Below are 55615 nucleotides of genomic sequence, written 5' to 3' on the forward strand. Positions count from 1 at the left end.
CCGCGTGTTCACCCCGGACCTGGGCATCGTGTCCGACGCCGCTGCCGCGTTGACCGTGTTCATCGAAGTCGCTCGCGAGTGGCAAGCCGCTGGCAAGCTGAAAAACCGCAGCGCCTGGCTGCAAGACTGTCAGCAGCGCAAAGCCAGCCTGCAGCGCAAGACTCACTTCGACAACGTGCCGGTCAAGCCGCAGCGCGTTTACGAAGAGATGAACCAGGTGTTCGGCAAGGACACCTGCTACGTCAGCACCATCGGTCTGTCGCAGATTGCCGGCGCGCAGTTCCTGCACGTCTACAAACCGCGTCACTGGATCAACTGCGGCCAGGCCGGCCCGTTGGGCTGGACCATTCCGGCCGCGCTCGGCGTGGTCAAGGCCGATCCGACCCGCAAGGTGGTGGCGCTCTCGGGCGACTACGACTTCCAGTTCATGATCGAAGAACTGGCGGTGGGCGCGCAGTTCAAGCTGCCGTACATCCACGTCGTGGTGAACAACTCGTACCTGGGGCTGATCCGTCAGGCGCAGCGCGGTTTCGACATGGACTACTGCGTGCAGCTGTCCTTCGACAACCTCAACGCTCCAGAGCTCAACGGCTACGGTGTCGACCATGTCGCGGTCGCCGAAGGCCTGGGTTGCAAGGCCCTGCGGGTATTCGAACCCGGCCAGATCCAGCCTGCCCTGCGCAAGGCTCAGGAGATGATCGAAGAGTTCAAGGTGCCGGTAATCGTCGAGATCATTCTGGAGCGCGTGACCAACATTTCCATGGGCACCGAGATCAACGCCGTCAACGAATTCGAAGACCTGGCGCTGGTCGGCAACGATGCGCCAACGGCGATTTCGTTGCTCGATTGATCCCCCCTGTGGTGAGCGAGTCTATGTGGCGAGGGAGCTTGCTCCCGCTCGGCTGCGAAGCAGTCGCAAAGTTTTTGGGGCCGCTTCGCGACCCAACGGGAGCAAGCTCCCTCGCCACACAGGCTTGCTTCCCACAGAGGGCCTACACACCTTTACAGGAGACCACCATGCCGCGTTTCGCAGCCAACCTGTCCATGCTGTTCACCGAGCAGGATTTTCTTGCCCGTTTCGACGCTGCCGCCAAGGCTGGCTTCAGTGGTGTCGAGTACCTGTTCCCCTATGACTTCAGCTCCGCCGAAATCAAGGCCAGGCTCGATGCCAACGGTCTGACCCAGGTGCTGTTCAACCTGCCGGCCGGTGACTGGGCCAAGGGCGAACGCGGTATCGCGTGCCTGCCGGATCGGGTCGAAGAGTTCCGCGCCGGTGTCGATCTGGCCATTGCCTACGCCCAAGTGCTGGGCAACACCCAGGTCAACTGCCTGGCCGGTATTCGTCCACAAGGCGTCGACGAGGCCACCGTGGAAAAAACCTTCGTCGCCAACCTCAAGTACGCGGCCGACAAGCTGCAAGCGGCGGGCATCAAACTGGTGATGGAAGCGATCAACACCCGCGACATCCCGGGCTTCTACCTGAACAACACGGCGCAAGCCCTGTCGATTCGCGAACAGGTCGGCAGTGCCAACCTGTTCCTGCAATACGACATCTATCACATGCAAATCATGGAGGGCGACCTGGCCCGCACCATGGCCGCGCACCTGGACGAAATCAACCACGTGCAATTGGCGGACAACCCAGGGCGCAACGAACCGGGCACCGGTGAAATCAACTACCGCTTCCTGTTCGAACATCTGGACCGCATCGGTTATCAGGGCTGGGTCGGCTGTGAATACAAGCCGCTGACCACGACCGAAGCGGGTCTGGGCTGGTTGAAAACCCATAACGCGATCTGATGTTGAAACAGAACCATTGTGGCGAGGGGGCTTGTCGGAACGCCGCACCGCCCCGTTCGGCTGCGAAGCAGTCGTAAACCTGCGAGCAAGTTTTATCTGGCACACCACGGCGGTTGGTTTGGGGTCGCTTCGCAACCCAGCGGGAGCAAGCTCCCTCGCCACAGAATGTGGTCTACCTCCGCTACGCGCACATTATTTGGCGACACAAAAACAAGAGGATTTTCTCATGGCTAAAATCGGATTTATCGGCACCGGCATCATGGGCCACCCAATGGCGTTGAACCTGCAGAAAGCCGGTCACAGCCTGTTCCTGTCGGCGCACCACGACCCTGCGCCTGCCGATCTGGTGGCCGCTGGCGCCGTCGCCCTGGCGAACCCGAAAGAAGTCGCCCAGGAAGCCGAATTCATCATCGTCATGGTTCCCGATACCCCGCAGGTCGATGACGTGCTGTTCCGCGCCGACGGTGTGGCGGCGGGCGTCGGCAAGGGCAAAGTCGTGATCGACATGAGCTCGATCTCGCCGACGGCCACCAAAACCTTCGCCGCCAAAATCAACGAAAAAGGCGCGCAATACCTCGACGCCCCGGTTTCCGGCGGTGAAGTCGGCGCCAAGGCTGCGACCCTGAGCATCATGGTCGGTGGTGAAGCCGATGCCTTCGAACGCGCCCTGCCGCTGTTCCAGGCCATGGGCAAGAACATCACCCTGGTCGGTGGCAACGGCGATGGGCAAACCGCGAAAGTGGCGAACCAGATCATCGTCGCGCTGAACATCCAGGCCGTGGCCGAAGCGCTGCTGTTCGCCTCGAAAAACGGTGCCGACCCAGCGAAAGTGCGTGAAGCGCTGATGGGTGGTTTCGCCTCGTCGAAGATCCTGGAAGTTCACGGCGAGCGCATGATCAAGGGCACCTTCGACCCGGGCTTCCGCATCAGCCTGCACCAGAAGGACCTGAACCTGGCCCTGGCCGGTGCGCGCGAGCTGAACATCAACCTGCCGAACACCGCCAATACCCAACAGGTGTTCAGCACCTGCGCGGCCATCGGTGGCAGCAACTGGGATCACTCGGCGCTGATCAAGGGCCTGGAACACATGGCGAATTTCTCGATTCGCGACAAGAAGTAAGCCCTGCCCCAAACCGCATCAAACCTGCAGGAGCGAGCCTGTGGCGAGGGGGCTTGCCCCCGTTTGAGTGCGTAGCACTCACAAGATCTTCAGTGCATCACAGATTTTGGGGCTGCTTCGCAACCCAACGGGGGCAAGCCCCCTCGCCACAGAGTCGCTCCCACAGGGTCCGCGACAAACCCAATAACAAGAATTCCGGGAGCCCGCCATGTCGGTCAATCCGCAACAATTGCTGCGCGAGCTGTTTGCCACAGCCATCGACGCGGCCCATCCGCAGCATGTCCTTGAAGCCCATTTGCCAACCGACCGCAGCGGTCGGGTGATCGTCATCGGCGCCGGTAAAGCCGCCGCAGCCATGGCCCAGGTGGTCGAACGCTGCTGGCAGGGTGAAGTGTCTGGCCTGGTGGTGACCCGCTACGGCCACGGCGCCCCGTGCGAAAAAATCGAAGTGGTCGAAGCCGCGCACCCGGTGCCGGACGCTGCCGGTCTGGCCGTCGCGAAACGGGTTCTGGAACTGGTCAGCAACCTGAGCGAAGACGACCGCGTGATCTTCCTGCTCTCGGGCGGTGGCTCTGCCCTGCTCGCCTTGCCCGCCGCCGGCATCACCCTCGCCGACAAGCAATCGATCAACAAAGCGCTGCTCAAATCCGGCGCGACCATCGGCGAGATGAACTGCGTGCGCAAGCACCTCTCGGCGATCAAGGGTGGGCGTCTGGGCAAAGCCTGCTGGCCCGCCACGGTTTACACCTATGCGATTTCCGATGTGCCGGGCGACCTCGCCACGGTCATCGCCTCCGGCCCCACCGTGGCCGACCCGAGCACCTCGGCTGAAGCGTTGGCGATCCTCAAGCGCTATGCCATCGAAGTCCCGGCCTCGGTGCGCACCTGGCTGCAAAGTCCCGAGTCGGAGACGGTCAAACCCGGCGATCCGAGCCTGGCCCGCAGTCATTTCCAATTGATCGCCCGCCCACAGCAGTCACTGGAAGCGGCGGCGGTGAAAGCCCGTCAGGCGGGTTTCAGCCCGTTGATTCTCGGCGACCTGGAAGGTGAATCCCGGGAAGTGGCGAAGGTCCACGCCGGCATTGCGCGGCAGATCGTCCAGCACGGCCAGCCGCTGGCGGCGCCGTGCGTGATTCTGTCCGGCGGCGAAACCACCGTCACCGTGCGCGGCAATGGCCGTGGCGGGCGCAACGCCGAATTCCTGTTGAGCCTGACCGACAGCCTCAAAGGCCTGCCCGGCGTCTACGCCCTGGCCGGTGACACCGACGGCATCGACGGCTCCGAAGACAACGCCGGCGCCATCATGACTCCGGACAGCTATGCCCGTGCCGCCGCCCTCGGCCTCACTGCCTGCGATGAGCTGGACAATAACAATGGCTATGGCTACTTCGCGGCGCTCGATGCACTGATCGTCACCGAGCCGACCCGTACCAACGTCAACGACTTCCGCGCCATTCTGATTCTCGAGAGCCCTAATCATGACGCCTGACAAGAAGGTCAAAATCCTCGCCACCCTCGGCCCGGCCACCGACGGGATCGACGATATCCGTGAACTGGTGCGCGCCGGGGTCAATATCTTTCGCCTGAACTTCAGCCACGGCGATCACGCCGACCACGCGCAGCGCTATCAGTGGATTCGTGAAGTCGAGCGCCAGCTGAATTATCCGCTGGGGATTCTGATGGACCTGCAAGGCCCGAAACTGCGGGTCGGCAAATTCGCCCAGGGCAAAGTGCAGCTATATCGCGGCCAGGCGCTGCGCCTGGATCTGGATGCGACGCCGGGGGACGAGCGCCGGGTCAACCTGCCCCACCCGGAAATCATCGCCGCGCTGGAGCCCGGCATGGACTTGCTGCTGGATGATGGCAAGCTGCGCCTGCGGGTGGTGACCAAGTACGCCGACGCCATCGACACCACGGTGCTCAACGGCGGCGAACTGTCGGACCGCAAAGGCGTCAACGTGCCGCAAGCGGTGCTCGACCTGAGCCCGCTGACCGCCAAGGACCGCCGTGATTTGAGCTTCGGTCTGGAGCTGGGGGTGGACTGGGTCGCGCTGTCGTTCGTGCAACGCCCGGAAGACATCCGCGAAGCCCGCGCGCTGATCGGCGACAAAGCGTTCTTGATGGCCAAGATCGAGAAGCCATCGGCCGTGACTCAGCTGCGGGAAATCGCTGAATTGAGCGATGCGATCATGGTCGCTCGCGGTGATCTGGGCGTGGAAGTGCCGGCCGAAAGCGTGCCGCAGATTCAGAAAAACATCATCGGCACCTGCCGCCAACTCGGCAAACCGGTGGTGGTGGCGACGCAGATGCTGGAGTCGATGCGCTTCTCCCCGGCCCCGACCCGCGCCGAAGTCACCGACGTCGCCAACGCGGTGGCCGAAGGCGCGGATGCGGTGATGCTGTCGGCGGAAACCGCGTCTGGCGAGTACCCGCTGGAAGCCGTGCAGATGATGAGCAAGATCATCCGCCAGGTGGAAAACGGCCCGGATTATCAGACCCAACTGGACGTGAGCCGGCCAAAAGCCGAGGCCACGGTGTCGGACGCCATCAGTTGCGCGATCCGCCGCATCAGCAACGTGCTGCCGGTGGCGGTGCTGGTGAACTACAGCGAGTCCGGCACCTCGAGCCTGCGGGCCGCACGGGAGCGGCCGACGGTGCCGATCCTCAACCTGACGCCAAACCTGCAAACCGCCCGGCGATTGACGGTGGCGTGGGGCGTGCACTCGGTGGTCAACGATCGGCTGCGACAGGTGGATGAAGTGTGCTCGACGGCGCTGGAAATCGCTCAGGCACAGGGGATGGCTCAGCGCGGGGATACGTTGCTGATTACCGCGGGCGTGCCCTTTGGGCAGCCGGGGTCAACCAATTCGTTGCGCATCGAGACATTGCTCTAAAGAACTCCCCCTGTAAGAGCTACCCCGGTAAGAACTACCCCTGTGGCGAGGGAGCTCGCTCCCGCTCGGCTGCGAAGCAGTCGTCGCTTTGGCATGACGGTTTCAACAGAAAGACCGCATTGCTGATTTCAGGGCTGCTCCGCAGCTCAGCGGGAGCAAGCTCCCTCGCCACAGGTTTGTGCAAGACCCTGGATTTTCCTCTGCCCTAGACCCCACCCATGCCTGCCAACCACTTCAACACCCACTGCCCCGACTGGGCGACCGCCCTGCTTAACGGCTTCAGCCAGATCTTTCTCCAGCGCCATCCGCTGAGCGGGCTGTTGTGTCTGTTAGCGATTCTTTTCACCGCGCCCGCTCTGCTCGGCGGTGCGCTGCTGGGCGGTGTCGCCGGGTTGCTTACCGCGCAACGTCGCGGGTATGCCAAGGCGGATCGTCAGGCCGGACTATTCAGTTACAACGGTATTTTGCTCGGCCTGCTGCTGAGCCTGTATTTCCCATGGTCAGCACTGTTGCCACCGCTGATCATCGCCTGCGGCGGCCTGAGTGCGATGCTCACTCAGCAATGGCTCAAAGGTGCTCGCGATCATCAATGTCTACCGGCGTACACCGCACCCTTCGTTGGGTTGAGCTGGTTATTGCTCGGCTTTGCCGCACCACAGCAACCCGCGCCGCTGATCGAACTGAACACCCTCAACCTGCTCGCTGCCGAATTGAAAGGCCTGGGGCAAGTCATGTTTCTCGGCCATCCCCTGGCCGGCGCGCTGATTGCCGCCGGATTACTGATCGCCGATCGCCACGCCTTTGTCTGGGCGCTGCTGGGCTCCGCTGCCGGCCTCGGATTTGCCCTTCTGCATGGCGAAACTTCAAATGCCTTGCAGGGTTTGAGCGGTTACAACGCGGTACTCGCCGCCCTCGCCTTCAGCCCGCAACGCCGCCAACCCTGGCTGCCGCTGCTCGGCATTCTGCTCGCGGTATTGCTCACGCCGGGGTTCGCCGCACTGGGCCTGGCAACGCTGACCGCGCCGTTCATTCTTGCCTGCTGGCTGATTCGCGCTGGCATTCGGGTGTTGCGTCAGTCCGCCATGGACAGCGCACCTTGCGCTGGCGGGGAGAATCACCCTAGGCTGCGCTGATTCTCGATTCAGGCGTTATCCATGGACAGCAGCAAAAACTGGCGTGAAGAGCTTTACGTCATGATCTTCCAGACCGACACCCGGGCCGGTCGGCGCTTCGACAGCATCTTGCTGTTGATCATCCTCGCCAGCCTGGTGATCGTGGTTCTGGACAGTATCGACAGCGTTCACCAGAACTACGCCGACGTGCTGGCGTACATCGAGTGGGGCTTCACCGTCATTTTCATCATCGAATACGGCCTGCGCCTGTATTGCTCACCCAAGCCGCTGCGCTACGCGTTCAGCTTCTATGGGTTGGTGGATTTGCTGGCGATCGTGCCGGGTATTCTCGCGCTGTATTACAGCGATGCGCAGTACCTGCTGATCATCCGGATCATACGAATGCTGCGGATTTTCCGCGTGCTCAAGCTCAGCCCGTATCTGAAACAAGCCAACTATTTGATGTCGGCGTTGCGCGGCAGCAAGCAGAAGATCGTGGTGTTTCTGCTCAGCGTCAGCACACTGGTGACGGTATTCGGCACCTTGATGTACGTGATCGAAGGCCCGGAGCACGGCTTCACCAGCATTCCCAAAGGGATCTATTGGGCTATCGTGACGCTGACCACCGTGGGTTTTGGCGACATCGTGCCCAAGACGCCGCTGGGCCAGGTGATTTCATCCCTGGTGATGATCACCGGTTACTCGATCATCGCTGTGCCGACGGGGATCTTTACCGCGGAACTGGCCAACGCCATGCGCGGTGATCAACTGCAGCACGATTGCCCGGTCTGCAAGAAAAACAGCCACGAGCACAGCGCGGCGTTCTGCTCTCGTTGTGGCAATGCGTTGTTCAAGAAAATGGAATAAGCAAAGTGTTTTTTAATCTTTAAGCGACTATGCGAGTCCGGCTATAGTCGCTGGCAAATTGCCAACAATTTCCATCGAACACGTTTGATAAAACAAGGAATGCGCAGTGAAAAAACTCTTTGGCGCCTCACTTCTGGCCGCTGGCCTGGCCTTGAGCAGCATGGCTCAGGCCGCACCGACCCTGCTTAACGTTTCCTACGACGTGATGCGAGATTTCTACAAGGACTACAACGCTGCCTTCCAGAAACACTGGCAAGCCGAGCACAACGAAAACATCACGCTGCAGATGTCCTTCGGCGGCTCCAGCAAACAGGCGCGCTCGGTGATCGATGGCCTGCCGGCTGACGTCATCACCATGAACATGGCCACCGACATCAACGCCCTGGCGGACAACGGCAAACTGGTCCCGGACAACTGGGTCACACGCCTGCCGAACAACAGCGCGCCGTTCACTTCGGCCACCGTATTCATCGTGCGCAAAGGTAACCCGAAAGCCCTGAAAGACTGGCCGGACCTGCTCAAGGACGGCGTGCAGGTGATCGTCCCCAACCCGAAAACCTCGGGCAACGGCCGCTACACCTACCTCTCGGCCTGGGGCTATGTGCTGAAAAATGGCGGTGACGAAAACAAGGCAAAAGCCTTTGTCGGAAAACTGTTCAAACAAGCGCCGGTGCTGGATACCGGTGGCCGCGCGGCCACGACTACGTTCATGACCAACCAGATCGGCGACGTGCTGGTGACCTTCGAAAACGAAGCGGAAATGATTGCTCGCGAGTTTGGTCGTGATCAGTTCGAAGTGATTTACCCGAGTGTTTCCGCCGAAGCCGAGCCGCCGGTGTCGGTGGTCGACAAAACCGTCGACAAGAAAGGCACTCGCACGGTTGCCGAGGAGTATCTGAAATACCTGTGGTCGCCGGAAGGTCAGGAAATTGCGGCTGCCAACTACCTGCGTCCGCGTGACCCGGCGGTGCTGGCGAAATACACCGATCGCTTCCCGAAAGTGGATTTCCTGTCGGTGGAGAAGACCTTTGGTGACTGGCGCACCGTGCAGAAGACTCACTTCAATGATGGTGGGGTTTTCGACCAGATTTACAACGGCCAGTAATCACTGAGTTCAATGAAAGAGGCGACCTGTGAAGGTCGCCTTTTTTGTGGGATACCGTTACATCGGCGGTGTCACACCGTCCTTACCGGCCGAAATGGATTGAGCGGTCAGCGTCCCGTCGGCACTCTGGGTCACAAACGTCACGATCTTCACGCCCACCTTCAGCAAGCTGCGATCCCCCGACACCAGATTGACGATCGGCACATCCTCCGGCACCAGAATCGTCTGTTGGCCGCCCTTGTAATTGACGGTCAGAACCCGGCCGTTGCTGACCACCAGATCGCCTACGCTGCCATTGGTCATGCTGCTGCCCTTGACCAGATCAAAAGGCCGATGGCCGTCGCCGCTGCCGGCCAGTTCCGGCGGGAAGACGTGGACTTCCAGCGCCTTGAGCGTGCCATCCTCCTGCGGCACGGCAGCCGAGCCGATGTAGCTGCCGGGCTTGATGTCTTCGATATTGGCCAGGGTGACGGCGCGAATTTTGGTGTCCTTGGTCAGGTTGATCACCACGTTTTCGCCGCTGTTGACATGGACCGTCATGACGTCGGCGCTGACGCCGGTGATCTCGCCGCGCACGCCAACGCGCATTCCCGGCGGCACATCGGCAGCCTGGGCAAAACCTGTCGTGAACAAGCTGATCAAGGTAACAACGCAGGCGCCACGGATCAGGTGACGGAACATCGCATTCATATCGAAGTACCTTCCGGTTTATGGAGCGCAGGACAACATAAGCACGCTATCGAAGAGGATGTCAGTGAATGTATCATCGGATCCCACTGTTTGGACGCATGGTTCATCGGCAGACAGCGCATACCGGCGTCACTCATTCCGCAAAAGAATGATTACTATCAATCCAAACCCTCTTCCGCCGCTCTAGCCAGCCGATTAGCCTCTGCGCATTCCTTCTTGTTCAGCGAGCCATGTTATGAATCCAGCGACTCAGGCGCCCCACGGTGCCGCGACAATGACCCGGGGCATGGTGCTGCTTTTCGCCTTCTGCTGCGGCGCGATCGTCGCCAACATCTACTACGCCCAGCCGATCATCGGCCTGATCGCGCCGGACATCGGCCTGACCGACACCATGGCCAGCCTGATCGTTTCGCTGACGCAGATTGGCTATGCGCTGGGCCTGTTCTTCCTGGTGCCGCTGGGCGATCTGCTGGAAAACCGCCGCTTGATGATCATCACCACCGCGGTGGCGATTGCCAGTTTGCTAGGCGCGGCGTTCACCGATCAGCCGAACGTGTTTCTGCTGATTTCGTTGCTGGTGGGTTTCAGCTCGGTGTCGGTACAGATCCTGATTCCGCTGGCCGCCCACCTGACGCCGGAAGCGTCGCGCGGCCGTGTGGTTGGCGGGATCATGGGCGGTCTGCTGTTGGGGATTCTGCTGGCACGGCCGGTGTCCAGCGTAGTGGCCGACCACTTCGGCTGGCGCGCTATGTTCGTCATTGCCGCAGTTTTGATGGCTGCAATCAGCATCGTACTGGCCCTGACGGTGCCCAAGCGCCAGCCTGATCACAGCGCCTCTTATGGCCAGTTACTGGGCTCGCTCTGGACGCTGCTGCGCCAGCAACCGGTGTTGCGTCAACGGGCGTTTTATCAGGGTTGCATGTTCGCTACGTTCAGCCTGTTCTGGACCGCCGTGCCGCTGGAACTGGCGCGCAATCACGGTCTGTCGCAAACCCAGATCGCGATCTTCGCCCTGGTCGGAGCCATCGGCGCGATTGCCGCACCCATCGCTGGTCGACTGGCCGATGCCGGCCACACCCGCCTCGCCTCGCTGCTGGCGATGCTGTTCGCCAGCCTGAGCTTCCTGCCGGCCTTCATCCACCCGGCCTACAGCGTCATCGGCCTGGCCGTGACCGGCGTGGTACTGGATTTCTGCGTGCAAATGAACATGGTCCTCGGCCAGCGCGCGGTCTACACCCTCGACGCCAAGAGCCGCGGCCGTCTGAATGCACTGTACATGACCAGCATCTTCATCGGCGGCGCGTTCGGCTCATCAGTGGCCAGTGCGGTGTACGAACACGGTGGCTGGTTGTGGATCGTGATCGTCGGCAGCGTGTTTCCGTTGCTGGCGTTGTTGCGGTTTTTGAGTGTGTCGGAGAAACCGGCACTGGCGACGGCGTAACAACGTTAGAAACATCGTGAACAAACGTAAGTCCCTGGGTGAGCGGGCTTGCCCGCGAAAGCGTCAGGTCAGTCGACATTTCTGCTAAATGTCACACCGCCTTCGCGAACAAGCCTACACACCCGATCTCCAGCACTAACGCGACTGCATAAGGAGCTGAAAAGCCGGTCGTTTCGTTTATTGCGATTTTCGTTTGATTCGAATAGCCTTCCAATATCGATTATTCAGAATATTGGAAAGCATCATGTCACCAGTTATCCATCCCCCCCTTAACCTGCCCATGGAGCGTGAGGTCCAGGCCGCTATCGAAGGTCAGCGCGCCTTGGCTGCCTACCTCGCCACCCAATTCGAAACTCAGCATATCCAGATTTTCGATGAGCAGAATGAAGCACACAGCGTCGAACTTCCCACCTCAGCGCTTCGGTTGCTTGTCGACATCCTGGCAGAGCTCGCTGCAGGCAACGCCGTCAAAGTGGTCCCGGTACACGCTGAACTGACCACCCAGGAAGCGGCGGACTTGCTCAATGTCTCACGCCCGCACCTGATCAAACTGCTGGAGTCCGGTGAGTTGTCCTACCACAAAACCGGCAAGCACCGACGTGTGCGCTTTACCGATTTGATGGACTATAAAACCCAGCGCGACATAGCCAGCGAGCAAGCAATGACGCTTCTCGCCGAGCAGGCACAAGCGTTAAGGACAGGATACGAGTGAGGCACTCCCCTTTTACCGCTGTATATGACGCATGTGTTTTGTACCCCGCCCCCTTGAGAGATTTTTTGATGTGGCTCGCGCTCTCCGGGCGTTTCAGGGCGCGATGGTCACTGGAGATACATAACGAATGGAAGCGCAATCTACTGAAGAACCGCCCGGACCTGACAACAGAGCAGTTGGATCGCACGTCCGACTTGATGGATCAGGCCATACCTGATGCTTGCGTCTACGGTTACGAAAGGCTGATCGAAGGGCTAACACTGCCTGACGTCGATGACCGACATGTTCTGGCTGCCGCTATACGCTGCAATGCCAGTGTCATTGTGACCTTTAATCAGAAAGATTTTCCTGACGAAACACTGGGACCTTTTGGCATCGAGGCCCAGCATCCTGACGAGTTCGTCGATAACCTCTTCGATCTGGACCCGGCAGCAGTTGTTGCGGCAGCACAACGACAACGCAAACAGCTAAAGACGCCGCCGATGGATGTCAGCACTTATCTCGAACTGCTGTTACGCCTGGGCCTGACTCGGTCGAGCAAGGCGTTGACCCACTATCAGGCAATTCTTTAATCGCCTTTCATAAATGCCAGAAAGCAAAACGGCGATCCTCAGATCGCCGTTTCCATTTACTGCCCGAACTGTCTGCCCAACCCACCCGGCACTCCATGGATATCCGTCTCTTCCCACGGCCCGTTCGGGCTGATCGAACGGCTCCAGCCGTTGTCCCAGCGGTAGTAGGTGCGCTGGCGGTAGAAGGTGTTGGTTTGATTGTCGAGGACGTAAACACCGAGTTTCGCATCCCAATGGCTGTTGCCCCCCGGTGGCGGGGCGAAGCTGGCGGAGGTGCGTTGCACCGGCTTCGATGGTTTGCTCGGCGTGACCGGTTTGCTCGGTGTGGTCGGTTTGGTGCTCGGCTGTGAGGGCGGAATCGGCGGCAGCCGTTCGGGCTCGTGCTCCTGGACCGCACAAGCGCTTAGCCCCAAAACCATCATGCTGAGGAGAGTGATACGAGCGAAGGCGGTCATGGTGGCGTTTCCTGTTATTTATCCGGGCTGTCGATGGTCAGTTTTTGTGGCGCGGTGGTGCTGGTGGCCAAAGGTTGGCTACGACCGATCCATTCGCCGGCAGTCGGTTGGCCGGCGCGGGAGATGCGCGCAACCAGTTGGACTTCGGGGAAGTTCGACAGTTTCAACTGGGGCATCATTGCATCCGCATCGCCCAGCTCGACGGTCGCTGGCAGGTCGGCAACGGTCAGACGCTTGGCCGCCAATGGTGCGGGCGGGCCTGCGGTGGCGCGGGCGAAGATGAACACGCTGTCGCCGGGCTGGACCTTGGCTTTCAAGTCCGGTGCAAGATCGACACGCACCTTGAGCAGTGCTGCAACCTTTACTGCCGGCGCCTGAACCTGAGCCACCTTGCCACCGCTGGCTTCAAGCTTCTCGGCGGCCTTGGCGATACCGCCTTGCAGTGCGACACGGGATTGGTCATCCGGCGGCAGTTGCACCAACAGACGATTCCAGTAGTCGATAGCTTCCTGGTAACGCTCGCCTTCGAAGGCCGCGATGCCCAGCAGACCGAGGCTGGTGACCTCCTTCGGATCGGCTTTCAGTGCTTCGTCAGTCAGGGCCTGGACCTTGCCCGACCACTTCTTGCCATCGGCGAAGTATTGGGCCTGAGCCCACTGCCCGAGCAGTTCCGGCTGGCGACCGGCCAGGTTCACGGTGCGTTCGAAGATCTTCGCCGCATCGCCAGGGCGGTCCTGAGCCATGTAAGTGCGGCCAAGGAAATACAGGCCTTCGGCCGAATCCGGTTGGGCCGCAACCGCACGCTCCAGGCGACGGGTCATGTCTTCCATCGACTGCGGCGCCTGGGCGAACTCGCGGGTCAGCTCGACTTTGTCGCTGGCACCGAAATGCAGGTACAGCCCAAGGCCCAGCACAGGCACCAGAATTGCCGCCAGCAATGGCAATGGCTTGCCCAGGCGCGACACTCGCGGTGCCTCGACGCCTTCGGTGTCGGCAAGCAGTTCACGGGCGGCTTCGGCGCGGCCGGCATTCATTTGCTCGGCGTTGAGTACGCCTTCTTCCTGCTGAGTCTGCAACTCAGCCACGCGCTCCTGATACAGCGCGACGTTAAGCGCCGTACGATCCTCTTCAAGCTGGGCGCGACGACCGCGCAGAACGGGGATCAGCAAAAAACTCAGGGCTACCAGAAGCAGCAGGCCTGCAGCGAGCCAGAAATCAATCATGCTTGGTTTTATCCAACAGGTGGTCGAGGCGCTCGCGCTCATCAAAAGAAAGCGTGTCCGGGCTGTCAGCGCGTTGCACGCGACGACGGCGGACGATCACGGCGATGATCACAAAACCGCCCAGCAGCAGGCCGGCCGGGCCGAACCAGAGCAATGCGGTCTTGGCATTCAGAGCAGGTTTATAGCGGACGAAATCACCGTAGCGGTCGACCATGAAGTCGATGATCTGCTGGTTGTCCTTGCCCTCGCCGAGCATGCGGAAAATCTCTTTGCGCAGGTCGGCGGCGATCGGTGCGTTGGAATCGGCAATGTCCTGATTCTGGCACTTTGGGCAACGCAGCTCTTTGGTCAGCTCGCGAAAACGCTCGCGATCGCCCTCTTTGGCGAACTCATAGGTATCGATGGCGGCGTGGGCCACACCGGCCATGCTCAACCCTAGAACGGCGGCGGCAATCCAGCGCTTCATGGCTTGGCCTCGTCGACCAGCGCCTGATACTTGGCCGCCAGTTTTTCGCGCCAGACCTGTTCGTCGATCACCCCGACGAATTTGTCGCGGATGATGCCCTTGGCGTCGATGAAGAAGGTTTCCGGTGCGCCATACACGCCGAGGTTCAGGCCCAGGGTGCCTTCATCGTCACGGACGTCCAGTTGATACGGGTTGTGGAACTCGGCCAGCCACTTCAAGGCGTCTGCATTGGTGTCCTTGTAGTTGATGCCGTAGATCACCACGCCCTTCTCGGCCAGTTTGTTCAACACCGGGTGCTCGACCCGGCAGGAAATGCACCAGGTGCCCCAGACGTTGACCAGCGCCGGTTTACCCAGAATGTCCGCTTTGGTCAGGGTTTTGTCGCCCTGCACCGAGAGCAGGGAAAACTCCGGGAACGGCTTGCCGATCATCGCCGAGGGCAACTCGGCCGGGTTCAGGTACAGCCCCCGATACAGAAAAACAGCAACCACCAGAAAAATCGCCAGCGGCAACAGCATCAACCAACGTCTCATGCGGTGGCTCCCGTCATGCCGAGCGCTTCACGCACACGACTTTTTACCTTGACCCGATAACGGCGATCCAGCGCCGCCAGCAACCCGCCTACACCTGTGAGCAGCCCACCGAACCAGATCCAGCGCACGAACGGTTTGACGTGCACGCGAACCGCCCAGGCGCCCTCGCCCAACGGCTCGCCCAGTGCGACGTACAGGTCACGGGTGAAACCGGCGTCGATCCCGGCCTCGGTCATCATCGAGTTCTGCACCGTGTACAGGCGTTTTTCCGGGTGCAGCACGCTGACTTCCTTACCGTCGCGGATCACCCGTACGGTGCCCTTGTCGGAAGTGAAGTTCGGGCCTTCGAAGTGCTTGGCGCCTTCGAACACAAACTGGTAACCGGCCAGGCTCATGGACTCACCCGGCGCCAGGCGCAGATCACGCTCGGCACTGTTCTGGCTCGACAACACGACACCCAGCGCGCACACGGCAATGCCCAAATGCGCGAGTTGCATGCCCCAATAACTGCGGGTCAGGGTCGGCAGTCCTTTGATCAAGCCTTTGTGGCGAGTCTTGTCGAAAATGTCCCGCACACCGGCCAGCAACACCCAGGCAGCCAACATGAAGGTTGCCAGCACCGCCCAGTTGAAATCGCCGTAAGCAACACCCGCCACGACGGCCAGCGCGGCGCTGCCGAGTAATACCGGGGTCAGCATGCTCACCAGCCATTTGACCGGGGTGTCTTTCCAGCGCACCACCACACCGACCGCCATCACTATCATCAGGATCGCCATCAACGGAATGAACAGCGCGTTGAAGTACGGCGGGCCGACCGACAGCTTGGCACCGGTCATCGCGTCAAGGATCAGCGGATACAGGGTGCCCAGCAGAATCATCGAAGCAGCCACCACCAGCACCAGGTTGTTGCCCAGAAGCAGGGTTTCCCGGGACCAGAGGTTGAAGCCGACATGGCTCTTGACCACCGGCGCGCGCAGGGCGAACAGCGTCAATGAACCACCGACCACAAACAGCAGGAAGACCAGAATGAACACGCCACGCTCAGGGTCGGAGGCAAAGGCGTGAACCGAGGTCAGCACGCCGGAACGCACCAGGAAGGTCCCGAGCAGGCTCAACGAGAATGCGGCAATGGCCAACAGCACGGTCCAGCTCTTGAACACACCACGTTTTTCCGTGACCGCCAACGAGTGAATCAGCGCCGTGCCCACCAGCCAAGGCATGAAGGACGCGTTTTCCACCGGGTCCCAGAACCACCAGCCGCCCCAGCCGAGTTCGTAGTAGGCCCACCAGGAGCCCAACGTGATACCGATGCCAAGGAAGGCCCAGGCGACGATGGTCCACGGGCGGGACCAGCGCGCCCACGCCGCATCGAGACGACCGCCCAACAGCGCGGCGATGGCGAAGGCGAAGGCCACGGAGAAACCGACGTAACCCATGTACAGCATCGGCGGATGAACAATCAGGCCGATGTCTTGCAGCAGAGGATTAAGATCGCGCCCGTCCGCCGGCATCTGCGGCAAGATCCGGGCGAAAGGGTTAGACGTCAGGATCAGGAACAGCAGGAAACCCGTGCTGATCATGCCCATCACCGCCAGCACCCGGGCCAGCATCACTTGCGGCAACTGTCGGGAGAACACCGACACCGCGAAGGTCCAGCCGCCGAGAATCAACGCCCACAGCAGCAACGACCCTTCGTGAGCGCCCCACACGGCGCTGAACTTGTAGTACCACGGCAGCGCGCTGTTGGAGTTGCTGGCCACGTAGGCGACGGAGAAGTCGTCCGTCATGAACGCATAGGTCAGGCAACCGAAGGCGAACAGCAAAAACGCGAACTGCCCCCACGCGGCCGGCTGGGCCAGGCTCATCCACAAACGGTCGCCGCGCCAGGCACCGAGCAACGGCACCACGGCCTGCACCAACGCAAAACACAACGCCAGGATCATGGCCAGATGGCCGAGTTCGGGGATGAACAGCCCCGAGCTGTAAAGTGCGGAAGTCATCCGTTAGCCCTCCTTGGCTGGCGTAGGTGCCGACTGACCACTGTCTTTCAACGCCTTGGTCACTTCCGGCGGCATGTACTTCTCGTCGTGCTTGGCCAGCACTTCGTCGGCCACCACCACGCCATCAGCGTTGAGCTTGCCGAGGGCAACGATGCCCTGCCCTTCGCGGAACAGGTCCGGGAGGATGCCGCGATAGCTGATGGTCACGGATTTGTTGAAGTCGGTGACGATGAATTTCACGTCCAGGGAATCGCCGGAACGTTGCAGCGAGCCTTTTTCGACCATGCCGCCCGCACGGATGCGCGTGTCTTGCGGCGCTTCGCCATTGGCGATCTGGGTCGGGGTGTAAAACAGATTGATGTTCTGCTGCAGGGCGCTCAGGGCCAGGCCGACGGCAGCGCCGACACCGACCAGGATCGCGAGAATGATGACAAGACGCTTTTTACGCAGCGGATTCACTGGCCGTTCTCCCGGCGCAAACGACGCGCCTCTTGTTGCAGATACCGCTTGCGGGCCAGGATCGGCGCCGCCACGTTGAGGGCCAGCACCGCCAGGCAAATGCCATAGGCTGACCAGACATACAGGCCGTGATGGCCCATGGCGAGAAAGTCGCCGAATGAAGCGAAACTCATCGAGCGGCCTCCAGACTGTTCTGCACTTCGGATTTCACCCAGCTCGCCCGGGCTTCGCGCTTGAGCACTTCAAGGCGCATGCGCAGCAACAGCACCGCGCCGAAGAAACAGTAGAACCCCAGCACCGTCAGCAGCAGTGGCAGCCACATCTCGGCGGGCATCGCCGGTTTTTCGGTGAGGGTGAACGTCGCGCCCTGGTGCAGGGTGTTCCACCACTCCACCGAGTATTTGATGATCGGGATGTTGATCACGCCGACAATCGCCAGCACCGCGCAGGCCTTGGCCGCGCTGTCACGATTGCTGATGGCGTTGCCCAGCGCAATAAGACCGAAGTACAGAAACAGCAGAATCAACATGGACGTAAGTCGCGCATCCCAGACCCACCACGAACCCCAGGTCGGTTTGCCCCAGATCGCTCCGGTAACCAGCGCCACGGCGGTCATCCAGGCACCGATCGGGGCGGCGCATTGCAGGGCGACATCGGCCAGTTTCATTTTCCACACCAGCCCGACAACGCCGCACACGGCCAGCATCACGTAGATCGACTGCGCCAGCATGGCGGCAGGAACGTGGATATAGATGATTCGAAAGCTATTGCCTTGCTGGTAGTCCGGCGGTGCGAAGGCCAGGCCCCAGACCACGCCGACGCTAATCAGCAGCAACGCCGCGACGCTCAGCCAGGGCAGCAATTTGCCACTGATGCCGTAAAACCATTTGGGCGAGCCGAGCTTATGAAACCAGGTCCAGTTCATTGCTGTTTCCATCACGGTTGCTGTTCGTTATCACGAAACAGCCAAAGGGTCTTTACTGGTTAAATTTTAACCAGACCTCATTATTCGCCGACACTGATCTTCAGGCCAGCAGCTATTGCAAAAGGTGCCAGGGTTATCGCCAGGGCGGTCAGGCTACCAAGCCACAAGAGATAACCGGTCGCCGGCATGCCCTGCAATGCCGCCTGCAAGGCGCCACTGCCGAGAATCAACACCGGGATATACAGCGGCAGAATCAGCAGCGCCAGCAACAGGCCACCACGCTTCAATCCTACCGTCAGCGCCGCGCCCACCGCACCGAGCAGGCTCAACACCGGTGTACCGAGCAATAAAGAAAGCAGCAACACCGGCAGACAAGCGGCAGGCAAACCGAGCATCAGCGCCAGCAATGGCGCGAGCAAAACCAGTGCCAGGCCGGAAAAGGCCCAGTGTGCCAGCACCTTGGCCAGCACCAGAAGAGGCAGGGGGTGCGACGAAAGGACCCACTGTTCAAGGGATCCGTCTTCGAAATCACTGCGGAAGAGCCCGTCCAGCGAGAGTAAAACCGATAAAAGCGCCGCCACCCAGACCAGCCCCGGAGACAAGGTTTGCAACAATTGAGTCTCGGGACCAACCGCCAGCGGGAACAAGGAGACGACGATGGCGAAAAATACCAACGGGTTCGCCAATTCGGCGGGACGGCGGAACAGCAAACGAGCCTCACGGGCGACCAACAGGCCGAAAACACTCATACGGCCCAATTCCCCAAATCAATGTCGCGATAACCGGCCGGCATCCGGCTCAGCGTGTGGTGAGTGGTCAGCACCACCATGCCGCCGTGCTCGCAGTGCGCGGCCAGGTGTTCTTCGAGTTGCGCCACGCCTTGTTTGTCGAGCGCGGTGAATGGCTCGTCGAGGATCCACAGCGGCGGGCTGTCCAGGTACAACCGCGCCAACGCCACACGACGTTGCTGGCCGGCAGACAGGGTGTGACAGGGAACATCCTCGAAACCGCGCAGCCCCACCGCCGCCAGTGCTTGCCAGATCGCCTCATGGGAGGCCGGTTGATGCAAGGCGCAGAGCCAGCTGAGGTTTTCTTCGGGGGTCAGCAGGTCCTTGATGCCGGCGGCATGGCCGATCCACAGCAGGTTGCGCGCCAGTTCACTGCGTTGTTCGTTCAGTGGCTGGCCGTTGAGCAACACTTGACCGGCGGTCGGATGCATCAAACCGCAAAGCAGACGTAGCAGGCTGGTCTTGCCACTGCCGTTAGGGCCGCTGATCTGTAACATTTCGCCACTGGCCAGTCGCAATTCGAGATTTTCGAAGAGCAGCCGAAGGTCTCGCTCACAGGCAAGGGCAACGGTTTGCAGGACAGGACTGGTCAAGGGTTCACGGGCCTTATGCGGTTCAAGTCGGCTCTGGCGCGGCCGTTAAAGAGATGCAGCATAGATGCTATGACGGCTTGTTCTAGAGAGCTGCGTCAATCAATTGCAATGTTTTCGCCACTCAGCGAAAGACGGGCGGCATTATACATGGCGTTCCCTACTCTCAAGAGTGCAATTTCCTCAGGTTGTGTCCGCGTATGACAGGCGAAATGAACATCCTCCCGCTCCCGCCAACCACCCCGGCGACTTCGCGCCCTTTGGTGATCAGCGGCGAGTTGCTCAAGCTGCTGACGCCGATGGAGGGCCTGATCACGCCCGGTCAGACCGCCAAGGCTGAAGTGCTGTCGCTCAAGCAGGCGGATCAGACCTTTCAACTGTTGCTCAAGGTCACTCTCGACAGCGGCCGCCAGACCACAGTCCAGGCCACCAGCACTCAGCCGTTGCCCCAGGGCACCAGCCTGTCGATCACCCAGCCGTCGGCGGGCAGTCTGGCGGTCACGGTGCAACAGGCCATCGCCTCCAGCGTCGCCACCCTCACCCGTATCGATACCGCGCAACTGCCGGTCGGCACCCTGCTGCAAGGCAAAGTGCTGACCTCTCAGGTGATGCCGCAGGTGCCGGGCCAGCCGACGGTGTTTCGCTCGATGGTGAGCCTGCTCAACACCGCGCTGAGCGGCAACACGTTGAGCATCGACAGCCCGACACCGCTGCGCATCGGCACCTTGCTGAGCGCCTTGGTGCAGGACACCCAGACACTCAAATTCGTGCCGCTGAGCAGCCGTCAGGAACAGTTGGCGGTGACGCAACAATTGGTCAGCCAGCAAAGTCGCCAGGGTTCTCTGGATGGCTTGATCAAGGTCCTGCAAAACCTGCCGCCGTCGGATCAAACCTCCAGCGACCTGCGCGCTGCCGTGGACAAATTGCTCGCCGGCCTGCCGGACGTCCAACAATTGAGTACGCCCAAAGGCCTGGCCCAGGCGCTGGCCAACAGTGGCCTGTTCCTCGAAGCCAAATTGCTGACCGGACAAAACCCGACGCTGGTGCCAGACATGAAAGGCGACCTGCTCAAGCTGATCGCCCAACTGACGCCGGGCCTGCCGGCCAACACCAATCTCAACGCAATCATCGCCGCCAACACCCTGGCCCAGGCCATGCCGAGTTTCGTGCGCAATGCCCTCGGCATGCTCGGGCAAGTCAGTGCCAAACCGTCGCCGACCAGCTTCCCACTGCCCGAGCGCCTGCTGCAAAGCGCGGAAGGCGAAGATGATCTCGAGCACCTGCTGCGCCTGGCTGCGGCGGCGGTTTCACGTTTGCAAAGTCATCAGCTGTCGAGCCTTGAGCAGACTGGCGTCACCAGTGACGGGCGGTTGATGAGCACCTGGCAACTGGAAATCCCCATGCGCAACCTGCAGGACATCGTGCCGTTGCAGGTCAAATTCCAGCGCGAAGAAGCCCCCGAAAAAGAACAACCGCGCGAACGCCGCGACGAACGCGAACCCAAGCAACCGCTATGGCGCGTCGAGCTGGCATTCGACATGGAACCGTTGGGGCCGTTGCAGATTCAGGCCCAACTGATCAAAGGCAGCCTCTCCAGTCAGCTGTGGGCCGAACGGCCGTACACCGCGAGCCTGATCGAAAGCAATCTGGCCGCGCTGCGCCAGCGCCTGCTGGATTCCGGGCTGAACGTCGGCGATCTGGATTGCCACCTCGGCACACCGCCACAAGGCCCTCAAACCCGTCTCGAACAACGCTGGGTCGACGAAACCGCATGAACGAATCCACCGCACCGCGCCAGGCCATCGCCCTCAAATACGACGGCAGCCACGCCCCTACCCTTACGGCCAAAGGTGACGAGGAACTGGCTGAAGAAATTCTGCGGATTGCCCGTGACTACGAAGTGCCGATTTACGAGAACGCCGAACTGGTGAAACTGCTGGCGCGGATGGAATTGGGCGAGAGTATTCCCGAGGAGTTGTATCGCACGATTGCCGAGATCATCGCGTTTGCGTGGAATCTGAAAGGCAAGTTTCCGGCGGGGCATGATCCGCATGCGGTGACGGTGGAGAAGGACGTCACCGAGCGCGGGGATGATTATTGAATCTTTGTTGAATGTAAAAAGATCGCAGCCTCGTTTCACTCGACAGCTCCTACATTGGGATGGTGTACGCCCTGTAGGAGCTGTCGAGTGAAACGAGGCTGCGATCTTTTGCTCTTCTCAGTTTCTGTGCAACTTGCTCATCAACTCCGCCTCAGCCTGGGTCAACCCGCAAGACTGAGTCAGTTCATCGACGCTGGCCCCCATCCCCACCAGACGCGCGGCCTGGGCGAATGAAAGGCTCGATGGATCACGCTGTTCCAACTGCGCCAGTTTGTCCGGCAACGGCCCGACCACCGCGCGCAGTTCGTGCAGGTCTTCACCCATGCGCACGTTGCCGTTCTGGTAGTCGTCGACGCGCTTGGCCAGGTCCTTGATGCGCTGATCGCGCAGCGCATCGCCCTGAGCCTGTTGTGCGGCGACCTGCCTTTGAGCGCGGATGTACGCCAGGAACATCGCCAGCGTGCCCGCCCACAAAAGGAACAGGACAATCACAGCCACCTCAAGAATCAATCAGATACTCTCCAGTTCCGACCATTCTTCTTCGCTCATCATCTTGTCCAGCTCGACCAGGATCAGCAGTTCATTGTTCTTGTTGCACACGCCTTGAATGAACTTGGCGGACTCTTCGTTACCGACGTTCGGTGCGGTCTCGATTTCCGACTGACGCAGATAAACCACTTCAGCCACGCTGTCGACCATGATCCCGACCACTTGCTTGTCGGCTTCGATGATGACGATGCGGGTGTTGTCGCTGACGTCGACCGTGCCCAGGCCGAAACGCTGACGGGTGTCGATCACGGTGACCACGTTGCCGCGCAGGTTGATGATACCCAGCACGTAGCTCGGGGCACCCGGTACCGGAGCGATTTCGGTGTAGCGCAGGACTTCCTGAACGCGCATCACGTTAATGCCGTAGGTTTCATTGTCCAGCTTGAAGGTGACCCATTGCAGGATCGGATCTTCGGAACCCTTTGCCGCCGTCGCCTTGTCATTCATACCCTGACCCCTCGAAAAACCGCCCTAGCGGTGTGTATTCAGTGCACCGGCACTTGAATGCCGATGCGTGTTTTTTATGTCGGTTTGTGGTTCGGCTTACTGCCGCCCATGTGCTTCGCCCCGCCGCTGGCGATCAATTCGGCCAGTGCGGCGACATCGAGCAAAGCGCACATGTGTTCAATCACCGTGCCGGCGAGCCATGGCCGCTGCCCCCGGTGACTTCTCCATTTGATTTCATTCGGGTCCAGGCGCAACGAGCGGCTGACCTGATGCACCGCCAGCCCCCACTCATAGCCCTGAACTGAAATAACGTATTGCAGGCCCTGGCGGAAATCGTCGCGGTAGCGGTCCGGCATGACCCAGCGTGCGGTATCCAGCACCTTCAGGTTGCCGGCCTGACTTGGCAGGATCCCGAGGAACCATTCCGGCTGACCGAACAACGGCGTCAGCTCGTGGCCGGCCAGGGAATAAATCGAACCCAGGCACACCAGCGGCACCGCGAGGGTCAACCCGGCGACATCGAACAACAGGCATTCGAACGGCTCGGCCGCCCAGGCCGGACGATCGTCATTTTCCACCGGAGGCGGCGTGTTGCTCGGCGGCAGATGAACTTCCACCACCGGCGGCACCAACGCTTGCAGCAACGGCGCAATCGTCGACACGGACGCCAGAATCGGTGCCGGCGCTTCGATCACGGCCACCGGTGCCTTCGCCACTGGCGCAACAACGGGGGCCGCGACCACTGCCGGCTTCTGCGCATCGCGCGCCTGCTCTTCGAGCACCGCCGCCTGGAACTCGTCCAGCGCAGCTTCAGCCTCGACAACCTCAGGGAGCGCCTCGACTTCAGGCAACAGCTCTTCGGTCGCGTCCTGCAGCAAGCCATCCAGATAAGACTGAAGGGCCAATTGCGGGCGCGAGGTGATCTTCACCGGCCGGGTCATGCGAATACCATCGTAGGAATCAGGCTCATCTCAAGCCACCTGCGGAACAAGTTGCTGGGCCAACAGATGCTTGAGCAGTGCGCGGTAGGCGAGAACGCCGCGACTCTTGCCATCGAATTGCGACGGCGTCAGCCCTGCCCGGCTCGCGTCACGCAAGCGGGTGTCGATCGGTATGTAGCCTTGCCAGATTTCTTCCGGGTACTTGTCGCGCAGCACGCGCAGAGTGCCAAGCGAAGCCTGGGTGCGGCGGTCGAACAGGGTCGGCACGATGTTGAACGGCAACGCCAGTTTGCGCGAGCGGTTGATCATCGCCAGCGTGTTGACCATGCGTTCCAGGCCTTTGACCGCCAGGTGCTCGGTCTGCACCGGAATCACCAACTGCTGGCTGGCCGCCAAGGCATTGACCATCAGCACGCCGAGCAACGGCGGGCTGTCGATCACGGCGTAATCGAAGTCTTGCCACAACTGCGCCAGACTCTTGGCGATCACCAGGCCCAAACCGCTCTGGCCCGGCGACTGGCGCTCAAGGGTGGCCAGCGCGGTGCTCGATGGCAACAGGGAAATGCGTTCGTCGCTGGTGGGCATCAACAACTGACCGGGCAAGCCTTGCGGCACGTTGCCCTTGTGCAGAAACAGGTCGTAGCTGCTGTGCTCCAGGCTGTCGGGGTCGTAACCGAAGTAGCTGGTCATGGAGCCGTGGGGGTCGAGATCGACCACAACCACGCGCTTGCCCGCCTCCGCCAGTAAACCGGCTAAAGCAATGGAGGAAGTGGTTTTACCGACACCACCCTTTTGATTGGCAACTGCCCAGACTCTCATTCGGATTGTTCCTCCCGGTCGAAAACGTCGACCGAGAAATAGCTCAACGTATTAATGCGGGTGACGGAGAATTGACGGCACTCTCGCGTCCCGGCGACTTGACCGGGGTCGGTGCAGTTTGTGTGCCAGCCCGCTTCAATGCGGCATCCGGTTGTGCATGAGCCGTTCCGGTACCGGTGAGGCTACGGCGTACATCAAGATTGCGTGACACCACCAGCACCACCCGACGGTTGCGCGCACGGCCTTCGGCGGTGGCGTTGTTGGCCACTGGCTGGAATTCGCCATAACCCACCGATGCCAGGCGACCAGGGTTCACGCCCTGCATCGCCAGCATCCGCACGATGCTCGCCGAACGGGCCGAGGACAGTTCCCAGTTGGTTGGGTATTGCGCGGTGCGGATCGGTTGATCGTCGGTGAAACCTTCGACGTGGATCGGGTTGTCGAACGGCCGGAGGATCGCAGCGACCTTGTCGATGATGTTGAACGCAATGTCGCTGGGCATGGCGTCGCCGCTGCCGAACAACAGGCTGGAATTGAGTTCGATCTCGACCCACAACTCGTTGCCGCGCACGGTCATCTGGTTGGAACTGATCAAGTCGCCGAACGCCGCGCTGATGTCATCGGCGATGCTTTTGAGTGGATCGTTGGCGGCCTGGGCGATGCCGGCGTCGATCTGCTCGCTGTCCTTGACCAATGGCTTGGCCGGGGTCACGGTCTTCGGTCGCTCTTCGCCGATGGGTATCGGCTTGAGGGCGCGGTCAGAGTCGGTAAACACCCCGATCAACGCCTCGGAAATGATCTTGTACTTGCCTTCGTTGATCGACGAGATCGAGTACATCACCACGAAGAACGCGAACAGCAAGGTGATGAAGTCGGCGTAGGAAACCAGCCAACGTTCATGGTTCACATGTTCTTCATGTTGCCTGCGACGAGCCATGATCCATTTCCCCCATCAATCCATGAAGCCCTGAAGCTTCAACTCAATAGAGCGAGGGTTTTCACCTTCGGCGATCGACAGGATCCCTTCCAGCAACATTTCGCGATAGCGCGACTGCCGTAACGCGATGGACTTGAGCTTGGCGGCAATCGGCAACAGCACCAGGTTGGCACTGGCCACGCCGTAGATGGTAGCGACGAAGGCGACGGCGATGCCACTGCCCAGTTGCGATGGGTCGCCCAGGTTGCCCATGACGTGAATCAGGCCCATCACCGCACCGATGATACCGATGGTCGGCGCGTAGCCGCCCATGCTTTCAAAGACTTTGGCGGCTTCGATGTCGCGGCTTTCCTGGGTGTAGAAATCCACTTCCAGAATGCTGCGGATCGCTTCCGGCTCGGCACCGTCGACCAGCAATTGCAGGCCTTTACGCGAGTAGCTGTCAGGTTCGGCGTCGGCCACCCCTTCCAGCCCGAGCAAACCTTCCTTGCGAGCGGTCAGACTCCAGTTCACCACGCGATCAATGCCGCCGGCCAGGTCCACGCGAGGCGGAAACAGAATCCAGGCGAGAATCTGGATGGCACGCTTGAAGGCACTCATCGGCGATTGCAGCAGCGCGGCACCGATGGTGCCACCGAGTACGATCAACGCCGCCGGGCCGTTGGCCAGTGCGCCGAGGTGACCGCCTTCAAGGTAGTTGCCGCCGATGATGGCGACGAACGCCATGATAATCCCGATAAGGCTGAGCACATCCATCAGATGCAAGCCTCAACCAGGTGCCGACCGATGTCGTCGAGGCTGTACACCGCGTCCGCGAGTTCGGCTTTGACGATGGCCATTGGCATGCCGTAGATCACACAACTGGCTTCATCCTGGGCCCAGATCGCACTGCCACCCTGCTTGAGCAGACGCGCGCCTTCGCGACCGTCGGCGCCCATGCCGGTCAGTACCACCGCCAGAACTTTGTCGCCGTAGGACTTGGCCGCGGAACCGAAGGTAATGTCCACGCACGGCTTGTAGTTCAGACGCTCGTCGCCCGGCAGGATTTTCACCGCGCCACGGCCATCGATCATCATCTGCTTGCCACCCGGTGCGAGCAGCGCCAGGCCCGGACGCAGGATGTCGCCATCCTCGGCTTCCTTGACACTGATGCGGCACAGCTTGTCCAGGCGCTCGGCGAAGGCCTTGGTGAAGGCTGCCGGCATGTGCTGGATCAACACGATGGGTGCCGGGAAGTTGGCCGGCAACTGTGTCAGAACCCGTTGCAGCGCAACCGGGCCACCGGTGGAGGTACCGATGGCGACCAATTTGTAGGCTTTGCGTTTCGGCGCGGGAGATGACGGAGCCGCTGCATGGGGGCGCGCCGCAATCGGTGCCGGTGCCGGACGCGCAGGCGCGCTGCTGCCGTAGCTGCCGACGCTCGAAGGCGCAGGCGTCGGGGCTGGCGCAGCGACCGGTGCCGGAGGGGTGTAGGCGCTGACACGACGGTTACTGCGCGAGATGCTGAGAATCTTCTCGCACAGCAGTTGCTTGACCTTCTCCGGGTTACGGGAGATGTCTTCGAAATTCTTCGGCAGGAAGTCCACCGCGCCGGCGTCCAGCGCATCGAGGGTGACCCGGGCGCCTTCGTGGGTCAGCGAGGAGAACATCAACACCGGGGTTGGGCAGCGCTGCATGATGTGCCGCACCGCCGTGATGCCATCCATCATTGGCATCTCGTAGTCCATGGTGATCACGTCTGGCTTGAGGGCCAGGGCCTGATCGATCGCCTCTTTTCCGTTGGTCGCCGTACCGACGACCTGGATATTTGAATCCGCTGCAAGAATTTCCGAGACGCGGCGGCGGAAAAACCCCGAATCGTCCACCACCAGGACTTTGACTGCCATAAACACTCCGTTAGACGGGGCGAGGCTCTGGCGCCCCGCTCCCCCAGAATCAAATACGCCGTGCGGCGTAACGCTTGAGCATGCTCGGAACATCGAGAATCAGAGCAATGCGGCCGTCACCGGTGATGGTGGCGCCGGACATGCCCGGGGTCCCCTGGAGCATTTTGCCCAATGGCTTGATGACCACTTCTTCCTGGCCCACCAACTGATCGACGACGAAGCCGATCCGTTGAGTGCCCACCGAAAGGATCACCACATGGCCCTCGCGCTGCTCTTCGTGAGCGGCGGAGCTGACCAGCCAGCGCTTGAGGTAGAACAAGGGCAGCGCCTTGTCCCGCACGATCACCACTTCCTGGCCGTCCACCACGTTGGTGCGCGACAGGTCGAGGTGGAAGATCTCGTTGACGTTCACTAGGGGGAACGCGAACGCCTGGTTGCCGAGCATGACCATCAGCGTCGGCATGATCGCCAGGGTCAACGGGACCTTGATGACGATCTTCGAGCCTTTGCCCTTGGTCGAGTAGATATTGATGGTGCCGTTGAGCTGGGCGATCTTGGTTTTCACCACGTCCATGCCCACGCCACGACCGGACACGTCGGAGATCTCGGTCTTGGTCGAGAAGCCCGGCGCGAAGATCAGGTTGAAGCAATCGGACTCGCTGAGACGGTCCGCCGCATCCTTGTCCATCAAACCTTTTTTCACGGCGATCCCGCGCAAAACGTCAGCGTCCATGCCCTTGCCGTCATCGGAGATGGACAGCAGGATGTGGTCGCCTTCCTGTTCAGCGGACAGAATCACTTTGCCGCTGCGAGGCTTGCCCATCGCTTCGCGATCAGCCGGCTCTTCGATACCGTGGTCGACCGAGTTGCGCACCAAGTGGACCAACGGGTCGGCCAGGGCCTCGACGAGGTTCTTGTCGAGGTCGGTTTCTTCGCCGACCAGTTCCAGGTTGATCTCTTTCTTGAGCTGGCGAGCCAGGTCGCGAACCAGGCGCGGGAAGCGCCCGAAGACTTTCTTGATTGGTTGCATCCGGGTCTTCATGACCGCGGTTTGCAGGTCGGCCGTGACCACGTCGAGGTTCGACACGGCCTTGGACATGGCTTCGTCGCCGCTGTTGAGGCCCAGACGAACCAGGCGGTTACGAACCAGTACCAGCTCGCCGACCATGTTCATGATTTCGTCGAGACGCGCGGTGTCGACCCGCACGGTGGTCTCGGCTTCGCTGGTTGGCTTTTCCGCGGGCGGCGCGGCCGGGGCACGAGCAGGAGCCGGCGCTGCGGCGGCAGCAGGCTTCGGCGCTTCGGCTTTTGGCTCGGGTGCCTTGGCCACAGGTGCTGGCGCCTTGGCAACCGGAGTCGCTACCGAAGCAACAGCAGACGCAGTGCCCACTTCAGTGAACTTGCCCTTGCCATGCAATTCGTCGAGCAGCGATTCGAATTCATGATCGGAGATCAGATCGCTACCGGCCGCAGCGGCGGTTGGCGCAGCCGGGGCTGGCGCCGAAGCGATTGCCGATTCCAGCGCATCGACCGCAAAGTTGCCTTTGCCGTGCAACTGGTCGAGCAGTGCTTCGAACTCGTCGTCGGTGATGTCGGAGCTGTCGCCGGCGGCTTTCGGAGCAGCCGGAGCAGCAGGCGCAGCGGCTACTGCATCGGCGGCGAACTGGCCTTTGCCGTGCAATTGATCGAGCAACGACTCGAACTCGGCATCGGTGATTTCGTCACTGGCGGCTGCATCGGCGGCAGGCTGCGAAACAGGCTGCGCAGCCGCTACGGGCGCCTCGGCCTGGGCCTTGACGGCGTTCAGCGAGTCCAGCAGTTGTTCGAATTCGTTATCGGTAATGTCGCCCGATTCGCTTTCGGCGACTGGAGCTTCAACCACTTCAGCGACCGGTGCCGGTGCGGCTTCCATTTGCGGCTCGGCCAAACGGGCCAGCGCCGCGAGTAATTCAGGCGTGGCAGCCGTGATCGGGCTGCGTTCGCGGACTTCGCTGAACATGCTGTTCACCGCGTCCAGCGCTTCGAGAACCACGTCCATCAGTTCCGAGTCGACGCGACGCTCCCCCTTGCGCAGGATGTCGAACACGTTCTCGGCGATGTGACAGCACTCCACCAGCTCGTTGAGCTGGAGGAAGCCGGCGCCCCCTTTTACAGTGTGAAAACCGCGAAAAATTGCATTGAGCAAGTCCGCATCATCAGGTCGGCTTTCCAGCTCGACCAGCTGCTCGGACAGTTGCTCTAGAATCTCGCCGGCCTCAACCAGGAAATCCTGAAGGATCTCTTCATCGGCGCCGAAGCTCATTAAGGGGGTGCTCCTACAGGTCTAAAAACCCAGAAAACTAAAATCCAAGACTGGATAACAAATCGTCCACATCGTCCTGACCGGACACAACGTCTTCTCTTTTATCGGCATGAATCTGCGGACCTTCACCCTGAGAGAGATGTTTTTGTGGATCTTTTTCAGCAAGCATCGCCTCACGGTCGTGTTCGATACCCGCAAAGCGGTCTACGTGACTGGCCATGAGCACGAGCTTGAGCAGATTGCTTTCAACTTCGGTGACCAATTGGGTCACACGCTTGATCACCTGACCGGTGAGGTCCTGGTAATCCTGGGCCAGCAGAATGTCGTTGAGGTTGCTCGACACGACGCGGTTGTCTTCACTGCTGCGTGTCAGGAAACCATCGACCCGCCGGGCCAGTTCGCGGAACTCTTCAGCCCCGACTTCTCGACGCATGAACCGCCCCCAATCCGTGCTCAGCGCCTGGGCTTCATCGCTCAGGCTGTTGATCAGCGGCGTGGCGTTTTCCACCAGGTCCATGGTGCGGTTGGCCGCGGCCTCGGTCAGCTTGACCACATAGGACAGGCGCTCGGTGGCATCCGTGATCTGAGACACTTCCTCAGCTTGCGGCATGTGCGGGTCAATCTGGAAATTGACGATCGCGCTATGCAGCTCGCGGGTGAGCTTGCCCACTTCCTGATACAGGCCGCGGTCACGGGTCTGGTTGAGCTCATGGATCAGTTGCACAGCGTCGCCAAACTTGCCTTTTTCAAGGCTGTCGACCAGTTCGACCGCGTGTTTTTTCAGGGTCGACTCAAAATCGCCCTGTGAAGATTCGTTATGCTCCATAGCTCCCCCGTGCGCAGTACATCAGCCGATGCGTTCGAAAATCTTCTCGATTTTTTCTTTCAACGCCTGGGCTGTGAAGGGTTTGACCACATAGCCGTTAACACCGGCCTGGGCCGCTTCGATGATTTGCTCGCGCTTGGCTTCGGCGGTCACCATCAGCACCGGCAGGTGCTTGAGCCTTTCATCGGCGCGCACCGCACGAAGCAGGTCGATGCCGGTCATACCGGGCATGTTCCAGTCGGTAACCAGAAAATCGAAGTTACCGCTTTGCAGCATCGGCAACCCGGTCAGCCCGTCATCGGCTTCGGCGGTGTTGGTGAACCCAAGGTCACGCAACAGGTTTTTTATGATCCGCCGCATCGTTGAGAAGTCATCAACGATGAGGATTTTCATGTTCTTGTCCAATTCGACCTCCAAGCAGTCTTAAACGCGCCCAGCACCTGGACGCGCCATTTCAATCAATCCGGCAAAGCACTCAATGACTGTCTGGAGCACAACAGATCGAGACCGGTACGGTTCAACACCACACCAGCTCCATTCGCAGTGTCCCCACACTGCCTTCAGCGCGCTCGCCACTCCCCCAAACGCCCCCGCAAACGGGCCGCGCACTGGCTGTGTAACTGGCTGACCCGCGACTCGCTGACCCCCAGGACCTCACCGATTTCCTTGAGATTCAACTCTTCGTCGTAGTACAGCGCCAACACCAGTCGCTCACGCTCCGGCAAATTGGCAATCGCGTCCGCCAGCGCCGCCTGGAAGCGTTCATCTTCCAGATCGCGTGACGGCTCGAGATGAGCACTCGCGCCATCCTCATGCAGCCCTTCGTGTTCGCCGTCCTGCAACAGATCGTCGAAACTGAATAACCGGCTGCCCAGGGTGTCGTTCAAAATCCCGTAATAATCGTCGAGACTCAATTGGAGTTCGGCCGCAACTTCGTGATCTTTAGCGTCACGGCCGGTTTTAGCTTCAATCGAGCGAATCGCGTCGCTGACCATGCGGGTATTGCGGTGGACCGAACGTGGCGCCCAGTCCCCCTTGCGCACTTCATCGAGCATCGCGCCGCGGATTCGAATGCCCGCGTACGTCTCGAAACTCGCGCCTTTGCTGGCGTCGTATTTGGTTGATACTTCAAGCAGGCCGATCATCCCGGCCTGGATCAGGTCTTCGACCTGGACACTGGCCGGCAGACGCGCCAGCAAGTGGTAGGCAATGCGTTTGACCAGTGGCGCGTAACGCTCGATCAGCTCGTACTGCGCGTCACGTGCCGACTGCTTGTAGAGGTTGTAACCGCTGGCTGTCATAGCACGGGTCCTGCAGTTTGTTGCACGAGGCGCTCGACGAAAAACTCCAGATGTCCACGAGGGTTGGCCGGCAGTGGCCAGGTATCGACTTTCTGCGCAATGGCCTTGAACGCCAGGGCGCACTTGGAACGCGGAAAGGCTTCATACACCGCGCGTTGCTTCTGCACGGCCTTGCGTACGCTTTCGTCGTAAGGCACTGCGCCGACGTATTGTAAGGCGACGTCGAGGAAGCGATCCGTGACCTTGGTCAACTTGGCGAACAGGTTGCGGCCTTCCTGCGGGCTCTGCGCCATGTTGGCCAGGACGCGGAAGCGGTTCATGCCGTAGTCGCGGTTAAGCAGTTTGATCAGCGCGTAGGCGTCGGTGATCGAGGTCGGTTCGTCGCACACCACCAGCAAGACTTCCTGCGCGGCGCGCACGAAGCTGACTACCGAGTCACCAATGCCCGCAGCGGTGTCGATCACCAATACGTCGAGGTTGTCGCCGATATCACTGAACGCCTGGATCAGGCCGGCATGCTGGGCCGGGCTCAGATGAACCATGCTCTGGGTGCCGGAGGCGGCCGGGACGATGCGGATACCGCCAGGCCCTTGCAACAGCACGTCGCGCAGCTCACAGCGGCCTTCGATCACGTCGGCCAGCGTGCGTTTGGGTGTCAGTCCCAACAGAACGTCGACGTTCGCCAGCCCCAGATCGGCATCCAGCAGCATGACGCGCCGGCCGAGCTCAGCTAGAGCCAGGGACAAGTTCACTGACACGTTAGTCTTCCCGACGCCACCTTTGCCGCCGGTCACCGCGATCACCTGTACGGGATGCATGCTGCCCATGTTATTTCTTTACCTTGTCTTACTTAGACGGAGGCCACATTACTGGCTGCGCGTTCACCATCGGAACAATGCATGGCAGACCATCGATGTAGGTACAAAAAATGTTCATTAACACCTCAGCCAACCTGCTTGGTCGGGCTGTGGTAAATATCAGCGAACATGTCAGCCATGGCTTCTTCGCTGGGTTCTTCCTGCATTTGTACGCTAACGGCGCGGCTGACCAACTGATGACGACGTGGCAGATGCAAATCATCCGGAATCCGTGGACCATCGGTCAGGTAAGCCACCGGCAACTCATGACTGATCGCCAGGCTCAACACCTCGCCCAGACTTGCCGTTTCATCCAGTTTAGTCAGGATGCAGCCGGCGAGGCCGCAGCGTTTGTAACTGTGATAAGCGGCAGTTAGAACCTGTTTCTGGCTGGTGGTTGCCAGGACCAGATAATTTTTTGATTTGATGCCGCGCCCGGCCAGGCTTTCGAGCTGCATGCGCAGTGCCGGATCGCTGGCCTGAAGGCCGGCGGTATCGATCAGCACCACGCGTTTGCGCAGCAAGGGCTCCAGCGCCTGCACCAGGGATTGACCCGGATCGACGTGGGTCACCGACACGTTAAGGATCCGGCCCAGCGTCTTGAGCTGTTCCTGGGCACCAATGCGATAGCTGTCCATGCTCACCAGCGCGATGTTCTGCGCGCCGTACTTGAGCACGTAACGGGCCGCGAGCTTGGCCAGTGTGGTGGTCTTGCCCATGCCGGCCGGACCGACCATGGCAATCACACCGCCCTCTTCCAGTGGCTCGACTTCCGGGGTGGCGATCATCCGCGCCAGGTGCGCGAGCAACATGCGCCAGGCCTGACGAGGCTCTTCAATGTCGGTAATCAGTGCCAGCAGATCGCGCGACAACGGGCCGGACAGGCCGATACGTTGCAGGCGACGCCAGAGGTTGGCCTGGGCCGGACGGCTGCCTTGCAGCTGATTCCAGGCCAGCGAGCCAAGCTGCACTTCCATCAGTTCACGCAGGCTGTTGAGCTCGAAACGCATCGAATCGAATGCGCGCGGATCGACACCGGTCGCCGCAGCAGGCGCGGGGGCCGGACGCCGAGGTTCGGCGAGCGCCGGTTCGATCAGCGGTTCGGCGGCGGTCAACGGCAGGCCGGCGAACAACTGGCGATTGGTGGTCTTGTCGCTCTCGCCATCGCCGCGCAGGCTCAGTTCGGCCTGGGCGGTGACGATCCGCGACTGGGTCTTGCGCAGCTCATCCTCGAGTTCCATGTTCGGAACACGCGGGGCCAGCGCCGACAATTTGTAATCCAGGGCAGCCGTCAGCTCGACACCGCCGGCGATCCGGCGATTGCCAATGATGGCGGCATCAGCGCCCAGCTCATCACGAACCAGTTTCATGGCCTGACGCATATCGGCGGCGAAAAAACGCTTAACTTGCATAAACCACTACCTCAGCCGTTGGGCCCTACTGTCGCAACGATGGTCACTTGCTTGTTGTCAGGAATTTCCTGGTAAGCCAACACGTGCAAACCCGGCACTGCCAGCCGACCGAATCGCGAGAGCATCGCGCGAACCGGACCGGCCACCAGCAGAATCACCGGCTGACCTTGCATTTCCTGACGCTGCGCCGCATCGATCAACGAGCGTTGCAGTTTTTCCGCCATGCTTGGCTCCAGCAGAACACCCTCTTCCGAGCCTTGTCCTGCCTTCTGAAGACTATTGAGCAATATTTGTTCCAACCTTGGTTCCAAGGTGATCACAGGCAGCTCCGACTCAGTGCCTACAATGCTTTGCACGATTGCACGGGATACGCCGACGCGCACTGCGGCCACCAAAGCGGCGGTATCTTGACTCTTGGCGGCGTTGTTCGCGATGGCTTCGGCGATGCTGCGGATGTCCCGCACCGGCACCTGTTCGGCCAGCAACGCCTGCAAGACTTTGAGCAGTTGCGACAGCGAAACCACCCCCGGCACCAGCTCTTCGGCCAGCTTCGGTGAGCTTTTGGCCAGCAATTGCATGAGTTGCTGGACTTCTTCGTGGCCGATCAGCTCGCTGGAGTGCTTGTACAGAATCTGGTTCAAGTGGGTCGCCACCACCGTACTGGCATCGACCACGGTGTAACCGAGGGATTGCGCCTGGGCACGCTGGTTGATTTCGATCCACACCGCTTCCAGGCCAAAAGCCGGATCTTTGGCGGTGATGCCATTGAGCGTGCCGTAGACCTGACCCGGGTTGATCGCCAGTTCGCGCTCCGGGTAAATCTCCGCTTCAGCCAGGATCACGCCCATCAGGGTCAGGCGATAGGCGCTAGGCGCCAGGTCGAGGTTGTCACGGATATGCACAGTCGGCATCAGGAAGCCCAGGTCCTGGGAGAGCTTTTTACGCACCCCCTTGATCCGCGCCAGCAACTGCCCACCCTGGTTGCGATCCACCAGCGGAATCAGGCGGTAGCCCACTTCCAGGCCAATCATGTCGATCGGCGTCACGTCATCCCAGCCAAGCTCCTTGGTTTCCTGAGCCCGGGCCGGTGACGGCAGCAACTCCTGCTGACGCTTGACCTCTTGCAGGGCCTGAACCTTGACCGCGTTCTGCTTCTTCCAGAACAGGTAAGCGCCACCGGCCGCCAGGGCTGCCATGGACAGAAAGGAGACGTGTGGCATGCCGGGCACCAGGCCCATCACCGCCATCAAGCCTGCGGCCACCGCCAAGGCTTTCGGCGAGGCGAACATCTGACGATTGATTTGTTTACCCATGTCTTCCGAGCCGGAAGCACGGGTCACCATGATCGCGGCGGCGGTCGACAACAGCAGTGATGGCAATTGCGCCACCAAACCGTCACCGATGGTCAACAGCGCATAAACCTTGCCGGCATCACCAAAGCTCATGCCGTGCTGGAAGATACCCACCGCCATGCCGCCGATCAGGTTGATGAATAGAATCAGCAGACCGGCGATGGCATCACCGCGCACGAATTTGCTGGCACCGTCCATGGAACCGTAGAACTCGGCCTCCTGGGCGACTTCCATCCGGCGCAGTTTCGCCTGGTTCTGATCGATCAGGCCGGCGTTCAAGTCGGCGTCGATCGCCATCTGTTTACCGGGCATCGCGTCGAGGGTGAAACGCGCGCTCACCTCGGAAATCCGCCCGGCGCCCTTGGTTACCACGACGAAGTTGATGATCATCAAAATCGCGAAGACCACGATACCGACCACGTAGTTACCGCCGATCACCACTTCACCGAAGGCCTGGATCACCTTACCGGCGGCGGCATGGCCGTCCTGACCGTGGAGCATCACCACCCGCGTGGAGGCCACGTTCAGCGCCAGTCGCAGCAATGTCGCCACCAGCAGAATGGTCGGGAACACCGCAAAATCCAGCGGCCGCAAGGCGTACACGCAGACCAGCAACACGACGATGGACAAGGCAATGTTGAAGGTGAAAAACACGTCCAGCAGGAACGGCGGCACCGGCAACATCATCATGGCCAGCATGACCAGCAGCAACAGCGGCACGCCCAGATTGCCCCGACTGAGGTCGGCGACGTTTGTGCGGGCACTGTTGATTAACTGAGAGCGATCCACCGGTTTTCCCCGTTCCTTTAAAGCAAACTTTTGACGCCTGAAGCAGGCGCAGGGCGGCTATTGCAAGAAGCCTTCCAACTTTTGCCAAGGAGGGAAATAGATAGATTTGTTGAGCCCGGGGTAGCAGCTGCCGAGCTGCGCGAGGCTGCGTTCGGCTGCGCAGCAGTCGCAAATCCTTTGCGAGGACTGCGTCCTCGAACGCAGCCTCGCAAGCTCGACAGCTGCCACGAACAAGGTGGATCAGAGGCGGGACATGACATCGCTCAAGTTCACTGCCCCACCATTCGTCCAAAGACCTGCACAGCCGTAAGTTTTGATAGTAGCCAAAACGGCCTTATGGGTATTGGATGGTGATCATCAGCGTTGGTAATACCAAGCGCCGGAGCAGCGATCATGCCCAAGAAAGCGGTCAAGTCATTCAACGATGCCAAAGGCTTCGATCTGGTTGCGCCCAAGCAACAGGACGACAGGAAGAAACAGGAAAACAGTATTGCGAAAGAGCCCGGCAATGAAAAAGCCAATAGGCGGCATCAGCGCCCGTAGGCGCTGTCGAAGGCGGCGATCTTTTTGATTTCAGAACCGTAGACCCAATCAGGAATCGCGCCGCAGATCCGGCGGAATCGGCAAATCATCCTTCAACGGATCCGGACGTTTACCCTTGCCCGCGCGGTACTGGCGGATCTGATAGACGTACGCCAATACCTGAGCCACCGCCAGATACAGCCCGCCTGGAATTTCCTGATCCAGTTCCGTGGAGTAGTAAATCGAACGCGCCAGGGCGGGCGATTCGAGTAACTGCACTTGGTTGGCCACGGCGATTTCGCGGATCTTCAAGGCCAGGAAGTCGCTACCCTTGGCGATCAGCATCGGCGCACCACCCTTCTCCGGATCGTACTTGAGCGCCACGGCGTAGTGGGTCGGGTTGGTGATGACCACGTCGGCGTCGGGGATCGCGGCCATCATTCGCCGCTGCGACATCTCGCGCTGCAACTGGCGAATGCGCTGTTTGACCTCCGGCCGCCCCTCCTGATCCTTGTGCTCGTCACGCACTTCCTGCTTGGTCATCAGCAGCTTATTGTGGCTTTCCCAGAGCTGCACCGGCACGTCGACCGCCGCGATGATGATCAGCCCGCAAGCCATCCACAAGGTGCTCCAGCCGACCACTTGCAGACTGTGAATGATCGCCATGTCCAACGGCTCATGAGCGATGCGCAGCAGATCGTCGATGTCCGACGACAAGACGGCCAACGCCACGAACAACACGATGAAAAACTTCGCCAGAGCCTTGAGCAGCTCCACCAGCGCCTTGACCGAGAACATTCGTTTCAGCCCTGCGGCGGGATTCATGCGACTGAACTTGGGCGCCATGGAGCCAGCCGCAAACAGCCAGCCCCCCAGGGAAATCGGGCCGATCAGCGCGGCCAGCAGCAAGGTGATCATCACCGGCTGAATCGCGAACAAGGCGATCTGTCCCGAATGCAGCAGATAAGTCGCCATGGAGCGCTGATCCAGAATCACCTCTCGCGAGAGCGAGAAGTTCATGCGCATCAGCTCCATCAAATCCTGGGCCAGGGCGCCACCAAAAATCAGCAGCCCACCGGCGCCGGCGAGCATGACCGCCAGGGTGTTGAGCTCCTTGGAGCGCGCAATCTCACCCTTCTCACGGGAGTCCTTTTTGCGTTTCTCCGTGGGGTCTTCTGTTTTGTCCTGACCGCTTTCGCTCTCAGCCATGACTCAGCGCGCCTGTGCCAGTTCGCGTAACAACTGCAAGGCCTCGGCGGCCAGCGGTTGATACTGATTGAGAATGTCCGCCAGGCCGACCCAGACGATGAACAGTCCAAGTACCAGGGTCAGCGGGAAACCGATCGAGAAGATGTTCAGCTGCGGCGCCGCCCGGGTCATCACGCCAAATGCAATATTGACCACCAGCAACGCGGTGATCGCCGGCAGCACCAGCAACAGCGCCGCACCAAGCACCCAGCCGAGCTTGCCGGCCAGTTCCCAGAAATGATTGACCATCAACCCGCCACCGACCGGCAGCGTGGTGAAGCTTTCAGTGAGGACTTCGAACACCACCAAGTGGCCGTTCATCGACAGAAACAACAGCGTCACCAGCATGGTGAAAAACTGCCCGATCACCGCCACTGACACGCCGTTCGTAGGGTCGACCATCGAAGCGAAGCCCATGCCCATCTGGATCGCGACAATTTGCCCGGCGACCACGAACGCCTGGAAGAACAGTTGCAAGGAGAAACCGAGAACCGCACCGATGATGATCTGCTCGGCAATCAGCAGCATCGCACTCAAGTCCAGCGCGTTGACCGCGGGCATGGGCGGCAGACCCGGTGCGATGACCACAGTGATCGCCAGCGCGAAGTACAAACGCACGCGTTTGGGCACCAGCGTCGTGCCGAAAATCGGCATGACCATCAGCAACGAGCCGATGCGAAACAGCGGCAACATGAACGTCGCCACCCAGGTGCTGATCTGGGTATCGGTCAGTTGCAGCAGCGACATGGCTTAACCGATGACCTGAGGAATGCTGTGGTACAGCTGAAGAATGTATTCCATGAAAGTCTGCACCAGCCACGGGCCGGCAACGATCAGCGTCACCAGCATCACCAGCAGACGCGGCAGGAAGCTCAGGGTCTGTTCGTTGATCTGCGTGGCCGCCTGGAACATCGCCACCAACAGCCCCACCAGCAAGCTCGGAATCACCAGCACGGCGACCATCATGGTGGTCAGCCACAGCGCTTCGCGAAAGATGTCCACGGCAACTTCGGGCGTCATGGTGAAACACCGCCGAAGCTGCTGGCCAACGTGCCGATGATCAACGCCCAGCCATCCACCAGCACGAACAGCATGATTTTGAACGGCAGGGAAATGATCAGTGGCGAGAGCATCATCATACCCATCGCCATCAGCACACTGGCCACCACCAGGTCGATGATCAGGAACGGAATGAAGATCATGAAGCCAATCTGGAACGCGGTTTTCAGTTCCGAGGTCACGAACGCCGGCACCAGAATCGTCAGCGGCGCCTGATCCGGCGTAGCAATATCAGTGCGCTTGGACAGGCGCATGAACAGCTCCAGATCGCTGCTGCGAGTCTGGGCCAGCATGAAGTCCTTGATCGGCACCTGAGCCTTGGCGACAGCATCCTGAGCGGTGAGTTTCTCCGCCAGATACGGCTGCAAGGCATCCTGATTCACCCGATCGAACACCGGCGCCATGATAAACATGGTGAGGAACAGCGCCATGCCGGTGAGGATCTGGTTCGACGGTGTCTGCTGCAAGCCCAGGGCCTGACGCAGGATCGAGAACACGATGATGATCCGGGTAAAACTGGTCATCAGCATGACGAACGCCGGGATGAAACTCAGCGCCGTCATGATCAGCAGGATTTGCAGGCTGACCGAGTATTCCTGGGCGCCATTGGCATTGGTGCCCAGGGTGATCGCCGGGATCGACAACGGATCGGCGGCGAACGCCAGTGGCGCAGCCAGCATCAGGGCCAGCGTCAAGACGATGCGTAACGCACCCATTACTTCTTATCCTTCTGATCCTTGCCAAGCATCTCCAACAGACGCTGGGCAAACTCCGGAGTCGCTTTCTCGGTTGCGCCCGGCACTTGTACCGGCTCCTTGAGCACATGCAACGCGGTGATGGTGCCGGGGCTCAGGCCGAGCAGAATCTGTTCGTTGCCGACCTGTACCAGCATCAAGCGGTCACGGGGGCCGAGGGCTCGGGAACCGATCAACTCGATCACTTGCCCCTTGCCCGCCGGGCCGGCCTGCTGAACCCGGCGTAGCAGCCAGGCGAGGAAGAAGATCAACCCCAACACCAGCAGCAAGCCGAACACCAATTGCGTCAATTGCCCGGCCACACCACTGCTGACAGCTGGCGCGGCGGCCGCTGTCGCAGCAGTCGTCACCGACTCGGCCGCCAGCACGCTGGATGGCAAGGCCAACAGAACCGCAAGAACCTTGTTCACTCAGCGCAGCTTCTTGATGCGTTCGCTTGGGCTGATCACGTCGGTCAGGCGGATGCCGAACTTTTCGTTGACCACTACCACTTCGCCGTGGGCGATGAGCGTGCCGTTGACCAGCACGTCCAGCGGCTCGCCGGCCAGGCGATCGAGCTCGATCACCGAACCCTGGTTGAGTTGCAGCAGGTTGCGGATGTTGATGTCGGTGCTGCCGACTTCCATGGAAATCGACACCGGGATATCAAGGATCACGTCCAGGTTCGGACCGTCCAGCGTCACTGGATCGTTGTTCTTCGGCACGCTGCCGAACTCTTCCATCGGCAGACGGTTGGAGCCCGAACCGGCATCGGCCGCCAGCAGCGCATCAATGTCAGCCTGCCCGGCGTCACCGGTCTCTTCCAGGGCCGCAGCCCATTCGTCGGCCAGTGCCTGGTCGTCCTGGGCGTTCATATCGTCGTTCATCATTTGTCCTCGGCGGGCAACAATTCAGTTAAATGCGTAGGGGGGGTACGAGCGCCGGTCAGCGGCGCTCGATCGGCTCGATCACTTGCAACGCGAGGTTGCCTTTGTGCGAGCCCATCTTGACCTTGAAGGCCGGCACGCCGTTGGCGCGCATGATCATTTCTTCCGGCATCTCGACCGGGATCACGTCGCCGGGCTGCATGTGCAGGATGTCGCGAAGGCGCAGCTGGCGGCGGGCAACGGTGGCACCGATCGGTACGTCGACGTCCAGCACGTCCTGGCGCAAGGCGTTGATCCAGCGCTCGTCCTGATCGTCGAGGTCCGACTGGAAGCCGGCATCGAGCATCTCGCGCACCGGCTCGATCATCGAGTAAGGCATGGTCACGTGCAGGTCGCCGCCACCGCCATCGAGTTCGATGTGGAACGTCGACACCACAATGGCTTCGCTCGGCCCGACGATGTTGGCCATGGCCGGGTTCACTTCCGAGTTGATGTACTCGAAGTTCACTTCCATGATCGCCTGCCAGGCTTCCTTCAAATCGACGAAAGCCTGTTCCAGCACCATGCGCACCACACGCAGTTCGGTGGGGGTGAATTCACGCCCTTCGATCTTCGCGTGACGGCCGTCGCCGCCGAAGAAGTTGTCCACCAGCTTGAACACCAGTTTGGCGTCGAGGATGAACAGCGCGGTGCCGCGCAGCGGTTTGATCTTGACCAGGTTGAGGCTGGTCGGCACGTACAGCGAGTGCACGTATTCACCGAACTTCATCACCTGCACGCCACCGACGGCAACGTCCGCCGAGCGGCGCAGCATGTTGAACATGCTGATGCGGGTGTAGCGGGCGAAACGCTCGTTGATCATTTCCAGCGTCGGCATGCGTCCACGGACGATGCGATCCTGGCTGGTCAGGTCGTAGCTTTTGACACTGCCGGGTTCGGCAGCGTTATCGGTCTGTACCAGACCATCGTCGACGCCATGCAACAGCGCATCGATCTCATCCTGGGACAGCAGGTCCTGCACGGCCATGTCGTGTTCCTACTGCAGTACGAAATTAGTGAAAAGCAACTGTTCGATCACCACTTTGCCCAGCTCTTTCTGCGCCACTTCCTGAACGCTGGCCGTGGCTTTCTGACGCAACATCTCCTGGCCGACCGGGGTCGCCAGCGTGGCGAAATCCTGACCGGAAAACAGCATGACCAGGTTATTGCGGATCACCGGCATGTGGACTTTGAGCGCCTCCAGATCAGCCTGATTACGCCCCAGCATGGTGATGCTCACCTGCATGTAGCGCTGACGGCCGTTCTGGGTGTAGTTGGCCACGAAGGCTGGAGCCATTGGCTCGAAGATCGCCGGCTGCTTGCCGACCACAGCGGTTTCAGCCGCGGCGGCAGGCTTGCTCTGGGCGCCGTGCATGAAGAACCAGGTCGCCCCCACGGACAAGCCGATCGCCAGCAGCAGGGCCACGACGATCACAATGATCAGCTTGATTTTGCCTTTGGTTGCGGGGTCTTTTACTACTGCTTCACTCTTCGCCATGCCAATAATCCGTCACTATTCGGGTTTTCACAGTCGCACGGCAAGGCAAGAGCAAGTGTTATGCCAGAAGTGTCTGGGGCTATGTGGAGGCGGCAGGCAGGCAACGGAAATCAAAAGATCGCAGCCTTCGGCGGCTCCTGCATTTGGATGGTGTACACCCGTAGATACAAGGAGCTGCCGAAGGCTGCGATCTTTTGAGGGGGCGCCCTGATTATCAGGCGTAATAATCGACCGCGCTGGTGCCGATCAGGCTGGTGGTGTTGGCGGCCACGTCAGCGACCGTCGCAGGAAGCTCTTCATCCATCGAATCGAGGCGACCGCCACTGGCATTGGTGCGCCCGCCCTGCCCCTGTTGAGCCTGTTCCTGCCCCTGGCCCTGCCAGCCACGGGACTGATCGGAAACGTTGACGTCGACCTGGCCCATGCCCTGCTGCGCGAACATGTCCCGCAGGCGATGCATTTGCCCGTCGAGTGCTTCGCGAACGCTTGGGTGAGCGCTCATGAAGGTCACTTGGGTCTGCTGATCCGGAACCATGTTCACCCGAATATCGAGGCGTCCCAGTTCGGCCGGTTGCAACTGGATATCCGCCGCCTTGAGATTGGCGCTGGACAGGTACATGACCCGGTTGACCACCTCTTCGGTCCAACCGCTCTGATGCATGGCGATCGGTTGGTTCACCGGCAATGCATTGGCAGTCTTGGGTGTTGCCGCCTGGGTCAGAGCCGCCAGACGATTGGCGAAGTCATCGACACGGGTGTCGCTGCTGGCGGACTTGAGATCCTTGAGGCCGTCATCGATCAGGCCACTGAACGCCTTCTCGCCGCCCTGGCTGGTGCTGTCCTGATCAGCCTGCACGTCGAGCATGCTCGCCATGCCTGCAGCAAAGTTCTGTGCCGAGGTCAGCTCGCCGTCGACGTGAGCCTGAGTCGGCGCCGCTTTTGGCTGAGCCTGGCTGGCGGCCGAAACGTGCCCGCTCTGCTCCAACGCCATACGCACGGCCGGCAGCGCATCAAGAGGATCGGCTTCGGGATCGAAATCAGGATCAGTGGTCGCAGCGGCCGGCGTCGCTGTTGCGGTAACGGCGGCCGCGACGGGTGCTTGTACGGTTGACTGCACAGCGGCGACAACCGGTGGGGTTTCCGGCACAGGGGCTGGCAGCACCGGCTGCACCACTTGCATCAACGCCGGATCGAGGGCTGGATCGACAGGCGCGGTATCGACTACCGGCGTCGTCGACTCAGCGGTATCCGGCGCGTCATCGCTGGCGGTCTTGTCATCGGCCTGCGCCGGTTTATCGGCGGGCAAGGATTTGCCGCTATCGGCAACCGTCGGCTCCTGGGCGGCAGACGAGTCGTTGCCCACGTCCTTTTTGCCAGTGTTGTCCGAGGCTTTGTCACGTACAGGTTTAGCCGATCCGTCCGCCGTAGCCGAAGGCTTGTTCTGGGCTTGATTGGCGTAGACCTCAGCGAAGCTGGACGCCTTGTCCCCGGGCTCAACCGTCGACGCCGGTGTATTGGCGGACGCGGCTTGAGTCTTGGCCGCAGCAGCGGCCTGAATAAGAATGTTGGGGGTAACGGGCATGGAACGGTCTCCGCTGCACTGGGATCGTAGGTACAGTTGAGTGAATTGACTGCAAGGGTCGAGCCAGCTTTGTTCGCTGGCCGCCAAAAGCGCTGGATGGTTGTCTTATTCAGCCAGGGAACGTTGGCGCTCTGCCTCAAAAAGCGGTCGAACAATCGCGAATTCGCCGTCGATCTCTCCAACCAGCGCTTCTATGCCTTCGAGTTTTTTCTCTTTGGCTCGCTGCTCCAGCTCATGGCACAGCTCAGCCAACCGAGTCGCGCCCATGTTGCTGCTGCTGCCCTTGAAACTGTGCGCCGTGGCACCTAACCGATCGGCATCGTCAGCCTTGCGCAGCAAGCTCAATCGCTCTTCGGAATCGCTGAGAAAGGTATCGAGCAATTCTGGATACCCATCCTCCATAACTTCTTGCAACGCGCTTAGCACGTCACGATCCAGATGTGTGTTGTCCACTTGTTCACTCCTTTGATCAAGAATGCCCGGGATTATGCCTGAGCCTCCCAGAAAAACTCCACGCGAGCACTGCGCCCATTATCGGACCAGCTCGCATGATGACTCAACTGTCGGATCAAACTGACTCCACGTCCCGACAAACGGACATCATCGACGGGACGCTCCATCACCCGCACCACATCGAAGCCCTTGCCACTGTCTTCGACTCGAACAGTCAGGCAACCACCTTCGCCTTTTGGCGTCACCTGCAAATGTACCCGCACATAGCCGTCCTGCAATTCGTCCAGGCGCGCACTGCGCTGCTGATAATAACGCGCAAAACCCGAAGCATCGCGCTTGAGACTCGAATCCAGACCTAGCACGCCATGCTCCAGGGCGTTGGAGTAAAGCTCTGCCAGCACACTGTAGAGCGCACCACTTTGAGCGCGCAGGCCGTGCACCTCAAACAGCAATTGCAACAGGTACGGCAGCGGGTTGAAGCGTTTGAGGGTGGCGGCGCGAAATTCGAAACTCACCGACCAGTCCAGCGGGCAGGACTGACCGCTGTCGGAATATACCGGTGCTGGCGGGCTCAGTTGCGCCGCATCCAACAGGCTGACCTCAACCATGCTCACGTCATCGCGAGCCTCGCCGCGAAAGTCCCGCAGAGCCTGCTCGATTTCTTCGAACAGCGCATCGGGCTGACGATTGGCTGCAAACACCTGCTCCAATCGCTCTACGCCAAATAACTGCTCATTGGCATCGCAAGTATCGATCACTCCATCAGACAACAGGAACACCCGATCCCCGACAGCCATCGGGAACACCTCGGTGCGGTCATCGAAGGTTTGCGGGCTCAGCACACCCAGCGGCAAGTGCCGTGCCGTGAGCGCTGTACGCTCGCCACTGGTGGCGTTGTGCAAATAGCCGTCCGGCATCCCGCCGTTCCAGACCTCCACCGACCCTCGCTGAAAGCTCAGGCGCAGCAGGGTCGCGCAGCAGAACATGTCGACCGGCAGGATACGTTTGAGTTTGGCGTTCATCTCGCGCAGGGTTTCGGACAAGCCATAACCCTTGGCGGTCATGCCATAGAAAACTTCGGCCAACGGCATGGCACCGACAGCGGCCGGCAAACCATGGCCGGTGAAATCACCGAGTAACACATGCATGTCGCCGACCGGGGTAAACGCGGCCAGCAACAGATCGCCGTTGAACAGCGCATAGGGCGATTGCAGATAACGGATGTTCGGCGCATTCAGGCAACCGGAGTGGGCCACCTTGTCGAACACGGCTTTGGCCACTCGCTGCTCGTTGAGCAGGTAATCATGGTGCCTGGCGATCAGGTCGCGCTGCTCCAGCACCGTGGCCTGCAAACGCCGCAGGCGGTCCATTGCCTTGATCTTGGCTGCGAGGATCACCTGGTTGTAAGGCTTTGCCAGAAAGTCGTCGCCCCCGGCCTCCAGACAACGAGCCAGGGCTTCGCTTTCGGTCAGCGACGTCAGAAAGATGATCGGCACCAGGGTTTCGCCGGCCAGCGCCTTGATCTGCTGCGCAGCCTCGAAGCCATCCATCACCGGCATCATGGCGTCCATCAGCACCAGGTGCGGCCGCTGCGAGCGAAACGCCTCGACCGCCTCGGCGCCATTACTGGCTGTCAGCACTTCATGACCCTGACGACGGACGATAGTCGACAGCAGCATTCGATCGGCCGCACTGTCTTCGGCGATCAGAATCGTCAGCGGCTCGAGCGGCTGCATGACAGTCAACTGATGTCGAACAGCTTGTCGAAGTTGGAGATGGCGAGGATTTTCTTCACATCGCTACTGCTGTTGACGACACGAATATCGGAGTTGTCGCCACCGGCGTGATCGCGCAGCAAAAGCAACATGCCCAGCGCCGAACTGTCGAGATACGTGGCGTCCTTCAGATCTACGACGATGGACTCGGGTTTCTGGTTGAGTCGCTCGTAGGACTCGCGAAACTCCTGATGACGACCGAAATCGAATCGCCCCTTAACCGAAATCGTCAACTTTTGCCCATCCGGGGATACTTCTGTAACGACTGACATTTCACGGCTTCCTTGTCATTGGCGAACGTACGTGTACAAGGTTTAGCACTTGCCGGGGGCTGGGGCAAGGTCAAAAGATCGCAGCCTTCGACAGCGTCTCCGGAATCAGGTTTGCATGCACCCGTGCAGGTGCTGCCGTAGGCTGCAATCCTTTGAAACCAACACTCAATACGAATCCTGACGCGGCAACCGCTGGGACAATTCATCCAGCAACTTCTGCTCGCGCTTGTCTTCCAGTTGCCGTGCCTCATCCATGTAGCGCTGAACCAGTTTGCGCAAGCCTTCGACCCGGGCAAATGCCTGTTGCCAGGCTTCTCGGGCCTTGTTCAGGTTGTTTTGATGCCAGTTCAGGCTCTGGCGCTGCTGGTCGATGGCCGTGCCCAATTGCGCGAGAAACCCCTGATAGCCCAGCAGCCACTGACCCGAAACGCCGCCACTGCCGCGCACGATCCATTGTTCCTGGTAGTCGAGACGGAAGGCTTCGAGGTCGGCGAGTTTGCTTTCCGCCAAACGAACCTGGCCCTGGAAGTGCCCCAGGCGCTGGACGGCGGTTTTCTCGGCCTTTTCAGCCATGTCCACCACAGGCGCCAGGCGTGCCGCGCGACTCGAGGCCATGACTGGTTAACCGCCTGGCGCTGGCGCGAAGACCGAAGCAAGATGGTTTTCGCTGGCGCCCATGCTGATGTTGTCGTTCAAGCCCTGGCGCAGGTACAGGGACATGGCCGGTTGCAGATTGATCGCTGTGTCGGTTTCCCGGTCACCGCCGGGCACGTAGGCGCCGACACTGATCAGGTCGCGGCTCTGCTGATAGCGCGACCAGTATTGCTTGAACATCTGCGCGTGGTTCAGGTGTTTGATACCGACCACCGACGGCATGACCCGACTGATGGACGCTTCGATGTCGATGGCCGGGTAATGCCCTTCCTCGGCCAGACGCCGGGACAGCACGATGTGCCCGTCAAGCACGCCCCGCGCCGAGTCGGCGATCGGGTCCTGTTGGTCATCGCCTTCAGACAATACCGTGTAGAACGCGGTGATCGAGCCGCCGCCCTTTTCGGCGTTACCGGCCCGCTCCACCAGTTTCGGCAACTTGGCAAACACCGACGGCGGATAGCCCTTGGTCGCCGGCGGTTCGCCGATGGCCAGGGCGATTTCCCGCTGGGCCTGAGCGAAACGGGTCAGGGAATCCATCAGCAACAGGACATTCTTGCCCTTGTCGCGGAAATACTCGGCGATCCGCGTGCAGTACATGGCCGCGCGCAAACGCATCAGCGGCGCATCGTCCGCCGGCGAAGCCACCACCACCGAACGCTTGAGCCCTTCTTCACCGAGGATGTGCTCGATGAACTCTTTAACTTCTCGACCCCGCTCACCGATCAGCCCGACCACGATAATGTCGGCCTCGGTGAAACGGGTCATCATGCCCAACAGCACACTCTTGCCGACGCCGGTACCGGCGAACAGCCCGAGGCGCTGACCGCGACCGACCGTCAACAAACCGTTGATGCAGCGAATGCCCACGTCAAGCGGCTGGCTGATCGGGTCACGCTTGAGCGGGTTGATGGTCGGGCCGTCCATTGGCACCCAGTCTTCAGCCTTCATCCCGCCCTTGCCATCCAGCGCACGACCGGCGCCATCGAGCACCCGCCCGAGCATGCTCATGCCCATCGGCAAGCGACCGTTGTCCGCCAGGGGAACCACGCGTGCGCCTGGCGCAATGCCGGCGACGCTGCCGACCGGCATCAGAAAGACTTTGCTGCCGGAGAAGCCCATGACTTCGGCTTCGACCTGCACCGGGTGATAGCTGTCATCGTTGATGACCATGCAGCGGCTGCCCATGGCGGCGCGCAAACCTTCGGCTTCGAGGGTCAGGCCGACCATGCGCAACAGGCGACCTTCGAGGATCGGCGCGCCAGCCAGCTCCGTGGCCTCGGCGTAGCTGCCGAGGCGTTTGGCGAAGCTGGTGCGATCAAGGCGCATCGGGATGGTCCAGTTCCGGTTCGACCGGGATGACGGCAGGCTTCTTGTCGATCGGCAATTCCAGGCTGAGGTCCGGCGCGGCCGGGTGCAACGCCTGATCGTGCAATTGGTCGAACAGCTTGGCCATGACCTGGGTCACACGGGTTTCGATGGTCGCATCGATACGGCTGTGTTCGGTCTCGACCCGGCAACCGCCCGGCAACAAGGACTCGTCCTCGACGATGCGCCAGGTTTCTTCATGGCGCTCGCGCAGGGCTTTAACCTGTTCGAAATCCTGCGGGTTGACGTACAACCGCACATTGCCCACGCCCAGTGGCAAGAGCTTGAGCGCTTCACGCATGACGTGTTCGATCTGCGTCGAGTCGATGGCCAGCTCGCGCTGAATAACCTGTTTGGTGATGTGCTGTACAAGGTCGACCAGCGACTTTTCGATCTGGGTGTCCTGCTCGGCAATGGGCTCGAACAGGTTGGCCATCAACTGTTCCAGGTGCGCGATCTTGGCCGTCAGGGCCACTTCGGCTTCCTGACGGACCTTGAGCGTGGTGCTATGGAAACCTTCTTTCTCGCCAACCGCAAAGCCTTCGTTGTAAGCCTCCTGGCGAATGCTTTCGAGCTCTTCGAGGGTCAGTGGCTGGACTTCTTCCAGCGGCACTTCTTCCATTTCCGGCGGTTCGGGCTCAGGCTCCGGCTCGGGTTCCGGCACAAACGGGTCGAAGCTGGGCAGCGCCCAGACATCGAAACCTGCGACGGCCTTGCCACGGATCAGGTCGGTCTGGGACTCATCATGTTTGGACGACATAGTGACCTTAGATCATCTCTTCGCCGCCCTTCCCGCCGAGAACGATTTCTCCGGCTTCGGCCATACGGCGGGCAATGGTGAGGATTTCTTTCTGCGCCGTTTCCACGTCGCTGACACGCACCGGGCCTTTGGCCTCGAGGTCGTCGCGCAACAGTTCGGCCGCTCGTTTGGACATGTTCTTGAAGATCTTTTCCTTGACGCCTTCGTCCGAGCCTTTGAGGGCCAGCACCAGGACGTCCGAGGACACTTCGCGCAACAGCGCCTGAATACCGCGGTCGTCGACATCGGACAGGTTGTTGAACACGAACATGAGATCTTCGATCTGACCGGAAAGGTCTTCGTCGACTTCGCGGATCGAGTCCATCAGCTGACCTTCGATCGAGCTGTCGAGGAAGTTCATGATGTCTGCCGCGCGCTTGATGCCACCCAGGGTGGTGCGCGAGGCATTCGAGTTGCCGGAGAACTGCTTCTCGAGAATCTGGTTGAGCTCTTTCAGGGCCGCCGGCTGCACGGTGTTCAGCGAAGACACCCGCAGGATGATGTCCAGCCGCACCTTATGGTCGAAGTTGCCCAGCACTTCACCGGCCTGGTCCGGATCAAGGTACGCCACTACGATCGCCTGGATCTGCGGGTGCTCGTAGCGGATCACGTCGGCGACGGCGCGCGGTTCCATCCACTTCAGACTGTCGAGGCCACTGGTGTTGCCGCCCAGCAGGATCCGGTCGATCAGGCCGTTGGCCTTGTCTTCGCCCAAGGCCTGGGTGAGCATTTTGCGCACGTAGTCATCGGAGCCGACGCCCAGGCTGGTCTGGTCGCCGACGATGTCGACGAACTCGCTCATGACCTGTTCGACCTGCTCGCGGTGCACGTTACCCATCTGGGCCATGGCCACGCCCACACGCTGGACCTCTTTGGGCCCCATGTGGCGCAGCACTTGTGCGGCATCCGTAGAACCCAGGGACAGCAGCAGGATCGCGGCTTTATCAACCCGGGACAGTTTGGCGACAGCGGCTCGGTTATCACTCATCTGCGTTAATCCACTCTTTCACGACCTGGGCCACGCGACCCGGATCTTCTGCCACCAGACTCTTGATTGCATTCAACTGTGCGTCATAGCCTTCGCTCGGGCTCGGCAGCAGGATGCTGGTCGGGCCACCGAGGCTGACGCGGTCGTTGGCCAGTTCGCCGTCCAGGCCGCCCATGCCGCCGAGTTCCACGTCGCTGCCAAAGGCCGCGAGTTGCTTGTCTTTGCCCCCGCCGGTGATGTTCTTGAGCACCGGACGCAACACACCGAACACCAGCACCAGGATGAACAACACCCCCAGCACTTGCTTGACGATGTCCCAGAACCACGGCTGGGAGTAGAACGGAATCTCGGCGATCACTTCACCGCGCTCAGCAGAGAACGGCATGTTGATCACGCTGACGCTGTCGCCACGGCTGGCGTCGAAACCGACCGCGTCCTGCACCAGGCGAGTGAAGCGCGCCAATTCATCGGCGCTCCACGGCGCACGGGTGGTTTCGCCATTGGCTGCGTTGACCTTGACCTGATCGTCCACCACCACCGACACCGACAGGCGATTCAAACGGCCCTGCTGTTGTTTGGTGTGGCTGATGGAACGGTCGAGCTCGAAGTTCTTGGTGGATTGTTGACGCTTGTCGGCCGGGTACGGCGCCAGCATCGGCTGACCAGTGGCCGGGTCCATGATCTGCTGACCGTTGGCATCAAGCAGTGGCTGGCCTGGCTGCACCATGCCGGCCGACGCAGTGGCGCCACCAGTGGTTTGCGGCGCCGAGGCAGGCGACGGCGGCTGGTTGCTCAAGGCACCCGGCACACCTTGCGGGCCATTGCTGGCGGTACGTTGTTCGTTGACCGACTGCTCGCTGCGCAACGCCGGTTGATCCGGGTTGAACTGCTCGGAAGTCGATTCGACGGCGCTGAAATCCACATCGGCCGAGACTTCGGCTTTATAGCGGTCGTTGCCCAGCACCGGTTGCAGGATGTTATGCACGCGCTGAGTCAGCATGCTTTCCATGCGACGGCTGTAATCGAACTGCTTGCCGGCCATGGTCAGCTCGGAGTTTTCCGCCTGATCCGACAGCAGGTTGCCCTTCTGGTCGACAACGGTGATCTGCGATTTGCTCAGTTCGGGAACGCTGGTCGCCACCAAATTGATGATGGCGACGACCTGGCCCGGCTCCAGCGAGCGACCGGAATACAGTTCAACCAGAACCGAAGCGCTTGGCTTGCGCTCGTCACGCACGAACACCGAACTTTTCGGAATCGCCAGGTGCACGCGGGCACCCTTGACGTTGTTCAGGCTGGAGATGGTCCGGGCCAGTTCGCCTTCGAGGCCGCGACGATAGCGGGTCGCCTCCATGAACTGACTGGTACCCAGCCCCTGCTCCTTGTCGAGAATCTCGAAACCGATATTGCCGTCGCTGGGAGTGACACCAGCGGCCGCGAGCTTGAGCCGCGCACGGGACAGGTCATCGGCCTTGACCAGCAAGGCACCGGAATTCGGTTCGACGGTATAGGGAATGTCGGCGGCGGCCAGGGTTTCCATGACCTGTTTGGCGTCCATGCCGGCAAGGCTGCCGTATAGAGGCCGGTAGTCCGGCTGCTGGGACCACAACACCACGGCAAAACCAATCGCCACGCTCGCAGCCAGGCCGACCAACAGGCCCACCTGACGCAACATGGTCATCTCGGAGAGGTTTTCCAGGAAAGACAACCCGAACAGCGGCGGTTTGCCGTCTATTGGAGTGGCCTTGGCCGGAACATTATCGGCGATTGCTTCTGCCATGACTCAATCTCGTCCTTAAACCGGCATCTGCATGATGTCTTGGTAAGCCTGAACCAGCTTGTTACGCACTTGGGTCAGTGCCTGAAAAGACACGCTGGCCTTCTGTGAGGAAATCATCACGTCCGTCAGGTCGACGCCGCTTTTACCGATCTCGAAGGCACTGGCCAACTGATTGGACGCCTGCTGGGTGTCGTTCACTTTATTGACGGCCTGACCGAGCATGTCGGCAAAGCTGCTGCCACCCACTTCAGGGACTGCGGCAGTCGATTTCGGCGCAGACATGGCATCCATTTGCATGGCGCGCATATCCAGCATCAACCGGTTGAATTCAATACCTTGGCTCATGGTCTGCTCTCTTTGGCACTCGCAATTTTTTGACACTCACTCGGCGAGTAGTGAGGTGTTAGCAACAAGGGTGCCAGCTCCGTGGCCGCTCTAAACAAAAGCTCTCCTGTGCTTTTGTTTGCCGACCGTTACGTGGCGAACAAATACGCTTCCACATCCATTCCGGCATCGCGCATCTGCGCCAGCTTGTAGCGCAAGGTGCGCGGGCTGATGCCCAGTCGCTCGGCGGCTTCTTTGCGGCGGCCGCGCTCGGCGCGCAAGGTGTCGATGATCATTTGGAACTCACGGCGCCGCAGGTCATCACCGAGGGCGCCCGCCGATTCGGCTTCGACTTCCACTGCTCGTGCAGGCGCCGGCGCCAATGCTGGCAATGGCGCACACGCCACGGGCCCGGCCAGACAAAAATCCTGCGGCTGGATCAAACCGCCCTGCTGCAGAATCAAGGCCCGCTGGATCGCGTTATCCAGTTCACGCACGTTGCCCGGCCACGGATAGCCGATCAGGCAGGCCTGCGCCTCGGGCGAAAGCTTTGCCGCGGCATGCTTCATTTTATTGACGTGTTTGGCCAGCAGGCGCTCGGCCAGCGGCAGGATGTCGGCGGTGCGCTCACGCAGCGGACGCCAGGCCAACGGGAACACCGACAGGCGATAGTAAAGATCTTCGCGAAAACGCCCCGCCGCCACTTCACCGACCAGGTCACGGTTAGTGGTAGCGACCACTCGAATATCCAGCGTGATCGGCTTGCGTGCGCCGACTCGTTCGACTTCGCGCTCCTGCAATACGCGCAGTAACTTGGCCTGCAGGCCGAGGGGCATTTCAGAAATTTCATCGAGCAGGATCGTCCCGCCATCGGCCTGCTCGAACTTGCCGGCCTGCGCCGCGATGGCGCCGGTGAACGAACCTTTTTCGTGACCGAACAAAGTGGCTTCAAGCATGTTGTCCGGAATCGCTGCGCAGTTGATCGCAATGAATGGCTGACTGGCGCGATGGGAGTGCTGATGGATGTAACGCGCCAGCACTTCCTTGCCGGTCCCGGACTCACCGGAGATCAACACCGTGGAATCACTGCGCGCCACGCGCGCGGCCAATTCCAGCAATTGCGCACTGGCCGGCTCGAACGCCACAGGCCCCTCGCTCTCGGTCGCGCCGAGATTGCCCAAGGCGTGACGCGCCACCAGGTCGAGCAAGGCTTTGGGCTCGAACGGCTTGACCAGGTAATCCGCCGCGCCTTGACGCATGGCGTCGACCGCACGTTCGACCGCACCGTGAGCGGTCATCAACAACACCGGCAGTTGCGGCTGACGAGCCCGCAGCAATCCAAGCAGCTGATGACCGTCCATGCCCGGCATGTTGACGTCACTGACCACCAGGCTAAATGCCTCGGCGCCAACCGCAGCCAGCGCCTCTTCCGCCGAACCGACCGCCTTGTAAGCGTGTCCGGCAAGCACCAGCGTATCGGCCAGTGCTTCCCGTAGCGCGCGATCGTCCTCGACCAGTAAAACCTTGATGGCCATGTCCTTCACTTCACTCCCTGAGCGCAGGGCTGCTCACCCGCAAAAAGCGGCAGGATCACCTGCGCGCAAGTACCGCGCCCCGGCCGCGAACGTAACTGCAATTCTCCCTGATGAGCACGGGCCACTGCCTTGACCACGGTCAGCCCCAGACCGGTGCCGGTGGTTTTGGTGGTGAAAAACGGCTCGCCCAAACGTGCCAATACCTTCGTGTCGATACCACTGCCGCTGTCGCTGACCGATACGCGCAGGTTGTTGTCGCGGGTATACAGATGAACTTTCAAACGGACGTCGCCGGCGCTGGCCTGAATGGCGTTTTCGATTAGATTGAGGATCGCTCCGACCAGCGTATCGCGATTGCACAGCAACTCACCGGCATGACTGTCGCATTGCCAGCGCACCGGCAGATCCTGAACAAGAGTCAGCGCCGCCGCTTGCAGCGACTGCATCAGCATTTTTGGAGTGACACGATCGGTCAACGGCAGCTCACCGCGAGCGAACACCAGCATGTCGCGCACTTGGTGTTCCAGCTCATGCAGTCGCTCTTTCAGGCGGCCGGCAAAACGCTGCTGCGTGGCGACCGGTAGTTCCTGCTCAGTCAAATGACTGGCATAGAGCAACGCGGCGGACAACGGCGTACGAATCTGATGGGCCAACGAGGCGACCATCCGCCCCAGAGACGACAGGCGTTCGTGGCGGGCGAGTTGATCTTGCAGATGACGGGTTTCAGTCAGGTCGTTGAGCAACACCAACTGACCGGGTTCGGCATCCAGCGAGCGGGTAGCGATCGACAGGCGCCGACCGTCCTTGAGGGAGATTTCGTGACCGTCGTCTTCGCGCGGCGCAAAGCATCGCGCAATGACCTGGCGCCACAACTCACCTTCGAGGGGTAAGCCGAGCAGCTCACACGCAGCGGGATTGGCTTCACGCACGATGCCTTGGGCGTCGATGACGATGACGCCGCCGGGCAATAGATCGAGGAGGTTTTGCAGCCGGTTGGCCAGACGCTCTTTTTCCGCCAGCTCCTGCATGCGCTGGGCGCTGACCACCGCCAGCTCACCCTTGAGCTCGGTGACCCGGGCTTCGAGCATGCTGTAGGAATCGGTCAATTGGCTCGACATCTGGTTGAACAGCGCAAACGCCTGCTCAAGGCCAAGCCGGCTTGCCTGCTCTACGGACGACGGTTGCCCCGAAACATCAGGGACAGGAGACATCTGGGCGGCTTGGGGCATTGTGCTCTCTCGCGTGGTTGACCGTCAGTTAAACGGAACGTTGCGAGGGATGTAGCAATACCCGTGCCTAAAAAAAACTGCCTATAAATGAAGGAGTTGAAAAACAGGCGTCAATCATCCGCCTGTTCATCACCATCACGACGACTCATGCCGTACTTGCGCATCTTCTCCACCAGGGTCGTGCGACGAATACGCAGCCGTTCGGCCGCCCGCGCCACAATGCCGTTGGCGTCATCCAGCGCCTGCTGAATCAACCCTTGCTCCAGACCGCCGAGGTAGTCCTTCAGGTCCAGGCCTTCCGGCGGGAGCAGCGCATTGGCGGTGAAGTCCGGGGTATGACCGTTGATGGCCACCCGCTCTTCGAGATCACTGCGCAGGCTGTCGACCAACTGCTCATCTTCGTCATCGACGTAGCGGAATTTCTTCGGCAACTCGACCACGCCGATCACCCCGTACGGGTGCATGATCGCCATGCGCTCCACCAGGTTGGCCAGCTCGCGAACGTTGCCCGGCCAGCCGTGACGGCACAGCGACATGATCGCCGCCGAGTTGAACCGGATCGACCCGCGCTTCTCGTGCTCCATGCGCGAGATCAACTCGT

Annotated in this window: 60 protein-coding genes (2 of these 60 only partly in view); 14 read left to right on the forward strand and 46 right to left on the reverse strand. The window is 60.6% G+C overall.

All coding sequences use genetic code 11. The annotated features are described in order from the left end of the window. The 8 genes from gcl to LOY28_RS21560 form a co-directional block, all read left to right on the forward strand. Positions 1–850: the final stretch of a glyoxylate carboligase gene (gcl, locus tag LOY28_RS21525; protein ID WP_018925088.1), read on the forward strand. It extends 926 nt beyond the left edge of the window; the window shows 850 of its 1776 coding nt (coding positions 927–1776); its start codon lies beyond the left edge, outside the window; it ends in the stop codon at positions 848–850. Positions 851–1017: 167 nt separating this feature from the next. After that, entirely contained in the window at positions 1018–1800 is a 783-nt protein-coding gene (hyi, locus tag LOY28_RS21530) for a hydroxypyruvate isomerase (protein ID WP_018925087.1), read from the forward strand. A gap of 226 nt (positions 1801–2026) precedes the next feature. Continuing rightward, positions 2027–2920, forward strand: a complete 894-nt coding sequence (locus LOY28_RS21535; protein WP_258612515.1) for a 2-hydroxy-3-oxopropionate reductase — start codon at positions 2027–2029, stop codon at positions 2918–2920. A 208-nt stretch (positions 2921–3128) separates the two neighbouring features. Next, positions 3129–4409: a glycerate kinase gene (locus LOY28_RS21540; protein ID WP_111454385.1), complete on the forward strand. Its 1281-nt coding sequence runs from the start codon at positions 3129–3131 to the stop codon at positions 4407–4409. Next, positions 4399–5814: a pyruvate kinase gene (gene pyk / locus LOY28_RS21545; protein ID WP_019648133.1), complete on the forward strand. Its 1416-nt coding sequence runs from the start codon at positions 4399–4401 to the stop codon at positions 5812–5814. The genes LOY28_RS21540 and pyk overlap by 11 nt, the downstream gene beginning before the upstream one ends. A gap of 218 nt (positions 5815–6032) precedes the next feature. Continuing rightward, positions 6033–6947 (forward strand): urea transporter, encoded by a 915-nt coding sequence (locus tag LOY28_RS21550; RefSeq protein ID WP_258612516.1) that lies wholly within the window; start codon positions 6033–6035, stop codon positions 6945–6947. Positions 6948–6968: 21 nt separating this feature from the next. Beyond that, the gene (locus LOY28_RS21555; protein WP_258612517.1) at positions 6969–7793 is read left to right on the forward strand and encodes an ion transporter; all 825 of its coding nucleotides are present in this window, start codon (positions 6969–6971) and stop codon (positions 7791–7793) included. Positions 7794–7899: 106 nt separating this feature from the next. Then, positions 7900–8898, forward strand: coding sequence for a sulfate ABC transporter substrate-binding protein (locus LOY28_RS21560; protein ID WP_018925081.1), 999 nt, complete (start codon positions 7900–7902; stop codon positions 8896–8898). 57 nt (positions 8899–8955) lie between these two features. Here LOY28_RS21560 and LOY28_RS21565 read toward each other — a convergent pair whose 3' ends face one another. Further along, a complete protein-coding gene (locus tag LOY28_RS21565; protein WP_258612518.1) occupies positions 8956–9588 on the reverse strand; it encodes a hypothetical protein in 633 nt (210 codons plus the stop codon). 235 nt (positions 9589–9823) lie between these two features. Here LOY28_RS21565 and LOY28_RS21570 point away from each other — a divergent pair, with 235 nt between their 5' ends. The 3 genes from LOY28_RS21570 (at position 9824) to LOY28_RS21580 (ending at position 12313) form a co-directional block, all read left to right on the forward strand. Next, the gene (locus LOY28_RS21570; RefSeq protein ID WP_258612519.1) at positions 9824–11029 is read left to right on the forward strand and encodes an MFS transporter; all 1206 of its coding nucleotides are present in this window, start codon (positions 9824–9826) and stop codon (positions 11027–11029) included. A gap of 244 nt (positions 11030–11273) precedes the next feature. Beyond that, complete coding sequence (locus LOY28_RS21575) at positions 11274–11741, forward strand: helix-turn-helix domain-containing protein (protein ID WP_018925078.1); 468 nt, start codon at positions 11274–11276, stop codon at positions 11739–11741. Continuing rightward, the gene (locus LOY28_RS21580) at positions 11738–12313 is read left to right on the forward strand and encodes a PIN domain-containing protein (RefSeq protein WP_064619432.1); all 576 of its coding nucleotides are present in this window, start codon (positions 11738–11740) and stop codon (positions 12311–12313) included. Before LOY28_RS21575 ends, LOY28_RS21580 begins: the two co-directional genes overlap by 4 nt. Before the next feature lie 56 nt (positions 12314–12369). Here the strand turns inward: LOY28_RS21580 and LOY28_RS21585 are convergent, their stop codons facing one another. The 10 genes from LOY28_RS21585 to ccmA all read right to left on the reverse strand — a co-directional run bounded on the left by LOY28_RS21585 (position 12370) and on the right by ccmA (position 19755). After that, on the reverse strand, positions 12370–12768 hold the full coding sequence (locus LOY28_RS21585; RefSeq protein WP_086945855.1) for a hypothetical protein: 399 nt from the start codon (positions 12766–12768) through the stop codon (positions 12370–12372). 14 nt (positions 12769–12782) lie between these two features. Beyond that, positions 12783–13991 (reverse strand): c-type cytochrome biogenesis protein CcmI, encoded by a 1209-nt coding sequence (gene ccmI, locus LOY28_RS21590; RefSeq protein ID WP_258612520.1) that lies wholly within the window; start codon positions 13989–13991, stop codon positions 12783–12785. Further along, a complete protein-coding gene (locus tag LOY28_RS21595) occupies positions 13984–14457 on the reverse strand; it encodes a cytochrome c-type biogenesis protein (RefSeq protein ID WP_018925074.1) in 474 nt (157 codons plus the stop codon). Before LOY28_RS21595 ends, ccmI begins: the two co-directional genes overlap by 8 nt. Beyond that, positions 14454–14990 carry a DsbE family thiol:disulfide interchange protein gene (locus tag LOY28_RS21600; protein ID WP_018925073.1) on the reverse strand — a complete coding sequence of 179 codons (537 nt, stop codon included), beginning with the start codon at positions 14988–14990 and terminating at the stop codon, positions 14454–14456. The genes LOY28_RS21595 and LOY28_RS21600 overlap by 4 nt, the downstream gene beginning before the upstream one ends. Next, positions 14987–16990, reverse strand: a complete 2004-nt coding sequence (locus tag LOY28_RS21605; RefSeq protein WP_018925072.1) for a heme lyase CcmF/NrfE family subunit — start codon at positions 16988–16990, stop codon at positions 14987–14989. Before LOY28_RS21605 ends, LOY28_RS21600 begins: the two co-directional genes overlap by 4 nt. 3 nt (positions 16991–16993) lie before the next feature. After that, complete coding sequence (gene ccmE, locus LOY28_RS21610; protein ID WP_007939191.1) at positions 16994–17449, reverse strand: cytochrome c maturation protein CcmE; 456 nt, start codon at positions 17447–17449, stop codon at positions 16994–16996. Next, positions 17446–17622, reverse strand: coding sequence for a heme exporter protein CcmD (gene ccmD / locus LOY28_RS21615; protein WP_007939192.1), 177 nt, complete (start codon positions 17620–17622; stop codon positions 17446–17448). The genes ccmE and ccmD overlap by 4 nt, the downstream gene beginning before the upstream one ends. Further along, the gene (locus LOY28_RS21620) at positions 17619–18374 is read right to left on the reverse strand and encodes a heme ABC transporter permease (protein WP_007939194.1); all 756 of its coding nucleotides are present in this window, start codon (positions 18372–18374) and stop codon (positions 17619–17621) included. The genes ccmD and LOY28_RS21620 overlap by 4 nt, the downstream gene beginning before the upstream one ends. Before the next feature lie 80 nt (positions 18375–18454). Next, entirely contained in the window at positions 18455–19123 is a 669-nt protein-coding gene (gene ccmB, locus LOY28_RS21625) for a heme exporter protein CcmB (RefSeq protein ID WP_007939195.1), read from the reverse strand. Next, positions 19120–19755: a cytochrome c biogenesis heme-transporting ATPase CcmA gene (gene ccmA, locus LOY28_RS21630; protein WP_018925071.1), complete on the reverse strand. Its 636-nt coding sequence runs from the start codon at positions 19753–19755 to the stop codon at positions 19120–19122. The genes ccmB and ccmA overlap by 4 nt, the downstream gene beginning before the upstream one ends. A gap of 197 nt (positions 19756–19952) precedes the next feature. On the opposite strand from ccmA, the gene LOY28_RS21635 reads away from it, so the two are divergent. After that, entirely contained in the window at positions 19953–21527 is a 1575-nt protein-coding gene (locus LOY28_RS21635) for a flagellar hook-length control protein FliK (RefSeq protein WP_258612521.1), read from the forward strand. Then, positions 21524–21853, forward strand: a complete 330-nt coding sequence (locus tag LOY28_RS21640) for an EscU/YscU/HrcU family type III secretion system export apparatus switch protein (protein ID WP_018925069.1) — start codon at positions 21524–21526, stop codon at positions 21851–21853. The genes LOY28_RS21635 and LOY28_RS21640 overlap by 4 nt, the downstream gene beginning before the upstream one ends. Before the next feature lie 117 nt (positions 21854–21970). On the opposite strand, the gene LOY28_RS21645 is transcribed toward LOY28_RS21640, so the two are convergent. The 14 genes from LOY28_RS21645 to flhA all read right to left on the reverse strand — a co-directional run bounded on the left by LOY28_RS21645 (position 21971) and on the right by flhA (position 36271). Then, positions 21971–22363 (reverse strand): DUF2802 domain-containing protein, encoded by a 393-nt coding sequence (locus tag LOY28_RS21645; RefSeq protein ID WP_018925068.1) that lies wholly within the window; start codon positions 22361–22363, stop codon positions 21971–21973. After that, positions 22364–22849: a chemotaxis protein CheW gene (locus LOY28_RS21650; protein ID WP_007938663.1), complete on the reverse strand. Its 486-nt coding sequence runs from the start codon at positions 22847–22849 to the stop codon at positions 22364–22366. It abuts the gene before it with no gap. 74 nt (positions 22850–22923) lie between these two features. Further along, entirely contained in the window at positions 22924–23790 is an 867-nt protein-coding gene (locus LOY28_RS21655) for a CheW domain-containing protein (protein ID WP_064619453.1), read from the reverse strand. A gap of 30 nt (positions 23791–23820) precedes the next feature. Next, positions 23821–24609, reverse strand: coding sequence for a ParA family protein (locus LOY28_RS21660; RefSeq protein ID WP_018925066.1), 789 nt, complete (start codon positions 24607–24609; stop codon positions 23821–23823). Positions 24610–24652: 43 nt separating this feature from the next. Next, on the reverse strand, positions 24653–25546 hold the full coding sequence (motD, locus tag LOY28_RS21665; protein ID WP_018925065.1) for a flagellar motor protein MotD: 894 nt from the start codon (positions 25544–25546) through the stop codon (positions 24653–24655). 15 nt (positions 25547–25561) lie between these two features. Then, positions 25562–26302 carry a flagellar motor protein gene (locus LOY28_RS21670; protein WP_018925064.1) on the reverse strand — a complete coding sequence of 247 codons (741 nt, stop codon included), beginning with the start codon at positions 26300–26302 and terminating at the stop codon, positions 25562–25564. Continuing rightward, positions 26302–27432, reverse strand: a complete 1131-nt coding sequence (locus LOY28_RS21675) for a chemotaxis response regulator protein-glutamate methylesterase (RefSeq protein WP_105339836.1) — start codon at positions 27430–27432, stop codon at positions 26302–26304. Before LOY28_RS21675 ends, LOY28_RS21670 begins: the two co-directional genes overlap by 1 nt. Positions 27433–27481: 49 nt before the next feature. Further along, the gene (locus tag LOY28_RS21680) at positions 27482–29734 is read right to left on the reverse strand and encodes a chemotaxis protein CheA (protein ID WP_258612522.1); all 2253 of its coding nucleotides are present in this window, start codon (positions 29732–29734) and stop codon (positions 27482–27484) included. 37 nt (positions 29735–29771) lie between these two features. Then, a complete protein-coding gene (locus LOY28_RS21685) occupies positions 29772–30560 on the reverse strand; it encodes a protein phosphatase CheZ (protein ID WP_018925061.1) in 789 nt (262 codons plus the stop codon). A 21-nt stretch (positions 30561–30581) separates the two neighbouring features. Further along, positions 30582–30953, reverse strand: coding sequence for a chemotaxis response regulator CheY (locus tag LOY28_RS21690; RefSeq protein ID WP_167331167.1), 372 nt, complete (start codon positions 30951–30953; stop codon positions 30582–30584). Between the two features lie 167 nt (positions 30954–31120). Further along, the gene (fliA, locus tag LOY28_RS21695) at positions 31121–31861 is read right to left on the reverse strand and encodes an RNA polymerase sigma factor FliA (protein WP_018925059.1); all 741 of its coding nucleotides are present in this window, start codon (positions 31859–31861) and stop codon (positions 31121–31123) included. After that, positions 31858–32688 (reverse strand): flagellar synthesis regulator FleN, encoded by an 831-nt coding sequence (gene fleN, locus LOY28_RS21700; protein WP_003222917.1) that lies wholly within the window; start codon positions 32686–32688, stop codon positions 31858–31860. Before fleN ends, fliA begins: the two co-directional genes overlap by 4 nt. Before the next feature lie 116 nt (positions 32689–32804). After that, entirely contained in the window at positions 32805–34130 is a 1326-nt protein-coding gene (flhF, locus tag LOY28_RS21705; protein WP_018925058.1) for a flagellar biosynthesis protein FlhF, read from the reverse strand. An 11-nt stretch (positions 34131–34141) separates the two neighbouring features. Continuing rightward, positions 34142–36271: a flagellar biosynthesis protein FlhA gene (flhA, locus tag LOY28_RS21710; RefSeq protein ID WP_258612523.1), complete on the reverse strand. Its 2130-nt coding sequence runs from the start codon at positions 36269–36271 to the stop codon at positions 34142–34144. 393 nt (positions 36272–36664) lie between these two features. Here flhA and LOY28_RS21715 point away from each other — a divergent pair, with 393 nt between their 5' ends. Beyond that, positions 36665–36814: a hypothetical protein gene (locus LOY28_RS21715; protein WP_019648112.1), complete on the forward strand. Its 150-nt coding sequence runs from the start codon at positions 36665–36667 to the stop codon at positions 36812–36814. A 48-nt stretch (positions 36815–36862) separates the two neighbouring features. On the opposite strand, the gene flhB is transcribed toward LOY28_RS21715, so the two are convergent. The 21 genes from flhB to LOY28_RS21820 form a co-directional block, all read right to left on the reverse strand. Further along, complete coding sequence (flhB, locus tag LOY28_RS21720; RefSeq protein ID WP_086945860.1) at positions 36863–38002, reverse strand: flagellar biosynthesis protein FlhB; 1140 nt, start codon at positions 38000–38002, stop codon at positions 36863–36865. A 3-nt stretch (positions 38003–38005) separates the two neighbouring features. Next, positions 38006–38788, reverse strand: a complete 783-nt coding sequence (gene fliR, locus LOY28_RS21725; protein WP_018925054.1) for a flagellar biosynthetic protein FliR — start codon at positions 38786–38788, stop codon at positions 38006–38008. A gap of 3 nt (positions 38789–38791) precedes the next feature. Continuing rightward, on the reverse strand, positions 38792–39061 hold the full coding sequence (fliQ, locus tag LOY28_RS21730) for a flagellar biosynthesis protein FliQ (protein ID WP_007938648.1): 270 nt from the start codon (positions 39059–39061) through the stop codon (positions 38792–38794). Continuing rightward, entirely contained in the window at positions 39058–39816 is a 759-nt protein-coding gene (fliP, locus tag LOY28_RS21735; protein WP_007938646.1) for a flagellar type III secretion system pore protein FliP, read from the reverse strand. Before fliP ends, fliQ begins: the two co-directional genes overlap by 4 nt. Then, positions 39816–40265: a flagellar biosynthetic protein FliO gene (gene fliO / locus LOY28_RS21740; RefSeq protein WP_018925053.1), complete on the reverse strand. Its 450-nt coding sequence runs from the start codon at positions 40263–40265 to the stop codon at positions 39816–39818. The genes fliP and fliO overlap by 1 nt, the downstream gene beginning before the upstream one ends. Next, positions 40266–40721 (reverse strand): flagellar motor switch protein FliN, encoded by a 456-nt coding sequence (gene fliN, locus LOY28_RS21745; RefSeq protein WP_408981051.1) that lies wholly within the window; start codon positions 40719–40721, stop codon positions 40266–40268. Positions 40722–40779: 58 nt separating this feature from the next. After that, entirely contained in the window at positions 40780–41748 is a 969-nt protein-coding gene (fliM, locus tag LOY28_RS21750; RefSeq protein ID WP_007938639.1) for a flagellar motor switch protein FliM, read from the reverse strand. Between the two features lie 9 nt (positions 41749–41757). After that, entirely contained in the window at positions 41758–42258 is a 501-nt protein-coding gene (gene fliL, locus LOY28_RS21755; protein WP_258612525.1) for a flagellar basal body-associated protein FliL, read from the reverse strand. A gap of 214 nt (positions 42259–42472) precedes the next feature. Further along, positions 42473–43840, reverse strand: coding sequence for a flagellar hook-length control protein FliK (locus tag LOY28_RS21760; protein ID WP_258612526.1), 1368 nt, complete (start codon positions 43838–43840; stop codon positions 42473–42475). 105 nt (positions 43841–43945) lie between these two features. Then, positions 43946–44293, reverse strand: a complete 348-nt coding sequence (locus LOY28_RS21765) for an Hpt domain-containing protein (RefSeq protein ID WP_018925049.1) — start codon at positions 44291–44293, stop codon at positions 43946–43948. Positions 44294–44325: 32 nt separating this feature from the next. After that, positions 44326–46029: a fused response regulator/phosphatase gene (locus LOY28_RS21770; RefSeq protein ID WP_064619470.1), complete on the reverse strand. Its 1704-nt coding sequence runs from the start codon at positions 46027–46029 to the stop codon at positions 44326–44328. 5 nt (positions 46030–46034) lie between these two features. Beyond that, positions 46035–46340, reverse strand: coding sequence for an STAS domain-containing protein (locus LOY28_RS21775; protein ID WP_018925047.1), 306 nt, complete (start codon positions 46338–46340; stop codon positions 46035–46037). A 165-nt stretch (positions 46341–46505) separates the two neighbouring features. Continuing rightward, positions 46506–46955, reverse strand: a complete 450-nt coding sequence (gene fliJ, locus LOY28_RS21780) for a flagellar export protein FliJ (protein ID WP_018925046.1) — start codon at positions 46953–46955, stop codon at positions 46506–46508. A gap of 6 nt (positions 46956–46961) precedes the next feature. Then, entirely contained in the window at positions 46962–48320 is a 1359-nt protein-coding gene (gene fliI, locus LOY28_RS21785) for a flagellar protein export ATPase FliI (RefSeq protein ID WP_018925045.1), read from the reverse strand. Beyond that, positions 48310–49119 carry a flagellar assembly protein FliH gene (gene fliH / locus LOY28_RS21790; protein WP_258612527.1) on the reverse strand — a complete coding sequence of 270 codons (810 nt, stop codon included), beginning with the start codon at positions 49117–49119 and terminating at the stop codon, positions 48310–48312. Before fliH ends, fliI begins: the two co-directional genes overlap by 11 nt. A gap of 7 nt (positions 49120–49126) precedes the next feature. Beyond that, positions 49127–50146: a flagellar motor switch protein FliG gene (gene fliG, locus LOY28_RS21795; protein WP_003184041.1), complete on the reverse strand. Its 1020-nt coding sequence runs from the start codon at positions 50144–50146 to the stop codon at positions 49127–49129. Then, positions 50139–51926 carry a flagellar basal-body MS-ring/collar protein FliF gene (gene fliF / locus LOY28_RS21800; RefSeq protein WP_086945865.1) on the reverse strand — a complete coding sequence of 596 codons (1788 nt, stop codon included), beginning with the start codon at positions 51924–51926 and terminating at the stop codon, positions 50139–50141. Before fliF ends, fliG begins: the two co-directional genes overlap by 8 nt. 15 nt (positions 51927–51941) lie before the next feature. Beyond that, positions 51942–52271, reverse strand: a complete 330-nt coding sequence (gene fliE / locus LOY28_RS21805; RefSeq protein ID WP_018925042.1) for a flagellar hook-basal body complex protein FliE — start codon at positions 52269–52271, stop codon at positions 51942–51944. A gap of 128 nt (positions 52272–52399) precedes the next feature. After that, positions 52400–53785, reverse strand: coding sequence for a sigma-54 dependent transcriptional regulator (locus LOY28_RS21810; protein WP_258612528.1), 1386 nt, complete (start codon positions 53783–53785; stop codon positions 52400–52402). A gap of 5 nt (positions 53786–53790) precedes the next feature. Continuing rightward, positions 53791–54996 (reverse strand): PAS domain-containing sensor histidine kinase, encoded by a 1206-nt coding sequence (locus tag LOY28_RS21815; RefSeq protein WP_177343115.1) that lies wholly within the window; start codon positions 54994–54996, stop codon positions 53791–53793. Between the two features lie 128 nt (positions 54997–55124). Then, a protein-coding gene (locus tag LOY28_RS21820; RefSeq protein WP_026345697.1) for a sigma-54 dependent transcriptional regulator crosses the window boundary here: on the reverse strand, positions 55125–55615 show its 3' portion. The gene runs 985 nt beyond the window's last position; 491 of the gene's 1476 nt are visible here — the last part of the coding sequence; the start codon falls outside the window, past its right edge; it ends in the stop codon at positions 55125–55127.

The sequence above is a fragment of the Pseudomonas sp. B21-017 genome, assembly GCF_024749245.1.
Taxonomy (GTDB): Bacteria; Pseudomonadota; Gammaproteobacteria; order Pseudomonadales; family Pseudomonadaceae; genus Aquipseudomonas.

Bases quoted from the DNA above. Each gene is read 5' to 3' on its own strand.
- motD (WP_018925065.1), bottom strand. From the start codon at position 25,546: ATGGCTCGTCGCAGGCAACATGAAGAACATGTGAACCATGAACGTTGG.
- LOY28_RS21540 (WP_111454385.1), top strand. From the start codon at position 3,129: ATGTCGGTCAATCCGCAACAATTGCTGCGCGAGCTGTTTGCCACAGCC.
- fliQ (WP_007938648.1), bottom strand. From the start codon at position 39,061: ATGACGCCCGAAGTTGCCGTGGACATCTTTCGCGAAGCGCTGTGGCTG.
- fliJ (WP_018925046.1), bottom strand. From the start codon at position 46,955: ATGGCCTCGAGTCGCGCGGCACGCCTGGCGCCTGTGGTGGACATGGCT.
- LOY28_RS21715 (WP_019648112.1), top strand. From the start codon at position 36,665: ATGCCCAAGAAAGCGGTCAAGTCATTCAACGATGCCAAAGGCTTCGAT.
- LOY28_RS21680 (WP_258612522.1), bottom strand. From the start codon at position 29,734: ATGAGCTTCGGCGCCGATGAAGAGATCCTTCAGGATTTCCTGGTTGAG.
- LOY28_RS21635 (WP_258612521.1), top strand. From the start codon at position 19,953: ATGACAGGCGAAATGAACATCCTCCCGCTCCCGCCAACCACCCCGGCG.
- LOY28_RS21770 (WP_064619470.1), bottom strand. From the start codon at position 46,029: ATGCAGCCGCTCGAGCCGCTGACGATTCTGATCGCCGAAGACAGTGCG.
- LOY28_RS21685 (WP_018925061.1), bottom strand. From the start codon at position 30,560: ATGGAGCATAACGAATCTTCACAGGGCGATTTTGAGTCGACCCTGAAA.
- fliA (WP_018925059.1), bottom strand. From the start codon at position 31,861: ATGACAGCCAGCGGTTACAACCTCTACAAGCAGTCGGCACGTGACGCG.
- LOY28_RS21555 (WP_258612517.1), top strand. From the start codon at position 6,969: ATGGACAGCAGCAAAAACTGGCGTGAAGAGCTTTACGTCATGATCTTC.
- fliN (WP_408981051.1), bottom strand. From the start codon at position 40,721: ATGAACGACGATATGAACGCCCAGGACGACCAGGCACTGGCCGACGAA.
- fliM (WP_007938639.1), bottom strand. From the start codon at position 41,748: ATGGCCGTGCAGGACCTGCTGTCCCAGGATGAGATCGATGCGCTGTTG.
- fleN (WP_003222917.1), bottom strand. From the start codon at position 32,688: ATGGGCAGCATGCATCCCGTACAGGTGATCGCGGTGACCGGCGGCAAA.
- LOY28_RS21775 (WP_018925047.1), bottom strand. From the start codon at position 46,340: ATGTCAGTCGTTACAGAAGTATCCCCGGATGGGCAAAAGTTGACGATT.
- LOY28_RS21575 (WP_018925078.1), top strand. From the start codon at position 11,274: ATGTCACCAGTTATCCATCCCCCCCTTAACCTGCCCATGGAGCGTGAG.
- LOY28_RS21655 (WP_064619453.1), bottom strand. From the start codon at position 23,790: ATGACCCGGCCGGTGAAGATCACCTCGCGCCCGCAATTGGCCCTTCAG.
- LOY28_RS21760 (WP_258612526.1), bottom strand. From the start codon at position 43,840: ATGCCCGTTACCCCCAACATTCTTATTCAGGCCGCTGCTGCGGCCAAG.
- LOY28_RS21535 (WP_258612515.1), top strand. From the start codon at position 2,027: ATGGCTAAAATCGGATTTATCGGCACCGGCATCATGGGCCACCCAATG.
- LOY28_RS21640 (WP_018925069.1), top strand. From the start codon at position 21,524: ATGAACGAATCCACCGCACCGCGCCAGGCCATCGCCCTCAAATACGAC.
- fliG (WP_003184041.1), bottom strand. From the start codon at position 50,146: ATGAGTGATAACCGAGCCGCTGTCGCCAAACTGTCCCGGGTTGATAAA.
- fliE (WP_018925042.1), bottom strand. From the start codon at position 52,271: ATGAGCCAAGGTATTGAATTCAACCGGTTGATGCTGGATATGCGCGCC.
- fliF (WP_086945865.1), bottom strand. From the start codon at position 51,926: ATGGCAGAAGCAATCGCCGATAATGTTCCGGCCAAGGCCACTCCAATA.
- fliP (WP_007938646.1), bottom strand. From the start codon at position 39,816: ATGGGTGCGTTACGCATCGTCTTGACGCTGGCCCTGATGCTGGCTGCG.
- ccmD (WP_007939192.1), bottom strand. From the start codon at position 17,622: ATGAGTTTCGCTTCATTCGGCGACTTTCTCGCCATGGGCCATCACGGC.
- LOY28_RS21660 (WP_018925066.1), bottom strand. From the start codon at position 24,609: ATGAGAGTCTGGGCAGTTGCCAATCAAAAGGGTGGTGTCGGTAAAACC.
- LOY28_RS21570 (WP_258612519.1), top strand. From the start codon at position 9,824: ATGAATCCAGCGACTCAGGCGCCCCACGGTGCCGCGACAATGACCCGG.
- fliI (WP_018925045.1), bottom strand. From the start codon at position 48,320: ATGCGCCTTGATCGCACCAGCTTCGCCAAACGCCTCGGCAGCTACGCC.
- pyk (WP_019648133.1), top strand. From the start codon at position 4,399: ATGACGCCTGACAAGAAGGTCAAAATCCTCGCCACCCTCGGCCCGGCC.
- LOY28_RS21810 (WP_258612528.1), bottom strand. From the start codon at position 53,785: ATGGCCATCAAGGTTTTACTGGTCGAGGACGATCGCGCGCTACGGGAA.
- hyi (WP_018925087.1), top strand. From the start codon at position 1,018: ATGCCGCGTTTCGCAGCCAACCTGTCCATGCTGTTCACCGAGCAGGAT.
- ccmB (WP_007939195.1), bottom strand. From the start codon at position 19,123: ATGAGTGTTTTCGGCCTGTTGGTCGCCCGTGAGGCTCGTTTGCTGTTC.
- LOY28_RS21675 (WP_105339836.1), bottom strand. From the start codon at position 27,432: ATGGCAGTCAAAGTCCTGGTGGTGGACGATTCGGGGTTTTTCCGCCGC.
- LOY28_RS21600 (WP_018925073.1), bottom strand. From the start codon at position 14,990: ATGAGACGTTGGTTGATGCTGTTGCCGCTGGCGATTTTTCTGGTGGTT.
- fliL (WP_258612525.1), bottom strand. From the start codon at position 42,258: ATGGCGAAGAGTGAAGCAGTAGTAAAAGACCCCGCAACCAAAGGCAAA.
- flhB (WP_086945860.1), bottom strand. From the start codon at position 38,002: ATGGCTGAGAGCGAAAGCGGTCAGGACAAAACAGAAGACCCCACGGAG.
- LOY28_RS21605 (WP_018925072.1), bottom strand. From the start codon at position 16,990: ATGACTTCCGCACTTTACAGCTCGGGGCTGTTCATCCCCGAACTCGGC.
- LOY28_RS21690 (WP_167331167.1), bottom strand. From the start codon at position 30,953: ATGAAAATCCTCATCGTTGATGACTTCTCAACGATGCGGCGGATCATA.
- ccmI (WP_258612520.1), bottom strand. From the start codon at position 13,991: ATGATTGATTTCTGGCTCGCTGCAGGCCTGCTGCTTCTGGTAGCCCTG.
- LOY28_RS21585 (WP_086945855.1), bottom strand. From the start codon at position 12,768: ATGACCGCCTTCGCTCGTATCACTCTCCTCAGCATGATGGTTTTGGGG.
- LOY28_RS21650 (WP_007938663.1), bottom strand. From the start codon at position 22,849: ATGAATGACAAGGCGACGGCGGCAAAGGGTTCCGAAGATCCGATCCTG.
- LOY28_RS21620 (WP_007939194.1), bottom strand. From the start codon at position 18,374: ATGAACTGGACCTGGTTTCATAAGCTCGGCTCGCCCAAATGGTTTTAC.
- fliH (WP_258612527.1), bottom strand. From the start codon at position 49,119: ATGTCGTCCAAACATGATGAGTCCCAGACCGACCTGATCCGTGGCAAG.
- LOY28_RS21565 (WP_258612518.1), bottom strand. From the start codon at position 9,588: ATGAATGCGATGTTCCGTCACCTGATCCGTGGCGCCTGCGTTGTTACC.
- LOY28_RS21815 (WP_177343115.1), bottom strand. From the start codon at position 54,996: ATGTCTCCTGTCCCTGATGTTTCGGGGCAACCGTCGTCCGTAGAGCAG.
- LOY28_RS21595 (WP_018925074.1), bottom strand. From the start codon at position 14,457: ATGAAGCGCTGGATTGCCGCCGCCGTTCTAGGGTTGAGCATGGCCGGT.
- fliR (WP_018925054.1), bottom strand. From the start codon at position 38,788: ATGTCGCTGCTGCAACTGACCGATACCCAGATCAGCACCTGGGTGGCG.
- LOY28_RS21550 (WP_258612516.1), top strand. From the start codon at position 6,033: ATGCCTGCCAACCACTTCAACACCCACTGCCCCGACTGGGCGACCGCC.
- LOY28_RS21670 (WP_018925064.1), bottom strand. From the start codon at position 26,302: ATGGATGTGCTCAGCCTTATCGGGATTATCATGGCGTTCGTCGCCATC.
- flhF (WP_018925058.1), bottom strand. From the start codon at position 34,130: ATGCAAGTTAAGCGTTTTTTCGCCGCCGATATGCGTCAGGCCATGAAA.